41 protein-coding genes and 1 tRNA gene (1 of these 42 running past the window's edge) are annotated in these 57671 nt (G+C 41.9%); 15 read left to right on the top strand and 27 right to left on the bottom strand.

Annotated features, from left to right (window positions below; genetic code table 11):
• Positions 1–454: 454 nt before the first annotated feature.
• The 12 genes from ACE1EF_RS19230 to ACE1EF_RS19285 all read right to left on the bottom strand — a co-directional run bounded on the left by ACE1EF_RS19230 (position 455) and on the right by ACE1EF_RS19285 (position 20379).
• Positions 455–913: a DUF5063 domain-containing protein gene (locus ACE1EF_RS19230; protein WP_375722333.1), complete on the bottom strand. Its 459-nt coding sequence runs from the start codon at positions 911–913 to the stop codon at positions 455–457.
• Between the two features lie 13 nt (positions 914–926).
• Positions 927–1295, bottom strand: coding sequence for a hypothetical protein (locus ACE1EF_RS19235; RefSeq protein ID WP_375722334.1), 369 nt, complete (start codon positions 1293–1295; stop codon positions 927–929).
• Positions 1296–1494: 199 nt separating this feature from the next.
• Positions 1495–1890 (bottom strand): HU family DNA-binding protein, encoded by a 396-nt coding sequence (locus ACE1EF_RS19240; RefSeq protein WP_375722335.1) that lies wholly within the window; start codon positions 1888–1890, stop codon positions 1495–1497.
• A 1660-nt stretch (positions 1891–3550) separates the two neighbouring features.
• Entirely contained in the window at positions 3551–6265 is a 2715-nt protein-coding gene (locus ACE1EF_RS19245) for a pectinesterase family protein (RefSeq protein WP_375722336.1), read from the bottom strand.
• A gap of 285 nt (positions 6266–6550) precedes the next feature.
• Positions 6551–9058 carry a glycoside hydrolase family 95 protein gene (locus tag ACE1EF_RS19250; RefSeq protein ID WP_375722337.1) on the bottom strand — a complete coding sequence of 836 codons (2508 nt, stop codon included), beginning with the start codon at positions 9056–9058 and terminating at the stop codon, positions 6551–6553.
• 10 nt (positions 9059–9068) lie between these two features.
• Positions 9069–10004, bottom strand: coding sequence for an alpha/beta hydrolase (locus ACE1EF_RS19255; protein WP_375722338.1), 936 nt, complete (start codon positions 10002–10004; stop codon positions 9069–9071).
• A gap of 74 nt (positions 10005–10078) precedes the next feature.
• Positions 10079–10825 carry a rhamnogalacturonan acetylesterase gene (locus ACE1EF_RS19260; protein WP_375722339.1) on the bottom strand — a complete coding sequence of 249 codons (747 nt, stop codon included), beginning with the start codon at positions 10823–10825 and terminating at the stop codon, positions 10079–10081.
• 2 nt (positions 10826–10827) lie between these two features.
• Complete coding sequence (locus ACE1EF_RS19265; protein WP_375722340.1) at positions 10828–12513, bottom strand: glycoside hydrolase family 28 protein; 1686 nt, start codon at positions 12511–12513, stop codon at positions 10828–10830.
• A gap of 19 nt (positions 12514–12532) precedes the next feature.
• The gene (locus ACE1EF_RS19270) at positions 12533–13498 is read right to left on the bottom strand and encodes a pectinesterase family protein (protein WP_375722341.1); all 966 of its coding nucleotides are present in this window, start codon (positions 13496–13498) and stop codon (positions 12533–12535) included.
• 2 nt (positions 13499–13500) lie between these two features.
• Positions 13501–14298 carry a rhamnogalacturonan acetylesterase gene (locus tag ACE1EF_RS19275; RefSeq protein WP_375722342.1) on the bottom strand — a complete coding sequence of 266 codons (798 nt, stop codon included), beginning with the start codon at positions 14296–14298 and terminating at the stop codon, positions 13501–13503.
• Complete coding sequence (locus ACE1EF_RS19280) at positions 14295–15935, bottom strand: glycoside hydrolase family 43 protein (protein ID WP_375722343.1); 1641 nt, start codon at positions 15933–15935, stop codon at positions 14295–14297. Before ACE1EF_RS19280 ends, ACE1EF_RS19275 begins: the two co-directional genes overlap by 4 nt.
• 346 nt (positions 15936–16281) lie before the next feature.
• A complete protein-coding gene (locus ACE1EF_RS19285) occupies positions 16282–20379 on the bottom strand; it encodes a hybrid sensor histidine kinase/response regulator transcription factor (RefSeq protein WP_375722344.1) in 4098 nt (1365 codons plus the stop codon).
• A gap of 281 nt (positions 20380–20660) precedes the next feature.
• Here ACE1EF_RS19285 and ACE1EF_RS19290 point away from each other — a divergent pair, with 281 nt between their 5' ends.
• Positions 20661–21617: a family 43 glycosylhydrolase gene (locus tag ACE1EF_RS19290; protein ID WP_375722345.1), complete on the top strand. Its 957-nt coding sequence runs from the start codon at positions 20661–20663 to the stop codon at positions 21615–21617.
• Here the strand turns inward: ACE1EF_RS19290 and ACE1EF_RS19295 are convergent.
• From ACE1EF_RS19295 to ACE1EF_RS19315, 5 genes are all read right to left on the bottom strand, one after another.
• On the bottom strand, positions 21614–22900 hold the full coding sequence (locus tag ACE1EF_RS19295; RefSeq protein WP_375722346.1) for an MFS transporter: 1287 nt from the start codon (positions 22898–22900) through the stop codon (positions 21614–21616). The two genes, ACE1EF_RS19290 and ACE1EF_RS19295, sit on opposite strands and share 4 nt — an antisense overlap.
• A 131-nt stretch (positions 22901–23031) precedes the next feature.
• Positions 23032–23796 (bottom strand): DUF5995 family protein, encoded by a 765-nt coding sequence (locus tag ACE1EF_RS19300; protein ID WP_375722347.1) that lies wholly within the window; start codon positions 23794–23796, stop codon positions 23032–23034.
• 106 nt (positions 23797–23902) lie between these two features.
• Positions 23903–24877, bottom strand: a complete 975-nt coding sequence (locus tag ACE1EF_RS19305; RefSeq protein ID WP_375722348.1) for a hypothetical protein — start codon at positions 24875–24877, stop codon at positions 23903–23905.
• Between the two features lie 125 nt (positions 24878–25002).
• A complete protein-coding gene (locus tag ACE1EF_RS19310; RefSeq protein WP_375722349.1) occupies positions 25003–25959 on the bottom strand; it encodes a family 43 glycosylhydrolase in 957 nt (318 codons plus the stop codon).
• Between the two features lie 82 nt (positions 25960–26041).
• The gene (locus ACE1EF_RS19315) at positions 26042–27574 is read right to left on the bottom strand and encodes an alpha-N-arabinofuranosidase (RefSeq protein ID WP_375722350.1); all 1533 of its coding nucleotides are present in this window, start codon (positions 27572–27574) and stop codon (positions 26042–26044) included.
• 381 nt (positions 27575–27955) lie between these two features.
• Here ACE1EF_RS19315 and ACE1EF_RS19320 point away from each other — a divergent pair, with 381 nt between their 5' ends.
• Positions 27956–28510, top strand: a complete 555-nt coding sequence (locus tag ACE1EF_RS19320; protein ID WP_375722351.1) for a helix-turn-helix domain-containing protein — start codon at positions 27956–27958, stop codon at positions 28508–28510.
• A gap of 26 nt (positions 28511–28536) precedes the next feature.
• Entirely contained in the window at positions 28537–30192 is a 1656-nt protein-coding gene (locus ACE1EF_RS19325; protein WP_375722352.1) for an AMP-binding protein, read from the top strand.
• 226 nt (positions 30193–30418) lie between these two features.
• Here the strand turns inward: ACE1EF_RS19325 and ACE1EF_RS19330 are convergent, their stop codons facing one another.
• The 3 genes from ACE1EF_RS19330 to ACE1EF_RS19340 form a co-directional block, all read right to left on the bottom strand.
• The gene (locus ACE1EF_RS19330) at positions 30419–33655 is read right to left on the bottom strand and encodes a M4 family metallopeptidase (protein WP_375722353.1); all 3237 of its coding nucleotides are present in this window, start codon (positions 33653–33655) and stop codon (positions 30419–30421) included.
• A gap of 3 nt (positions 33656–33658) precedes the next feature.
• A complete protein-coding gene (locus ACE1EF_RS19335; protein WP_375722354.1) occupies positions 33659–34066 on the bottom strand; it encodes a hypothetical protein in 408 nt (135 codons plus the stop codon).
• Between the two features lie 136 nt (positions 34067–34202).
• Complete coding sequence (locus ACE1EF_RS19340) at positions 34203–34577, bottom strand: MotA/TolQ/ExbB proton channel family protein (protein ID WP_375722355.1); 375 nt, start codon at positions 34575–34577, stop codon at positions 34203–34205.
• 199 nt (positions 34578–34776) lie between these two features.
• Between ACE1EF_RS19340 and ACE1EF_RS19345 the strand changes: the two genes are divergently transcribed.
• Together ACE1EF_RS19345 and ACE1EF_RS19350 are read left to right on the top strand one after the other, a co-directional pair.
• Complete coding sequence (locus ACE1EF_RS19345) at positions 34777–35235, top strand: hypothetical protein (RefSeq protein ID WP_375722356.1); 459 nt, start codon at positions 34777–34779, stop codon at positions 35233–35235.
• 23 nt (positions 35236–35258) lie between these two features.
• Positions 35259–36053, top strand: a complete 795-nt coding sequence (locus tag ACE1EF_RS19350) for a LytR/AlgR family response regulator transcription factor (protein ID WP_375722357.1) — start codon at positions 35259–35261, stop codon at positions 36051–36053.
• On the opposite strand, the gene ACE1EF_RS19355 is transcribed toward ACE1EF_RS19350, so the two are convergent.
• From ACE1EF_RS19355 to ACE1EF_RS19365, 3 genes are all read right to left on the bottom strand, one after another.
• Positions 36029–36568, bottom strand: coding sequence for a dihydrofolate reductase family protein (locus ACE1EF_RS19355; protein WP_375722358.1), 540 nt, complete (start codon positions 36566–36568; stop codon positions 36029–36031). The genes ACE1EF_RS19350 and ACE1EF_RS19355 overlap by 25 nt on opposite strands.
• Before the next feature lie 4 nt (positions 36569–36572).
• Positions 36573–40595 (bottom strand): MG2 domain-containing protein, encoded by a 4023-nt coding sequence (locus ACE1EF_RS19360; protein ID WP_375722359.1) that lies wholly within the window; start codon positions 40593–40595, stop codon positions 36573–36575.
• A 136-nt stretch (positions 40596–40731) separates the two neighbouring features.
• Entirely contained in the window at positions 40732–43491 is a 2760-nt protein-coding gene (locus tag ACE1EF_RS19365; protein WP_375722360.1) for a glycosyl hydrolase, read from the bottom strand.
• Between the two features lie 232 nt (positions 43492–43723).
• Between ACE1EF_RS19365 and ACE1EF_RS19370 the strand changes: the two genes are divergently transcribed.
• The 6 genes from ACE1EF_RS19370 (at position 43724) to ACE1EF_RS19395 (ending at position 49866) form a co-directional block, all read left to right on the top strand.
• On the top strand, positions 43724–44842 hold the full coding sequence (locus ACE1EF_RS19370) for an ABC transporter substrate-binding protein (protein WP_375722361.1): 1119 nt from the start codon (positions 43724–43726) through the stop codon (positions 44840–44842).
• The gene (locus ACE1EF_RS19375; protein ID WP_375722362.1) at positions 44839–45873 is read left to right on the top strand and encodes an iron chelate uptake ABC transporter family permease subunit; all 1035 of its coding nucleotides are present in this window, start codon (positions 44839–44841) and stop codon (positions 45871–45873) included. Before ACE1EF_RS19370 ends, ACE1EF_RS19375 begins: the two co-directional genes overlap by 4 nt.
• On the top strand, positions 45873–46883 hold the full coding sequence (locus tag ACE1EF_RS19380; protein ID WP_375722363.1) for an ABC transporter ATP-binding protein: 1011 nt from the start codon (positions 45873–45875) through the stop codon (positions 46881–46883). Before ACE1EF_RS19375 ends, ACE1EF_RS19380 begins: the two co-directional genes overlap by 1 nt.
• 28 nt (positions 46884–46911) lie before the next feature.
• The gene (locus tag ACE1EF_RS19385; protein WP_375722364.1) at positions 46912–47559 is read left to right on the top strand and encodes a protein-L-isoaspartate(D-aspartate) O-methyltransferase; all 648 of its coding nucleotides are present in this window, start codon (positions 46912–46914) and stop codon (positions 47557–47559) included.
• Positions 47560–47993: 434 nt separating this feature from the next.
• Positions 47994–48635 carry an MBL fold metallo-hydrolase gene (locus tag ACE1EF_RS19390; protein WP_375722365.1) on the top strand — a complete coding sequence of 214 codons (642 nt, stop codon included), beginning with the start codon at positions 47994–47996 and terminating at the stop codon, positions 48633–48635.
• A gap of 496 nt (positions 48636–49131) precedes the next feature.
• Positions 49132–49866 (top strand): hypothetical protein, encoded by a 735-nt coding sequence (locus ACE1EF_RS19395; RefSeq protein WP_375722366.1) that lies wholly within the window; start codon positions 49132–49134, stop codon positions 49864–49866.
• Between the two features lie 1004 nt (positions 49867–50870).
• Here ACE1EF_RS19395 and metK read toward each other — a convergent pair.
• Complete coding sequence (gene metK / locus ACE1EF_RS19400) at positions 50871–52154, bottom strand: methionine adenosyltransferase (RefSeq protein ID WP_375722367.1); 1284 nt, start codon at positions 52152–52154, stop codon at positions 50871–50873.
• A gap of 306 nt (positions 52155–52460) precedes the next feature.
• Between metK and ACE1EF_RS19405 the strand changes: the two genes are divergently transcribed.
• Together ACE1EF_RS19405 and ACE1EF_RS19410 are read left to right on the top strand one after the other, a co-directional pair.
• Positions 52461–53327: a M23 family metallopeptidase gene (locus tag ACE1EF_RS19405; protein WP_375722368.1), complete on the top strand. Its 867-nt coding sequence runs from the start codon at positions 52461–52463 to the stop codon at positions 53325–53327.
• Between the two features lie 4 nt (positions 53328–53331).
• On the top strand, positions 53332–54492 hold the full coding sequence (locus ACE1EF_RS19410) for a 1-deoxy-D-xylulose-5-phosphate reductoisomerase (protein WP_375722369.1): 1161 nt from the start codon (positions 53332–53334) through the stop codon (positions 54490–54492).
• Positions 54493–54575: 83 nt separating this feature from the next.
• Here the strand turns inward: ACE1EF_RS19410 and ACE1EF_RS19415 are convergent, their stop codons facing one another.
• Positions 54576–55055 (bottom strand): cytidine deaminase, encoded by a 480-nt coding sequence (locus tag ACE1EF_RS19415; RefSeq protein ID WP_375722370.1) that lies wholly within the window; start codon positions 55053–55055, stop codon positions 54576–54578.
• A 98-nt stretch (positions 55056–55153) separates the two neighbouring features.
• On the opposite strand from ACE1EF_RS19415, the gene ACE1EF_RS19420 reads away from it, so the two are divergent.
• Positions 55154–55864, top strand: a complete 711-nt coding sequence (locus tag ACE1EF_RS19420) for a class I SAM-dependent methyltransferase (RefSeq protein WP_375722371.1) — start codon at positions 55154–55156, stop codon at positions 55862–55864.
• A gap of 1 nt (position 55865) precedes the next feature.
• Here the strand turns inward: ACE1EF_RS19420 and meaB are convergent, their stop codons facing one another.
• Complete coding sequence (gene meaB / locus ACE1EF_RS19425) at positions 55866–56993, bottom strand: methylmalonyl Co-A mutase-associated GTPase MeaB (RefSeq protein ID WP_375722372.1); 1128 nt, start codon at positions 56991–56993, stop codon at positions 55866–55868.
• 254 nt (positions 56994–57247) lie between these two features.
• Between meaB and ACE1EF_RS19430 the strand changes: the two genes are divergently transcribed.
• Positions 57248–57331 (top strand) — tRNA-Leu (locus ACE1EF_RS19430).
• Positions 57332–57370: 39 nt separating this feature from the next.
• Here ACE1EF_RS19430 and ACE1EF_RS19435 read toward each other — a convergent pair.
• On the bottom strand, positions 57371–57671 hold the 3' end of the coding sequence (locus ACE1EF_RS19435) for a type IX secretion system plug protein (RefSeq protein ID WP_375722373.1). It continues 968 nt past the right edge of the window; only the last 301 of its 1269 coding nucleotides appear in the window; its start codon lies off the right edge, out of view; it ends in the stop codon at positions 57371–57373.

Below are 57671 nucleotides of genomic sequence, written 5' to 3' on the forward strand. Positions count from 1 at the left end.
GTGTTAGGTGCTGCTGTTTCTTTGTCTGCCCGCATTGAGATTGTAAGATCTGGTCATCTTTCCCGCTCAATTTCCCTGTCGTTAATCTGAAAACCCAAAACACGAAACTTTCCTGGTACTGAGGACAGTTGCTGCGACAACTTTGAGTTTAAAGATCACACCCTAACTACTCAAACGTGAAGACCAGCATAGGGGAGACGTTAATCCGGTGTCCGCCAACTCTAAGCACCATTTAAATAAAGCGTTGGCAAATTAACGTCTAACCAGCTAAGAGCAGCAACTAAATTAAAATTGACAGTCAATTTAATGACGGTTGCACCTAACGTTTTATGGTATGGTGTCGTGCGGGAGTTCGAAGTGTTTTCCTATCAGGATACACCGACTTTTTTACGAGCCACAAACGCTCGAAAACTTCTGAAACCCGCATGCACTATACCATGTGTTGTAGGGCGTTTTATTTTTTAATATCATGTAAATATTTTAGTAATCCCAAAATGTGATATCTAAAATGTGATTCGAAATCAAATTTTATCTGCCAAATTGCATCATCAGGAGAAGAGTTCTCAAAGTACCATTTTGCTTCTATTAAGTCTTTTATTATATCTGCTAAATCATCAATAGAATCTCCAACGACGGTTTCTGGATTATCAAAGTTCTCAATACCATTGAATACAGTGTTGTAGTAACCGAAATTACTAAAGTTTTTCTCTACTTGTTTTTTAATTACCTCATAATCAATCTTAGGACATTCTTTATTAGTATCATCAAATCTTTTTGGAAGCTCTAAAATTTGCTTATATATGGAGATTAATAAATATTCCAGGTTTTCTATTTTATCGTCCTCAGAAATATTAACTTCTCCTTGTCCATATTCAATTAATTTATCAATATTCTCAAGAAGCAAATCATTCATTAATTTTTAGATTTTAACTACGATTAAACAAACTTACTCTTTGACTATCATTTTTATTTATAATCCCATATATAGTGCTCGGTATACCAATAATCAAAATCAATACAAATGCTCCATAAAGCCCAGATTGCCATATATAATCCCAAAGCAGAATTAAAGTGATAGGAGTTCCCAGAATAAAAATACTTGATGCCATTAATAGAGCTATCTTACTTTTTTTAGCTCTTAAATTATCAATGTAATACTTTTTTATCGAGTTGCAGCTTTTACATTTTAACTCGATCTTATCACCATGAATCATTTTTAAGTCAACCTTTTCAGGCGACCAAGTCCAGAATGAAATCTCCTTTTTACACTCAGAACATTTTATATAAAGTTTCATTTTTAGCGGAATGTTTTCTGTTTAGCAGTTTGCCCAAATGCCCTACAACTAGTATATATACCGAACTTTATTAAGTATATCCAACCCATACAGTCGATAAAGCCTAACTTTTGTCTATGTTGCATTAAGATAACTTTTTTAAAATTCAGGTCCTTAAAAGTAGATAATAAAACTGAAATATACAAGCAGAATAAGTTTATTAACTGTTGTTGCTTTCAGGTTTAACGGTAATGTGTTGTAAGGCCTGTTTTATGGCATTGTCGGCCCGGAAGGTCAGATGCAGTTGTTTAATCTGCCTGGCCGACACATTTTCTTTGGCTTCAACCGGATTAACCCGGGCATGCAGACGGAAGGTTCCCAGTTCATCCAGTTTCAGGGTATAGCCTTGTGCCAGCAGTTCAGGAATCAGGTCTACCAATCCCTTTACTACCAGGTATACATCAGCATTGCTGGCGGTGGATCGTTTCTGCAGTTCCCGTGCAATCTGTTTCAGGTTCATCTGGCGGGAGCGGGTTAGTTTCGGAAACCACACCTGCCTGTCTTTTTTCCCGTCTTTCAACAGATGCATGGAGACGGTTTTGTAGGTAAGTACCATGGTTCAGTATATTTTAAAGTTTGGTAATTAGTGTTTAAGCATGCATAAATTACAAATTATCCATGGATAAAACCAAATTTATGCATGGATAAACGGTTTTTATATACGTAGCTTTTGTATAAAACAACAGGGAGATGGATTTAAAAAGACAGGGGTCTTGGAGGCAAAGGTAAATTTCGTGTCCTTCGTGGTTGGTTTAACCACAGAGAAACACAAAGCAAAATTCACAAAGGGCGCAAAGTCATTTCTTCGGTTTATGGAAGAAAATCTGTTATAGTCAGAACGTAATTTCCTAAGCTTATATGAATTCGAAGGATCATCGTGTTCTCTCTGTAAAACTTCGTGTCCTTCGTGGTTGGTTTAACCACAAAGCAACACAAAGGAGTTTCACAAAGGGCACAAAGGGTTTTTATTGCCTATGGGAGATAATCTTTTATAGTCAGATTATAATTCATTAAGCTCTCCGGGAGTCGAAGGATCACCGTGTCCTTAGCGTAAATCCTGGTGTCCTTCGTGGTTATTTAACCACAGAGCAACACAAAGGAGATTCACAAAGGGCACAAAGTCATTTCTTTGGTTTATGGAAGATAATCTTTTATAGTCAGACTATAATTCATTAAGCTCTCCGGGAGTCGAAGGATCATCGTGTCCTTTGCGTAAAACCTGGTGTCCTTCGTGGTAGTTTAACCACAGAGAAACACAAAGGAGTTTCACAAAGGGCACAAAGTCATTTCTTGGGTTTTTGGAAGAAAATCTTTTATAGTCAGATTAAATTTTACTAAGCTCTCTGGAAGTCGAAGGATCATCGTGTTCTTTGCGTAAATCTTCGTGTCCTTCGTGGTTGTTTAACACAAAGCAACACAAAGGAGATTCACAAAGGGCACAAGGTCATTTCTTCGGTCTATGGAAGAAAATCTTTTATAGTCAGACTATAATTCATTAAGCTCTCCGGGAGACGAAGGATCATCGTGTCCTTTGCGTAAAACCTGGTGTCCTTCCTGTTTGGTTTAACCACAGAGCAACACAAAGGAATTTCACAAAGGTCACAAAGTCATTTCTTTGGTTTATGGAAGAAAATCTGTTACAGTCAAATTATATTTTACTAAACTCTTCGGAAGTCGCAGGATCATCGTGTCCTTAGCGTAAAACTTCGTGACCTTCGTGGTTGGTTTAACCACAAAGCAACACAAAGGAGTTTCACAAAGGGCACAAAGTCATTTCTTTGGTTTATGGAAGATAATCTGTTATAGTCATACTGTAATTTCCTAAGCTCTTCGGAAGTCGAAGGATCTCCGTGTCCTTAGCGTAAATCCTGGTGTCCTTAGTGGTTGGTTTAACCACAAAGCAACACAAAGGAGTTTCACAAAGGGCACAAAGTCATTTCTTTGGTTTATGGGAGATAATCTGTTACAGTCAAATTATATTTTACTAAACTCTTCGGAAGTCGAAGGATCTCCGTGTCCTTAGCGTAAATCTTCGTGACCTTCGCGGTTGGTTTAACCACAAAGCAACACAAAGAAGGTTCACAATGGGCACAAAGGGTATGCTATGGGGTATGAAGTGCTTATGATGCAGCATCATATCTCGAATGCAGGCATAAAAAAGAGGCACCCCGAATCCAGGATGCCCCGACTACGTGAAAGTAGTATGATGAATTAAATCATTTAGTCACAGCCAGTTTAAATACCTCATTATTTTCATTCATCAGCAGATACACGCCGCTATGTAGCATTACATCTGCCGTATTATTCGTTATTCTTTTTTGATGGATCAGTTTACCATCCATCGTTATGATCCTGACTTCGGATGCTGAACCATGAATAAAAATCTGTCCGTTTTTGTAATGTCCTGTGAACGGAGATAACATTGGTTGCTGCAGTGCATTGGCTTCAAGGGTAATGCTGCCGCTGCCTTCAATAAACTCCGGATTGGTTGTTGCGGTAAACACACCTGACGAATAGGTCGTATTGCCAAGCGTGAGTGATCCCACAATAACATCGGCATTTACGATTGCTTTAGAACCGGTATTTAGTATCACCGTGTTGGCTGTGGAGGTACATTCAGCGTGATCAAACTGGATATAGTTTTTGTTTCCTGCAATGATTTTTGCTGTTCCGAAAGCGTCTGCACCGGCACCCACGATTCCGGTCGATCCGTCTGCATTTCGCGGCGCTGTTGTCAAATCCCACACCCCACTAAAGCCTGAATTATTTCCATGCAGCAATACATAGGATGCATTTGGCGTTGTTGACTGTGTATTTTTTATGGTCACCGTAGCATCTCCCACAATGGAACCACTCAGGTCCATAACACTGCCATCGGCATTCCCGCTGCTCATCTCAAAGTTGATATCATCCTGAATAATAATAGGTGCTTCCAGTGCAAAACCGGGTCCGCTTGTGGCGTATGATATTCGCTGATTCCCTTCAAAGGTCAGTGTTCCTGTAGACTTATGCTGACCTCTCAAACGCAGTTTACCTTTGTTTTTTACAAAAATTACATTGGCAATATTTGTGGTTGAAGCGGTTTCCATTTCACCTTCGCAGAGTACTGTTTCGCCTTCTTCCGGTAAAAGGGCAGGTGTGTAGTTTGCTGCATTATCCCATGGTCCTCCTGAGAACAGGAATGTATCGGGTCTGCCAACCACTACGGATCCCGTACCTGAAATGATGGAAGGATTTGTTGCTGCTGTATAGCTACCGACAGCCTGAAGCACTCCGTTAATATAGAATTCGCTCAGGGTTACCGTAGCAGAAAGATCAAGTGTTGCGTTTGGAACCACACTTAATGATGACTCGGGGAAAAAGGCTGCATCATTTTCAACTTTCAGCGTAGATCCGCTTTTCACTACAACGGCTGCTTTCCCGAGTGAGTTCTCACTTTGCGCATCCAATGTGCCTTCCTCCACGATAAATGCGCCTGAAAAATCGGTATTGTCAGCAGTCAGGATCAGCGTGCCACTACCACGCTTTACGATATTATGAATGCCGGTTAATGTGGCATCAATGGTCAGATTTGCATTGGTCGTTATGATCACGGTGTCTTTTGTGGCAATTTTCCCGCTCAGTGTCACATCCGATGTCGCGGATATGATGCCATCTTCAACAGCGAGGTATGCAACAGTGCTGTTTGCAGTTATGGTTAACTCAGCACCGTCCTTCAGATTCAGGTCAGCTCCAAAATTTCCGCCATTGGCATTTACAGTAACCGCACCGGATACATTGGCTACCTCCGCAGATGCCGGTGTCCCGTCAGGATTCCAGTTTTCCGCTGTCATCCATGACTTGTCAGCTCCACCGCCATCCCATTCATACGTTGTGGCCAGCGGTTCATCTTCGTAAGGTGACCAGCCATCGTTACCGTTCAGAACTGCAGCAGCAGTATAGGCGTTCGCTTCTTCATCCGTCAGTGCCCGCAGACCAGCCCAGTCAGCCCTTCCGCTCATGTCGGCACCGGCTCCGGTGTTCATATATTCATATAAATGCAGATCGGTACTTGTGGCAGCATACTCCATATTCCAGGTATCACCCCAACCTTCCGGATTGATCATTCCGGACATATCGCAGTACAGCCACGCTACCTTCGGGTATTCATGCCATGGGCGACCAAGACGGAATTTCTGACCGTCATTGGTGGGTTGCGGACTGCCATCTGTATAGGTGATATCGCAGTGGCTGAACACAAATCCATAAGCCTGACTTTTAGGCGTAGACGGTGCGGTAATATAACCACCACCAAAGCTTCTTATTTCACAGGCATCGAAAAAGCCTATACCGGCTCCGTAAATATAATCGGTTCTGCCCAGTACCAGACAGTTTTTAAAGTAGCTGCGTTTACCTGAGGTCCACAAATAAATTGTATCCTGGTAGCCCAGAATATTACAGTTGACAAACACTGTCTTGTCGGCCTGAACGGTAATGGCCAAAGCCTGTCCTACCGGACCTGCGGTATTCTGAATCGTCAGGTTCTCAGCTCGGAATCCGGCTCCCATTATCGTAAGTGTCGCTGAGGTACGAATCACATCGCCGGTCCATAATACGGCATCTTCAGCCGGACATTTATTCCCCGATGCCGGACTTTCGCAATCGTAAATATGATAGGATATGATCGTCTGATCCCGGCTTTCACCTATTAAGGTCACATTTAATTTATTGGAAGGGATCAACAGTTTTTCGGTGTTATATAAACCATTCTTAATAAAGATGACCGTTCTTCTATCGGACTGGTTCGATGGAACTGCATTGATTGCAGCCTGAAGTGTCGTGAAGTCACCGCTTCCGTCCTGAGCTACAACGATATCTGCATCAATGGCAAACAGGGACTGAGCTGTGCTCAACATAAGGAAAGCCCACAATAGTGTAAATTTAAGTTTCATAGTATTGTTTATTTGTAGTTAATATATTCTGATTTATTGTTGTCCGGTTAAAAAAACCAATAATAATTAAAGATTCTTCACTTCATTTTATTGCGCTCAGAATGACAGTCTCTTAGGTCCATATGGGGCTGGAGGATGGGTTGGTTTGCGATTCCGTAGCAAACCAACCCATCCTCCAGCGCAACGCCAGCAACTGCCTGTCATTCCGAGTGAAGCGAGGAATCTCTGAAGATTTTACCCGACAACAATGATTCTGATTCATTAATTCTGTCTTTTTACCTGCTTTTAATTCTTTTCCGATGTAAAAGTATATATTCCGTCTTTGGAGGTATCAAAGTCGAAAACAAAAGTCTGCGGGATTTTCAGCTCTTCCGGTTCGGCTTTTTCACTGATTAAAGGTTGTTTTACCTGTTCGGTGTAATAGAACGGGTTCGGATTCGGAGCACCGGCTTCAACCTGTTCTAACAAGGCATCACCTTTCAGCTGGTTTGCGATTCTTATCCTGCAGTTTCCTCCAAGTGCCGAATGTATGGTCAATTGATCTATTTTTTTGTTTTTCCATTCCATATCAATGGTAAAACCGCCCCTTGCTCTTAATCCTTTTACCGAACCATCGGGCCAGGCATCGGGAAGAGCCGGCAGAAGAAAAATATCGCCATCATAAGATTGGAGCAGCATCTCTGCAATACCTGAGGTACATCCAAAATTACCGTCTATCTGAAATGGCGGATGTGCATCGAACAAGTTAGGATAGGTGCCTCCGTTTTGTCCGCTTTTTTCTTCAGGGGCGGGGGAGAGTTGATCCTGGATCAGTTTATAGGCCCTGTTGCCGTCCAGTAACCTTGCCCAAAGGTTTACCTTCCAGCCCATGGACCAGCCGGTGGACTTATCGCCTCTGTATGTCAGGGAATTCTCAGCTGCACGGAACAGTTCCGGTGTGCGGAAGGGAGAAATCTGGCTGCCGGGGAATAAACCATATAAATGCGAAACGTGCCGGTGATGGTCATCTTTCCTGTCCCAATCCTTAAGCCATTCCTGCAGCTGACCGTATTGACCGATCTGCATAGGCGGCAGTTGTTTGAAAAGTGCGTTTATAGTATCTGCAAAGCTGGTATCCAGATCCAGTATTTCTGATGCATGCATCAGATTTGAAAATACATCAAACACCAGCTGATTGTCCATGGTATTGCCCGCAGCCATAGAAGCTCCTCCGGGATGCCTGTTTTCCGGTGACATGCATGGAGCTACCACCATCCATCCATGTGAAGGCTCTTTTTGCAACACATCTGCATAATACAGGGCTGAACCTTTCAAAACGGGATACACGTTTCTTAAAAAAGCGGTGTCACCACTAAAAAGGTAATGCTGCCACATGTGCTGGCTAAGCCAGGCACCACCCATTGGCCACAGGCCATAAAAAGCTCCGTCAACCGGACCTGTAATACGCCAGATGTCGGTATTGTGGTGTGTGACCCAACCCCGTGCTCCATACATCTTTTGAGCGGCATCTTTTCCTGTTTCGGACAAATCCTCAAGCATGGCAAACAAGGGTTCACTCATTTCCGGCAAATTTGTAATTTCAGATGGCCAGTAATTCATCTCGGTATTAATGTTGATCGTATATTTACTGTCCCACGGCGGACTCAGCTTGTCATTCCAGATCCCCTGCAGATTGGCAGGCTGCGTTCCCGGACGTGAGGATGAAATAAGCAGATAACGCCCGAACTGAAAGTACAAAGCCACCAGTTGCGGATCATTTCCACTGTTAAAATCCCTGATCCTTTTATCTGTTGGGTTTTTAATGGAATCTGTGGTTCCGAGATCAAGCGTTACCCTGTCGAAATATTTCCGGTAATCCTTAATATGAGCGGTTTTTATGGATGAATATGTTTTATCCTTAGCCGGGTTAAGGTATTTACCTGCTTCAGCAAATGCATCACCACTGATGTCATGATAGTTTATAAAATTGGTACCAATGGAAATATAAACTGTTACAGTATCGGCATTTTCAATTTTAAGTTTCTCATCTGCCATTGAAAGCGTTCCCCCGCTGAGTACAGGCAGAACAGAAACAGCAAATTCAACTTTACCTGTTTTGTTATCCACATCTTCACTCTTCCCGGAGAGAATGAGTTTATTATCGTGCACTTTTTTTGAAAACACAGTATGTGGCGTCCCTGCGTCAATATCACAGGTCAGTTTACCCGGTTTACCTGCCGTTAAACGAACCAGCATTACCTGATCCGGAGCCGAGATAAAGTATTCACGTTTATAAGTGATGCCCTTAACCGTATAAGTGGTTGTGCTGATGGCATTTTCAATGTCAAGCTCCCTTCTGTAATCCGTATAATTCTCATGACCGGAAAAGTGGATGTAAAGATCACCCACCGTCTGATAAGGCATGCCATAGTTATTCCAGTCCGGAGCATGACGTGGCACTTTGGTCATGGTAAGTGCTTCGGCTTCTTTATATTTTCCCGCAAAGATTAATTTTCTCACTTCAGGAAGAATCTCTTTAAATCCCCGGGGCAGATTATTTCCCGGTTCACCGCCCCAAACCGTTTCTTCATTCAGTTGTATTTGTTCTGTTTCTGCCGATCCGAACACCATGGCTCCCAGTCTGCCATTACCAAGCGGTAAGGCTTCTTCCCAGATCTGAGCGGGGCTTTTGTACCATAATTTCATCGGGTTTGTGGTGCTTGTGGCATCCTGTGTCTTGTGAGAACAACCCAGCAATGCCAGGCTAAGCATAAGGAGTATAAACCTGATAGAACGGGATTTCTTTATGATCATGATGTGTTTTTTATTTGCTGACGGGTTTAAGAAATCCCATCTCTTTCAGCCAGGCTTCACACAGTACCGGCCATTGTTGTGTTGATCCGGGATTATTCCGGATTCCTATACCATGTCCTCCATATGGAAAAATGTGCAGGCTGGCCGGAATATTATGTGCGTTTAAAGCTGTATAATACCGTACGCTGTTCATCGGGCTCACGCCATGATCGTTATCGGCATGAACCAGAAAGCAGGGCGGTGTTTCATCCGTTACATTCCGTTCATTGGAAAACCGTTCTGCCAGTTCTTCTGAATCCCTGTCTCCCAAAAATGTGAGTCTGCTTCCTTTATGGTAATCCTTAACGAGACTGACAACCGGAGAAACAAGAATCTGGAAGTCAGGCCTGAAATTCTTCGCATCAAGACTGTCACCGATGTTTGAAAAATCATCTGCTATGGTACAGATTGTAGTCGCGAGATGGCCACCGGCAGAACTGCCGAACACCCCCAGGTTATTGGCATCAATTTCCCACTGATCTGCATGGGCTCTGATCAGCTTCATGGCGCGTTGCGCATCCTGAACCGGACCTTCATAACTCACCCTCAGATCAGGTGAGTTGGGCAGGCGGTACATCAGTACAAAGGCATTTATACCAAGTGTGTTCAACCACTTTGCAATCTGCATGCCTGATGTTTTGTAGGTTAGCTTCTGATAACCTCCCGACGGACAGATAAGAACAGCGCCACGCGTATTTACATCCCTCGCTGTGAGATAGACATACATGCCGGGTACATCAATCTGGGTAACCCGTTCCCGTGCTTCAATGCGCTCAGGTGTCTTCCCCTGTGAATTAGGCATTTTTCCATCCGGCCACAGTGGCATGTATTCCTGCGCATTCATATTTAGTAATGACAACAGGGAAGCCAGCAGGATAAGAGAAGATGTGATTATGTTTTTATTCATGCAACAGTTTTACCTTGTTGCGGCAGCATCTGTACTACCGCTGAATTCATTTCTTACACTCGTATTCTGTTCGTTTACAGCTTATCCATCTTAACATCTTTGGTAAAACCGAGTTTCTGTTTCAGTGCTTCCCGTAAGGCTATTTTAGCCACATTATTGGCGCCTTCAACCTGGAGATGCGTGTCATCTTTACGTTCCTTTTCATATTTTTCGGTTGGTCCCACCCATAAGTACATTTTTTTGGAAGCTTCATCGCCCAATCCGTTGACCCAGTCCATAGTCAGAACCTGCATATCTACCAGAGGAACATTCATTTTTGCCGCCACCTTTCTTACGGCATCAGGATAATCCCCGTGCGTGGGAACCAGTTTGCCGTCTTCTCCGAATTTACGTCTGACAATAGGGGTTAAAAGTACCGGTGTGGCCCCTTTTGCCCGGCTTTCGTTCACATACATTTCCAGGTTGGCTGTATAGCTGCCGTATGGCAGTGTATAGCGGGTGGAATCCTTATATTTTTCATCATTATGGCCAAACTGTATTAAAACCCAGTCACCTGGTTTAATGCTGTCAAGCACGGTCTGCCAGCGGCCTTCGTCTTTAAAGCTTTTAGAGCTTCTGCCGTTTACAGCGTAGTTTGCCACAGTTACATTGTCGTTAAAATAGTTTCCAAGCACCTGCCCCCAGCCGGTTTCGGGATATACCCTTTCCGATTTATTGGCCATGGTGGAATCGCCGATGGTATGAATAACATATGGCTTTTCGGCTTTTTGACATCCGAAAAACAGTGCAATTGAAAATAAGGATATAATAAATTTATTCATGATTAGTTGTTGTTAAAAGTTACAGCGTTTTCAGGAACCTTATCACCGATGGTTGTATGGTTTTTTGAGCCGGCCAGAAGTTGAATATTATCGCAGGCATCACCTTTGATCGTAATATCATTTTTGGTTTTGAAATCGTAGTTTAACCCATCGGCATTAATATTTTTACAGTTATAAATCTCTACAGCCTTCTCATCCGGTGTATACAAATCCACATTTTTAAAGCTAACATCTTTGGTATCAATGAGCAGGATGCCCTTGTCGGCTTCAAGAATCATGTCGGTAAAGGTCACATTTTCCACATTCATTTCAGGCAGACCCTGAACATAAATGGCCTGTTGTGCTCCTTTCACTGAAATATCTTTCATGAAGATGTTCTTAAACTGTGGGGTCTCTTCCGTAACCGGGTATGTTTCTGCTGCGGTTTGTGGTCCGCCATCTTCCAGCATCTCGGAGACTGACTTGCCACCGTAATACAGGTTAAAGGAGATGGCATTTGTCGGAATATCAGCCATTTTAATATCAGAGATATAGATATTTTCCACTACGCCGCCACGGCCGCGGTTACTTTTAAAGCGCAGCCCGACGTCAGTACCAATGAATGTACAGTTGGAAACGTGCATGTTTTTCACGCCCCCGGACATTTCACTTCCTACGGTTACACCACCGTGCCCATGATATACAATGTTATTGGTGATCACAAGGTTTTCACTGGGTATGCCACGACGGCGTCCGTCTTCATCTTTACCCGATTTAATACAGATGGCATCGTCGCCCACGTCGAAGTTACAGTTGTCTACAATTACATTCTTACATGACTCTACATCCAGGCCGTCACCGTTTTGTGAATACCATGGATTTCTCACCGTCACATTTTTAACAATAAGATCTTCTATCATCAATGGATGAATGCACCATGCCGGCGAATTCTGGAAGGTCGGGCCGTTCAGCATCACGCGTTTACTGTTCTGTATTCCGACCATCACGGGACGCAGAAAATCGCGGATGGCCATGTAATCCTCTTTGGTTTTTAAGTTTGCCGGCACATTCATATCTGCATTTTCGGCAGCTCTCAAAAACTGTTCAGACGGGTACCAGCCGTCACCTTTTTCATTGACTACGCCACCGGATGCCACCAGTTCTTTCCACTGTCCGGCTGTTAGTTTGCTTCGCTTCACAAAACGCCACACATCGCCTGATCCGTCCCATACACCTGAACCTGTCAGGGCAACATTCTCCAGGTCCTTACCATAAATGGGAGAGATGCAACGCCAGGTATCCAGGCCCTCAAAGCTTGTTTTTACCAGTGGATAATCATCCTTGTTTTTTGAAAAGATGATCAGTGCTCCGGCTTCCGTATACAGTTCAAGATTACTCTTCAGCACTACAGGACCGGTGAGCCATATTCCGGAAGGGATGATCACCTTACCACCGCCTTTTTCTGAAACCGCATTAATGGCATCTGCAAAAGCCTGCGTATTCATAAACTGTCCGCCGCTGCGGGCTCCGAAATCGGTAATGCTGACCGTATAATCCGGAATAACCGGTGCTTTTACGTCCGGCATATTGAATTCCACGTCAGCTTTAATGGACTGAGGATTTTCGGTACCGGCATCGGGAGAGGCCTTACAGGCTGCAACCAAAAGCATAAAGGCAGCACTAAGGTAAAGAATCGGTTTTTTATTCATGTTATGTGTTTTTATTATATTATTCCGTGTAAAACAATTTGTCGTTGATCCAGTCACCCAGAATCTCTGTCTGAGTATACCGGGATGCTTCCTGTTCTGTTAGCTGATGTGACCAGGTTACCCGCTCTGACAGGTCTGCACCCGGCCCGGTATTCGCGTATTCGGCAAAAAAAGCGGTCTTTTCTTTTTCGGTACTTCCCCAGTTGTTCCAGCCTTCCGGTTTAATCATATCGCCCAGTTCGCAGGATATGAATACAGATTTACCGTACGGCCTCCATGGGCGTCCAAGGTAAAATGTGGCTTTCTCTGCGCTTCCTGTAATTTTACAGTTTTTGAATACAAATCCAAACTTCGTCTCTTCATTTGTGGATGGTGCCGTAACATATCCTTTCCCCTTGCAGTAAATTGTACACCCTTCAAAAAGAGCTGTTGACCAGCCGAAAATAAAATCTACAGTTCCTTCAATATAGCAATCCCTGTAGTACTGACGGCTTCGGTCACCGTGTGGGTATAAGGTATCCTGATTACCCAGGAAACGACAGTTTTTAAAAGCTGCTTTGTCGCCATCAATTCTTACAGCGACGGCTTGACCTACCGGGCCGGCTGAATTCTGAAATGTCAGGTTTTCAGCCCTGAACCCGTCTCCGAAGATGTAAAATGAAGTAGACCCCGTAGTTCCTACTTCTTCTCCGAAACTGTTCTTTTTCCGGGCATAATCATCATAGGTAAGTATGGTATTGTCCCTGTCTTCACCAATAAATGTAATGTTGGTTTTACTGGCAGCCAGAACCAGTTTTTCTTTGTATGTTCCTTTTTTAATCAGGATGACAGTTCTGTTTTTTCTGAAATCAGGCACGGCATTAATAGCCTCCTGCACGGTTTTAAAGTTCCCGTTTCCGTTTTGATCAACCGTAAAATCGTATTCCACAGCCGCAGATGTCCGGATCAGTATAAAAAGTGAGAATATGGTTAAGATGTATTTCATATTTAATTCCGTTGATTTGCAATTTTCTGCAATCCGTGATAAACCAGTTTTGCCACCTCTTGGGCACCTTCGGGTTGAAAATGTGTATTATCATGCTGTCCATCCGGATAGGCGACATATTTTCCGGCCGGAAGATTCATAAAATAATGCGTTGTGCTGTAGGTCTCACCTTTGCTTGTAAAAAAATCCATCGACAAACGGTTCAGATCAATCAGCGGTACACTTAATTCCTCAGCTACTTCTTTTACGGCATCTGGATATACGCCATGTACATTGGTCAGAACGCCGTCTTTCCACGGATAGTTTCGGGCAACCGGTGTCAGTAAAACAGGCATGGCACCATTCTGAAGGCTTTGTGAAACAAAGAGACGCAGAAATTCTTTGTACCCTTCCGGATCAACATAACGTTCGGGTTTATTTTCAGCCGCATCGTTATGCCCGAACTGGATGAGCACCCAATCGCCTGGTTTTAAGGACTCATACACTGCGCGCCAGCGTCCTTCCTGAAAAAAGGTTCGCGTACTTCTGCCGCCCCGGGCTCTGTCATCCACCATAACGCTGTCGGCCTGCAAAAGGTTGGCCAGACTATCGCGGTATGCACCATTCATAAATTGCTGAAATACCTGTCCCCAACCCGTTACCGGGAAGCGTTCGGTTTCGTAATTCCCGTATTGTGTGTAGTCCGCTACCGTAGAATCTCCAATCAGCCACACTGTGATTACGCTGTGTTTATTCGTTTTACAGGCAAACAGAGTGATCAGAACAAAAAGGGACAATATGTTGACACCATCCCTCTTCATTTATTTTTACTGATCCGGAACCAGTCGATATCAACAGTACCTGAATCATTTGTAATATCGTTTCTGATGGCGAAATAGCCAACCTTTGCTCCGATCCATCGTCCGGGTTTAGCCTCAAATTCCGGACCGGCTTCTGTAAACCTTCTGCCGTTTTTACTGAAAGCAAATTTGCACTTAGCGCCTTCACTAACCTGTATGCGGAAGTAAATTTCATTACCATCATATTCCTCGGAGAAGAGTTCTTCTTCTTTTCCACCGGTTCTGGCGCGCTTGCATTGGGCTATGCGCACTACTGTTTTACCATTTTCCGATTTGAGCGAGATATACTGATAATCTTCTCCCATAATCACGAATCCTGTTTCATCACCACCTTTATGAGAATTAAAGGTCAGCTTTGTTGTAGCTGTAAATGTTTCGGCCGGGAATTTTTGCAGAAGCAGATTCGGTACGTTCCATAATCCTTCAGAACCTTCCGGTCTGGCCATACAGTTCAGTCTGAAGTAACCCAGGTTACCGGAAGGAGCTCCCCAGTAAACCTGTGGATTGGCATGCCATTGCCATTGCAGTCCAAATTCACTGCTGTTAAATTCGTCACTTTCCGGTGGTGTAACAATAGGGTAGGATTGGCCAACATCCGGTTTCTTGTGTGTCATAACCGGAACACCAATGCCGTCGCCATCAGGATCTGATCCAATAACAGGCCAGTCTTTTTTCCATACCATGGGTTGCAGATGCACGATCCGGCCATAAGCTTCCTTATCCTGAAAATGAATAAACCAGTCTTCTCCGCCCGGGGTATCAATCCATGCTCCCTGATGAGGGCCGTTAATATCAGTTTTTCCCTGATCCATCACAATGCGGTAATCATAAGGGCCATAGATATTTTCTGAGCGCATGGCCAGTTGCCATCCGGTAGATACACCACCAGCCGGAGCAAATATATAGTAATAGCCGTTTCGTTTATAGAATTTCGGCCCTTCAACGGTTGGATTCGCATCATGTCCGTCAAATACCATAACATCCTGTCCGATTGCAGCGGTTCCTGCGCTGTTCATCTCTGTGACCATGATCACACTTTTTATGGTCGCGCGGCTTCCTGCAAATGCATAAGCGAGGTAAACCCTGCCATCATCATCCCAGAGCGGAGTAGGATCGATAAGGCCCTTGCCGCCTTTTACCTGTACCGGTTCTGACCATGGTCCTTTGGGATCTTTGGCCTTAATCATATATATGCCATGATCGGGATCGGGAAAATAGATATAGAACTCGTTCTTATGATAGCGGATGCAGGGCGCCCAGATGCCATTGCCATGTTGCGTTATGTCGAAGCCCTCTGCATATTCCAGCCTTTCAAGGCCATATCCGATCAGTTCCCAGTTCACCAGGTCTTTAGAATGAAGTATGGGCAATCCGGGAACGCAGTTAAAGGAAGATGAGGTCATATAGAAATCATCGCCAACCCGTACCACATCGGGATCAGAATAATCGGCATGTAACACCGGATTTGTATAGGTGCCATCGCCGTTATCTGATACCCATACATTGGATACCGTATTCTGTGCCATTAAAACTGCTGGCAGGATTAAAAGCGTTACTACAATTTTTTTTGTAAGTGAAAAGGTTTTTCCTGGTTTCATACGTTATGTTGTTTCAAATTTTAATGATAATAATTGCACTGACCTGACAGGTGTTTAAAATGTAATTAAACCCGTAGCCATTTGATGATATGCCGGATGAAAAGACGAGAAATCTGATCCCCGAAAGAAATAGCAGATGGAACTTTCGATCTGAATTCTTTCGTCTGAGGGAAGGATGAGACGTTTTTCATTAAGCAATAGTATCAGCAACTACGAAATTATAATTTAGCCGTTAAATAAAGGAATGGAAACGATTTTAAATCCATAGTTATATTTCCCAAAATGCGGGTTATATATATCGCGGGAGCAGAATAACTAATATGGTAATGGTATAAGTATAATATATTCAGTTCTTTACATTGCTTTGCTTATTTTTCGATATAAATTCGGTAGCACTCATTCCGAACTCCCGTTTAAAGCATTTTCTGAAATGTGAAAGGTCTTTGAAACCAACTTCATAAGCAATTTCCGACACATTTAATTTTTGTTGAATAAGCAGCTGCGACGCTCTTTTTAATCGGATATGTCTGATAAATTCCTTCACCGTCATATTGGTCAGCGCATTCAGTTTCCGGTATAGCTGCATTCTGCTGACTCCAACCTGTTCCGAAAATTTTTCGATGTCGAGATCGCTGTCCGATATGTTTTCCTCCACGATTTTTATGGCCTTTTGCAGAAAGCGTTCATCCGGAGAAGAGAGCTCAATATTGGTAGGTTCAAGTACAATGGTTTCGGTATATTTCTCTCTCAGGGATTCCCTTATGGAGAGCATATTTTCAACTTTAGCCTGCAAAACGTTGATGTCGAACGGTTTGGTAATGTAGTCGTCTGCACCAAGGGTTAAGCCTTTCAATTCGTGTTCTTTTGAATGCATGGCAGTTAACAGCAGCACGGGGATATGTGAAGTCCGTTCATCCGTTTTTATTTTTTTACAAAGTTCATAGCCATCCATCTGTGGCATGATAATATCGCTGACGATAATATCGGGAATATTTTCAATGGCCTTTTCATAGCCATCTTTCCCGTTCCGCGCTTCAATAATGTTGTATTGCGAATTAAAATGACTGGAGATAAACTTCCTGACATCCGCATTGTCTTCTACAACCAGCATTATTCTTGACAGAATATCTTCTGTTTTTACACCGGTTTCCATTGACTGTGCGCTGTGTTCTTCATCCTGATCTTCATTGCTAAGATCCGAATCCGCTGTTTTGTAGCTTAAGTTCTGAACATAAGGAATCCTGAATGTGAACTTGGTTCCTTTTCCCGTTTTACTGGAAACAAAGATTTTTCCTTTATGCAGATTGACCAGTTCCTTAACCAGGGCCAGTCCGATTCCGGTTCCTGAATTGCTGTCTTCCCCGTCGTTGGACTGGAAAAAGCGCATAAAGATTTTGTTGATATTTTTATTTGTGATGCCCTTACCTGTATCTTTAACCGATATTTCGATGTACTGTTTTTCTTTATCCTCTGAGTTAAATTCTTCTTCTGAATCAAAAATAAGGGACAGGTTAACCGAAATGGTGCCACCCTGTTCCGTAAATTTAAAGGCATTGGAAAGAAGATTATTGAGAATCTTCTCTATTTTGTCCGGATCGAAGGCCGTGAACAGGCTTTTTTTCAGCGTTGTAAATTTAAGTCTGATCTGCTTTTCTTCTGCCAGTGAATTAAACGACTGCACAATATTCTGTACAAAACGTACGATATCTGCTTCTGTCAGATTGAGCTTCAGGTTGCCGGTCTGCAGTTTTCTGAAATCCAGCAGCTGATTGATGAGCCTGTCGAGATTTTTGGCATTTCTATGCACAAGCCGAATGTTTTCGCTGATTTCAGATTCCTTTAATTTATTATTCATTATTTTCTCAACAGGACCCAGAATGAGGGTCAGTGGTGTACGGATTTCATGTGAAATGTTTGTGAAGAATTTTAATTTCAACATATCCAGCTCATGAAGTTTCCGTGCATTGACACGCTCAATAACCAGCTGGTTTTTAATTTTTTCGCGGTTTATAAAAAAGCGGAAAAGCAGATACATCATACCGGCAATCGCAAGGAATAATAATCCCAGGAACCATCTTGTCTTCCAGAATGGCGGCAGAACACTTATATTGAGCAGGAGTTCGTTCTGGTTGGATTGTGAACCCCTGATATATCGCTTGATATGCAGTACATAATCCCCAGGATTAAGGTTGGTATAGGTTGCCGACCGTGCGGTACTGGGTTCAACCCAGTCCTTATTGAAATTTTCAAGTTTATAGGTGTAGAGGTTTTTCTCACTGTTGACAAAATTCAGTGCGGCAAACTCAATGGTAAAGAAATTCTGGTCATAATTTAAGGTGATATGATCTGTTGTTGAAATGCTTTTTGTTAAAACTGCATTTTCATCCTCAGATATTGAAACAGATTTGTTGAATATTTTGAAATCGGTCAGGACAACCGGGTAGTTGTCCTTCTCTGAAATAATTTTTTCAGGATTGAACATGTTAAAACCTGAAATGGAACCAAAAAGCAATTCGCCATCCCGGGTTTTACATGCTGCACCATAGCAAAACTGATTGTTGCTCAGTCCGTCTTTATTGGTGAAATTACGAAAGATTTCTGTTGATGGATTAAATTTTGATAAGCCATTTGTTGTGCTGATCCAGAGATTTTTATTCCCGTCTTCCAGTATGCATAATGCCTGGTTATTCGATAAACCGTCGTTTTCATCAAAATACCTGATCGGTCCGTTTTGAGCCGAATAGATAGCAATGCCCCTGTCATTTGTTGCAATCCATATGCGGTGTTCTGAATCTTCGAACATGCTTCTGGCATGTTCAAAATAGCGGATTATCCGGTTATTCTTCGGATTAAAAATGATGAGTTCATCAATGCTTCCCATCCATAATAACCCCCTGGAATCCATGTCGATCCAAGAAATGGATTCATGGCCGTTAATCTGAGGGTAATGCTTGAATGATCCGGTTGAAGGAACAAACTTATCCAGTCCTTTGCTGGTAGCAATCCAGATGTCGCCCTGCTTATCCATGCAAAGGTCCCATACTCTGTTGTCGGATAAAGCTCCGTTTACATCCGGGTTGGATTTGTAGTTTGTAATTCGTCCCGTTTTTAAATTGATGACATCAACACCACCCAGGAATGTTGCTACCCAAAGATGCCCCTTCTGGTCATCAAGAAATGCTTTGATACAATTCTGGCTGATGCTGTTATTCTGCCTCGGATCAGCCATAAGATACTCGTATTTCCCGCTCTCCGGATTGTAAATGTTGATGCCGCCATCTTCCGTTCCGATCCATATCTTTCCCTGCTTGTCTATCCAGAAGGCATATACGATGCTGCTGTTTAAAAAATTATTATTTCCGGGCAGGGATCCGAAATTCATAAACACCTGTTTGCTTCTGGCAAGCAAATTTAAACCACCCCTTGTGCCAATCCATGTTTCTCCGTTGCGGTCGTGATAAACACAAAGCACCGAAGTGTTGGAAAGACTTCTCATATTGTGTGTGTTGTGCCTGTAATAACCGGTTACACCTTTCCCGGTTGTATAGGAAAACAAACCACCCCTAGTTCCAATCCAGTATTCCCCGAAGGTACCTTTTGATACCGTCTTAACGGTTTCTGACCGCTCAACATCCGAAGGAAGTCTGACTGCATTTATGCTTCTGGTATCGGGATTAATGATAAACAGGCCGGATGAATAGGTCCCGATCCACATGGTACCGTCCTCATCCCTGAATATCTCCCATATTTCATGGTTCTGTTCTTCACCGTATGGCAGTTGAAAGGCTGTCATTTCATTCTTTGCTTCATTATAGGTGAACAAGCCATTGGATGTACCAATCCACAACTTCCCGTTTTTATCCAGCTCCAGGTTTCTGATATAATTTGTTGTGGCGGTATTTTCCGCATTTATAATTTTAGGATTCAGCACCGTAAGCTGACCTATAGTATCCAGGTACATGAGGTTGTAATTGGTTCCCAGCCATAATCCACCTTTCTCATCCACTTCAATATCATTAACAGAGACCTCTTTATATTTCAGATCTGAATAATTTTTAAAGGGTTGCGAAAACGTTTCCTTTTCGCGGTCAAAAATATTGAGGCCACCGGCTTCCGTACCAATGTACAGGTTCCCTGAATTATCTTCTCTGATAACCCTGACGATATTTCCTGAAAGACGGTCTTTCCCGGATGGATCAGGCAGAAAATTCTTAAATGTATACCCGTCGAAACGGCTGATGCCCTGGCTTGTTCCAATCCATATCCAGCCCTGTTTGTCCTGATAAATGCACTGTATCTGGTTGTTCGGGAGTCCGTTTTCCTGTGAATAAATATCGAAGCTTAGTTCTGTTGATCCGGTTGTTGCCCTGGAAATAAATATATTCAGAGCAGAAAGCAGGAAAACAAGATAAGTATGATAGGATTTTATAGTCTTAGCTCTCATGATTGGCAGTACATAATTATTCCCAAAATAAAACTAATTTTTCATAAAACCCTATGTTCATTACAATAATGTAGCGCATCCCTGATTCCTTTTTTTTCTGTCCGCTGATAAAAATCTGACTGCCTGATTCTTGATAATCAGTATATGATAAATCAAATTATTAGATTAAATTTACCCGTAATTTGTTACGTTTCACAACCAAGATGTATATTATGTATAAAAAATCCAATGCTTCAGTAACTGTGTTCATAATTTTCTTTCTGCTGTCAGGCTTAACTTTAATGGCTCAGGAAAGACCACCTGTTCATGATCCTGTAATGATGAAACAGGGAGATACCTATTATGTATTCAGTACGGGATGGGGAATATCGGTTCAATCGTCGAAAGACTTAAAATCATGGGAAAGGGAGAAACGGGTTTTCGAACAGGCACCGGAATGGACCAAAGAGGCTGTAGAAGGTTTCAGGGGACATATGTGGGCTCCGGATATTGCATACTTTAACGGTCAGTATTACCTGTTTTATTCTGTATCGGCTTTTGGTAAAAACACATCGTGCATCGGTTTAGCCACAAATAAAACGCTTGATCCCGACGATCCGGAATTTGAGTGGGTGGATCAGGGTAAAATAATTCAGTCTTATCCCGGAAAAACAAACTGGAACGCTATTGATCCGAATTTTATCGTGGATAAGGATGGAACGCCGTATCTTACGTTTGGCTCTTTCTGGGATGGTATAAAACTGGTAAAACTGGCCTGGGATGGAAAAAGTGTGGATGATGATCTGGATCAGATACCTACCATTGCATCACGTAAACATAAGCCCGGTGAACCGAATCCTCCGGCAATAGATGATAATCCGAAGGATGCAGGAGGAAATGCGATTGAGGCGCCGTTTGTTTTCAAAAAAGGGAAATATTACTATCTGTTTGCATCTATTGACTATTGTTGCAAGGGTCCCCGCAGCACGTATAAAATTATTGTAGGCCGATCCAAAGACCTGGCAGGACCTTATAAAGACAAAGATGGATATGAATTAAAGTATGGTGGTGGAACAATTGTGTTAAAAGGTGATGATAACTGGTATGGCATTGGGCATAATGCAGTTTATTCGGCCGATGGGAAAGATTATCTTATTTGTCACGGATATGATGCCAATGATAAGGGAAAATCAAAACTGATCGTAACGGAATTGACGTGGGATAAAAAGAAATGGCCTGTTGTGGAAGAAAAACTTTAGCGTTCTGTTGTTTCTGCATCAGGTTCATTTGTCCGGTTCTTCAACCAGGTAAGGAATATTGCTGTGGCCATGCCGGCAAGGCTGATTAAAGACAGCAGTAAAAACATATTCTGAAAACCCGGCAGGCCGGGGTCTCTATCAATGATTCGGCCCGCAAGAGGATAGAAAAAAACATCCGGCGTGAATCCAATAACAGAAATTACACCAATAGCAGTACCGGTAAGATGGCGCCTGATGCCTGTTTCTTCCATCATGGCAAAGTAAACACCCCGAAGTGCATATACGGCAATCATAGATATGATAAGGCTTGTGAAAATTAAGATTCCGGTGTTTACTCCCGGATTAGCCAGTTGCAGAATGGTAAACACGATAAATAATATACTGAATAACCATACAATAACCCGGGAGCCACTGAACCGGTCAGCAAGCAGTCCTGCAAGAACGGCTGCTCCAATCCTGATGTAAGCCATCTGTGAAACAAAGGCTGCTGCGGCAACCTCATCCATGCCAAGAGGCCCTGCACAATACAGGGTATAAAAGTCGATAGCCTTAAAGCCGCAGTAGGCAAAAATAACAATCAGTGCCTGTAACCACACCACACGGCTTTTAAGCACCTGAATAAGTTCACTGAAGTTATATTTCTTTTTTTCCGTCTGTTTTGCTTTTGTGTCGGGAACGGTGAACCACGTAAATACTGCTGCCAGCATGGCCAGCAAAGCATACAGGCCTGTAACCCAACGCATAGCGGACTGGCGGTCAGAAAAAGTTGCATCGGTGACTGTTGCCGGGAGTATAAAACCAAGTACAACGACACCCAGACTGGCAGCACCTGCAGCCATCATTCCACGTCCGGCTTCCAGAATACCAAAAGCCTGTCCCTGTCTGAATTTACCACCCCATATCCGGGTTGCCTTCAGCATTCCTGCCCAGAAAAGGAAAATGGTTGTGATACCCCAGTAACCATAGAGAATTGTGAGTCCGGTTTTTCCCGGCAGGGTCATCATATAAATGCCTCCGAGTCCGGTGGCAAACTGTGAAAGAGACATCAGCTTTCGTGCAGAGAACCGGTCGGCCAGAATGCCGCCCGGGAAATAGGATAGCATGGCCATGATGCCGTAAACACTCATGGTATCTCCCAACTCCGTGTTGTTCATATTTAATGCGTGCAGCAACGTGGGGCGAAAAAACCGTGGAAGATGAAAGGGTAGGCCAAATATCATTTCTCCACCAAATATAAGGCAGAAAATGATTATCCAGTGCCGGAATGTTTCTGAGCGTTTCATTAAGTAAGAAAGCGGTTTGTTGCAGATTACATATAAAAAGAACAGGTTGTATGTCGATTGGTTCGGATCAGACCATTGTATGCATGTGCTGAAACCCAAACCATGTTTAGGTTAAAGTAAAACTATATCGCTTAATTAGCCGTATTAAATTCCTTGTTTCTGATCCGTTTGATCTTAGTTGCCACGTCTCCCTTTTCACTGAACCGGATTAAACGAAGCAGGAGGTTGATCACTCCTCTGCTTTTTGTGATCAGGGGTGTAATATCTGCTATTTTCTGGTCTCTGATAGTAATAATTTCTTCCTGATTTCCGCGGGAGAGTGCCAGCTCAAGTGCAAAAGCCCAGGCACCGTTTCGGGCAATTTTCATGCTGAAGTTGATGAAAATATTATCCAGATTGCCGGCAAGTTTTAAGGGATATCTTAACCATTTCCATATCCTGGTCAGATCTTTTTGTACGTCGTCCAGTAAATCGCCAAGCAGTTCATTTATCTTAATAAAATCGTTTTTTAGTGCCAGTAAATTATTTTTACCGGTAATCTGAGCCGCAATTCCAAGGTCAAAATTTATATGTGCATTCATACCCAGCAACAAGTGTTGCAACACAATCAGTTTATCCTGTTCAGAAGAGACAAAAGACGATTGCCATGATTTGCTACACAACTGCTGATTTTTATATTGGTTATATGCCTCAAGGTAGCGGTTGGCAAATGCTATATCCAGTTGCTCCATCTGTGAATCATCATCAAAATAGCTGGTCCCCAGTTTTTCCTGTACTCTTATGGTGACTTTTTGGTAAAGCACAGCAAAGTAGCCCAGATTATTACCGGTAGAGATACAATCTTCAATAATATGCTCCAGTTGCTCTATGACTTCATCAAGTGTATTTGCCACCATGTTTGCGAGTTAACAGATTATACAATCAAACAGATGGAAGGGGAGATATGTTTCATTTGGTTACAGGATAAAGATGTGTGCTATGTAATTACTGTCCCATAGCAACTTATTCTATTGTTTTTGGTCTATAGTTTATTTTTGTGATATTATCTTTTCTGTACTTTTTTAATGGTAATCTTATCCCAAAGTCAACGTATGCAAGGTGAGAATATTCCCATGCATTTTTTTTAAAGGTGAAAAATGATGGCAAATAACTTGCACCAATATAAAAGTATTTTAAAAGAAACAAATTGGCCTCAAAACATAGTCCAAGTGTATAATAGTGATTATTCTGCGTCAGATTAAAATGTCGTTCCAATTGATTTAAAATGTGTTCCTTGTATTGAAAATATGAAAGACTTAATCCATATCCCACAGAAAATCCAAAATTCTTTGACGTGGTTATATTGAAATCATAGTTATTGGTCAGTTTTGTACTCATAGACAAGAAATTCGTAATAGTATCACCAAGATCCCATCTATCCATATATATCTGAGGAATATCATCAAACCCTGTCACACCAATGTTCCATGATATAAACGAACGTTTTGAATGGTAGTAGTCTGCTCCTAGCGCAAGTCCTTTATAAATATTGTAAGTTTCATATTTGACTGGATTTTTGATGCCTATGTTGTCAAACCAGGGAAGAGAACTTCGAAAATAGATTTGTCCTTTTTTTGATGGTTTCCATTTTTTATATTCTGATAAGCTGTTGTTAAGATCTATATAAATAGAGTTATGATATGTATACATCGCATCACGATAATATGCGTCTCCTACATATCCCAAAGGGGAATATAAAACAAAAAATAAATTGCCAAAAGTAAATTCGGGTGAAAGTCGGCTTTTAATTCTTACATTCTTATAGGTTGTGTCATTTTTTATAGCTACATAAAAATCGTTTGGACCTCTTGGAACTTCAAGTATGACAGGTGAGTCTACGCAGGTATCATTATTCAGACAAATTTTAGCTGACTGAGGCGAAGTGTGGATCTCAATGTTAGTCTCTCTTGAATTCAGTAATGTTGCGCATGAATACATTAACAAACAAATAAAAAATAATGATATAATTTTAAATATCCTCATGATTATATAGGTTTAATTTTGAGGTAGATATAATATTTCATGAAAGCCATAAAATATATCAATAATAATTTTTCGGTACCTTAAGGTTTAGCCGCCAGTCCTTTATCTGTCCGTTTAACTTTTTGTATTGTCCCATCGTCGTTAAAATACAGGTATTCTGCACAAATATGGCGCTGCCGGCCACAGGATGAATCTGTATCCAGCCAGCGGTGATAAAACAGGATCCATTGTCCCTTATATTCCACAATAGAGTGGTGGTTGTTACTTTGGTGTTCCTGTTCCATGATAACACCTTTATAGGTCCATGGTCCAAGTGGTGAATCGGCCATATAGTAGGTGAGGACACGGTTTCCTTCGGGCATGGTAAAATAGTACTTGTCTTTGCGTTTAAATACCCAGGGACCTTCCATAGGGGGTTCATAACCACCCATATCCATTTTAATAAAATCCCCTTTAATGCTTCGCATGTCGTCGGCCATTCTTGCCACATGATAATTCATGCCGCTTCCGCGAAAATAGATGTAAGCGCTGTCGTTGTCATCAACGAACAGGCAGGGATCATTGGCATACGGTTTACGCCATAAAGGTGCACCAATCACATCTTTAAAAGGGCCGGTTGGCGAATCACTTTCCGCTATTCCAACGCCCATCCATTTAGTGCTGTTTTTCGGATTGACCCGGTCTTTTATTCCGGTTCCGGCAGGATAGCAGAAATAATACTTTCCGTTTTTGTAGGCACAGTCCGGTGCCCAGGCATAATTATCAGCCCAGGTCAGATCATCCACGGACAGACAAGCGCCGTGATCAACCCAGTTTATAAGGTCATCCGATGAAAACACGTGCCAGTCCTTCATGAAAAAATCGGGCTGACACTCTTCGTCATGTGATGCATAGATATATATTCTACCGTCCTTCCACACATGGGCTGAAGGATCAGCTGTTTTAATGTTGCTGCCAAAATCAAGTGGATTCTGGGCATAACTTATACCGGTACTTAATAAGGCTAATACAACTGTTAAAAATGAGGATAACTTCATGGGTACATCATTTGAAAAAAATAATAGTCACCGGGTGAATCATATAAAGTGGCTTATATTCACCCGGTGACTAATAAGTATTTTATTTGCTTAGCTGAATAAGCACAACAGATTTTGAAGGTAAAGAGATATTCATTACACCATTTTTGGGTTTTTTCACTTTCCATTCTTTAAGTGTTACTTCCTCTGCTTTACCAAAGTTGTTATATGCGGCCATTTTTTCGCCGGTTACAATTTGTGCGCTAACCTGGCGGTATTCGTCGGTTCCCAGGTTCAGCTCCACTGGTTCCTCCTTGTTCGGATTCAGGTTACATAAGGTAACTGAGATTACACCATCCTTAACTGAAGCTGATGAGCTGACAGCAGGTATGGATTCTCCTTCCAGTTCATAATTTTCGCATGTTAACCTGGCAGGTATCAGCATGGCATCCTGGTGCACCTTATACATTTTGAAAACATAGTAGGTTGGTGTGAGTACCATTTCATCGCCCTGAGTAAGAATAACGGCCTGCAACACGTTTACAACCTGTGCAATATTTGCCATTTTTACCCGGTCGGCGTTGTTATTGAAAATATTGAGGTTGATCCCGGCAATCAGCGCATCACGCAATGTATTCTGCTGATACAGAAATCCGGGATTAGTGCCGGGTTCCACATCATACCATGAACCCCATTCATCCACCATTAGTCCAACACGTCCTCTGGGATCATACTTATCCATAATGGCGCCATGTCTGTCTATCAGGTCCTGCATCTGAAGGGTTTTGCTTAATGTGGTAAACCACTCTTTTTCATTAAAATCAGTGGCACTTCCTTTATGTCTCCAGTTGTAAGGAAGGGTGTAATAATGGAGTGAAATTCCCTGCATCAGGTTCTGTTTGTTGCGTGTTCTTTCCATCACTGTTTCTGTCCAGTTGTAATCGAAAGAGTTGGCTCCACAGGCAATTTTAAATGGCGCCCCTTTAGAATAGGAGGCATAGCGTCTGAACAGATCCGCATAATACTCCGGGCGCATATCACCACCACAGCCCCAGCTTTCGTTGCCGATGCCCCAGTATTTCACATCCCATGCTTTTTCACGACCGTTCTTTTTACGCAGGTCTGTCATCGGACTGATATTGTCTGATGTTACGTACTCCACCCATTCTGCAGCTTCCTGAACCGTTCCGGATCCTACATTTAAACTGATGTAAGGTTCTGTGCCAAGCAGTTCGCACAGGTTAAGAAATTCATGCGTACCAAAGCTGTTGTCTTCGGTTACTCCACCCCAGAACACATTTACAATGGATGGTCTGTCTTCTTTAGGTCCAATACCATCTTTCCAGTGATAGGTATCTGCAAAACAACCTCCGGGCCAGCGAAGAACCGGAATCTGCATATCTTTCAGGGCATCCACCACATCCATGCGGTAACCGTTAATGTTCGGAATACCAGACGTGTCGACCACATAAATACCGCCATAAATACAGCGGCCCAGATGTTCTGCAAAGTGACCGTAAATCTCTTTGTTAATCTTTGTCGCGGCACTGTCAGGTTGCAGGACAAGGCTGTTCTGCGCCTGCCCGGCAAATAGTGCCATACATATTACTCCCAATAATAAAAAAGCTTTTTTCATTCTGATTACGTTAATTAAGTTTGAAATTATTTGTTGTCATCAATTTTAGCTTTGTAAATATACGGCTCTCTGTTAAATTTTCCCAACGAAGAATGATCAACTATACCTGAAAAAGTTCAGTTAATATCTTCCTGTCCTTCATTCTTTTAGTCCGGTCATTATCCGGCAGATTATTCTATTGCTTGTCAGAACCGGATTTCTTCTGGTTTGTGCTAACATACATGATTAAAGTATCATACACCGCCTGTACTGTTAGACAAGTAGTCATGCCTCTTCATTCCAATATCTGTAAATTTAAGATGTATTGAACGGCTTCCATTGCCGCTATCTGAAAAGCACTACCTTTGTTTATAAAATCAGTATAACCAAAAAATAAAAAATATGAATCAGCAAATTCGCGATATAGCTGAAAGATTGCGCGGATTAAGGGAATTGTTTGATATATCTGTTGCAGATATGGCGGCAACCTGTCATGTCTCTGAGCAGGTATATCTGGAATATGAAGGTGGGGAATGCGATATCCCGATCGGTGCGCTTCAAAGCATATCCAAAAAACACAACTTTGAACTGTCAGCTTTGTTATTCGGAAATGAACCGAATATGAAATCTTTTTTTCTGACCCGTGCAGGGAAGGGAGACACCGTGGAACGTACACGGGCTTATAATTACCAGTCGCTGGCATCACGCTTTACAGGAAGAAAGGCTGATCCGTTTATTGTTACAGTAGAGCCGGAGACAGGGGAGAAGGCTATGAATCTTAACAGCCATAACGGACAGGAGTTCAACTATGTACTGGAAGGTAAAATGCTGTTGAGTGTAGGAGGACACGAGTTAACGCTGAATAAAGGGGACAGCCTCTATTTTGACGCTACGCTTCCTCATGGCATGAAAGCCATGGAAGGCAGGACTGTCCGCTTTCTTGCAGTGATTATATAACGAATTCTGAACGAAACATAAGCTCCATGATTGATAAATATTTAAAACAGACAACCTTTAAAGACTTAGAAGATTTTACAAGCAACTATGAATTGATTATTCCCGGAGATTTCAACTTTGCATATGATGTAGTGGACGGATGGGCAAAGACCAATCCTGATAAAAGGGCATTGCTGTGGACCAACGATAAGGGGGAAAGCCGGACATTTACCTTTGGTGAATTAAAGGATATTACCGATAGAACAGCAGGTTTTCTTTCATCACTTGGTATTGGCAAAGGAGATATGGTGATGGCCATCCTGAAGCGCCGTGCAGAATTCTGGTTTACCATCATTGCACTGCACAAAATAGGGGCTGTTATTATTCCTGCCACGCATTTGCTGACGAAGAAGGATATTATTTACCGTGCGAATGCGGCAACCATAAAGGCTGTTATATGCGACGGTGATGAACTTATTACAGATCATGTGAACGAGGCCCTGCCGGAATCACCATCTGTGCAACAACGGATTTCAATCGGACCGGTAATTCCTGAAGGCTGGGAGGACTTTCACAAAGGCATTGAGAATGCACAACCCTTTCAGCGACCTGCTGAGCCGACAAAAAATGAGGACCCGTTAATTGTGAGCTTTACCTCCGGAACTACCGGCGATCCTAAAATGGTGGTGCTCGACAGTGTTTATCCGCTGGCGCACATTGTTACTGCAAAATACTGGCAGAACCTTCATGAAAAAAGTCTGCATCTTACCATAGCTGATACAGGCTGGTTAAAGGCAGTATGGGGAAAACTATACGGGCAGTGGCTGGTTGGTGCAACTGTTTTTGTGTATGACCACGAAAAATTTACACCATCCGATATTCTGGATGTCCTGTCAAAATACAAGGTGACATCGCTTTGTGCACCGCCAACCATTTTCCGCTTTTTAATCCGTGAAGATATGAGCCGGTATGACCTGTCAGCACTGGAGTGGTGCACCATTGCCGGTGAAGCTCTTAATCCGGAGGTTTATAACAGGTTCAGGGAGCTTACAGGCATTAAACTGCGTGAAGGTTACGGACAAAGCGAGACAACGCTCACCGTATTTACTTCGCCATGGATAGAACCCAAACCGGGATCTATGGGGTTGCCAAATCCGCATTACGATATGGACCTCCTGACACCTGACGGGAGATCTGCTGAAGCAGGTGAACAGGGACAGATTGTGATCCGATATGATAAAAATTATCCGGCAGGATTATTTAAAGGATATTATCGAAACACCAGGCTTACGGATGAGGCCATGTCGGAGGGTATTTATTATACCGGTGATCTGGCCTGGAAGGATGAAGATGGATATTTCTGGTTTGTAGGCCGGGCAGATGATGTCATCAAAAGTTCAGGCTACCGCATAGGTCCCTTTGAAGTGGAAAGTGCGCTGATGTTGCATCAGGCAGTAGTGGAATGTGCCATAACCGGTGTACCGGATGATATTCGCGGGCAGGTGGTAAAGGCAACAGTGGTGTTGGGAAAAGAATATAAGGATAAGGCAGGTGATGACCTTGTTAAGGAACTTCAGGATCATGTAAAACAGGTGACCGCACCATACAAATATCCCCGCATCATTGAATTTGTCGATGAACTACCCAAAACAATCAGTGGCAAGATACGCCGTGTAGAGATTAGGGAGAGGGATCACAGGTAAAAATAAGGAAAAGGCTGTCCAAAAAGGCAAATAAGAATATAAGGAACGTATAAATTGATAGTAATCCTTCTATTACCCCTCCAAACCTCTCCGTCAGCTGACGGAAGGCTTTAAGTCCCCTTTAGGGGATTTAGGGGTAGTTTTTAAAAAGCTACTAACAATCCGTAAGTAAAACTTATACAGATTTTACTTTTTGGACAGCCTGTTCAATTCTGTTCTTTATATCCTATTCTTTTACCAGTTTATTGGTTAATACGGTATCTTCAATATCTATTTTGAGGATATAGATGCCTGATTCCAATGGGCTTATATCAATGTTTTTACTGTTGGATGCTTCTAAAACCAACTTTCCTGATGTATCATAAATCTTCATCTGATAGCTTTTGTCGGTATTAATAAAGAGCTTGTCATTAGCCGGATTTGGATAAAATGAGATAATCTCTTGTGCTACCTTTTCCAATCCGGTGGCAACCACATTGATGTAACTTGATTTGGTCATGGTGTTTTGTCCCGCATCGTTAATACACGTAAGAGAAACCTGGTAAATACCCGGATTATTGTAGGTAATCACCGGGTTCTGTACTGCAGAAGTTGACGGCGTTCCTCCCTGGAATGACCACTGCCATGTTTCGGGGCTGTTGATGGACTGATCGATAAACCTGACCTGTAAGGGAGCCGTTCCTGTCAGATAATCTGCCGTAAAGTTAGCGACCGGAGCCAATTGCAGGCTACGCGATCCAACGGCATAATACACTGGCCATCTGGCATCATTAACCAGAATAACCGGATTTCCAACTGATGAGATTTTGTTGTCTGCCAGAGAAACCTCAGCTACCACTTCAGAATCATCGGTTGCCAGCGCTGAATAGGCAATTTTATCATCTGTTGATGAGAACGACGGATAACCGATGGTGGCATTGTTTGCAATCACATCCAGATCGCCTGTAACCAGGTTGGCTCCCAGTACCGCATATTCTTCATTCACATTATCAAAATAATCGAAGGCAATGATGTAAGGTGAATTTTTGGAGAAAACAGGATTGCCAATGCTGACATTTTCCGGCAAACTACCGTACATTTTTGTAATGGTTCCATCTCCGAAGGTGTTGTTCTCATTGTCCCAAACCCGGATGAAACCGATATCCCAGTAACTGATGTCGTTGCCCTCATCCGAATTGAGCTCGTTATAGGCATCGTACATTACATATTCTCCGCTAAAATCGAATTCAATGGCATCGGCATACAATACACCACCTGCGTTTTCTCCACTGTGACTTGTGGTTGGATTATACAGGCGGTATTTGGCCCATTGCTCTGCATTGAAGTCATAGATATAAATGGCGGTATCCACTTCGGTGGATATAGCCGCAATGCGATTGCCGTCTTTCGAAAAAGCGACATTGTCCCAGAAAGCCTCCTGTGAGAGATAACTCTCAGCAGGATTGTTCGGATCAAGACTTAAGTATTTTATATAGTCGTTTTGATCTACAAACACAGCGTCCACTCCGTTATCTGTTACACTGGCTTTCCCTTTCATATCGGTGAATGTAAGGCCGATAAAATTCGTTGCATCCACATTTGACCGGTAGAGGTAATGCGGAAAGTTAAAACTAAGGGAAGTATTATAGGTTAACAGATACTCATCTCCCTGATTGGTGTTGTAATCCTGTTCATAGTCAATCACCTCCTGTTCGTAAATCCCGACAGCATCGAAAGCTTCACCGGCTTTTGTAACTTCGGTGGATGATTCGCCATACAGATCTTTGGCTGCCTGGATCACGGCAATCCGGAAGTCGGTAAACTGTGATTTGCTGGTAAGATAGGTGGTCAGAGCCCTGTAGAATACCTGTTCTGCTTTTGATTTTGTTACAGCTGTGGCAAACAGGTAGTAGGCATGGTTTCCTATTCCGCTGTTGATATGAACACCTCCGTTATCCTGGTTACCAATATACATCTCTTTCAGATGAGCCGGTTGCCAGTAAGGATCATTCAGACTTGTTCCCATATTATGCGGATCGGCCATGTTACGTAAAGCACCCGAAGGGGAGAAGGTTGTTTTGGTTATGTCTTCGCCAATCAGCCAGTCCTCGCGGTCGACCATTGAACCGAATATATCGGCATAGCTTTCATTTATTGCGCCTGACTGGCCCTGGTATTCCAGGTTGGCTGTGTTTGACACAATTCCGTGCCCCAGCTCATGTGCAGTAACATCCAGGGCACCTGCAAGTGGTTTAAAATTTACGCCACCGTTGCCATAAAACGCCGCCTTTCCGTTCCAGAAGGCATTCTCCATGGATGAACCATCATCGTTTGCAATGTTGATAAGGGAAATGATATTGCCTCCCTGTCCGTTAATAGAGTTCCGGTTGAAGGTATTTTTATAATACAGGTAGGAGGTTGTTGCATTGTAGTGAGCCGATACAGCTGTTGGATTGTTCCAGGTATTATTGGCAGACGTTATATGAATGTAATCCAGGTTTTGAGTGGAGGTGTTCTGTCCGTTTAATGTAAGAATCTGACCTTCACCGGTTTCGTTGTTAAACATGGGTTCAGAAATATTCATCATATAATACGTCCCTTTTTCAAGGTAGGTGTTGATGGTACGCTGTACATTGTTCAGATCTGTGGCGGTAGCGGTTACCGGACCATCGGATTTTGTATTGTTATAGCTTTTTATGACGGAACCATCCCTGGCGTCAATAAAATAAATCCACTCTTCAATAATATTCGGCCGGTATTCTACCCGGTATGCCAATCGGTTTTCATATATTATTAATCCGGGCTTAACCGGTTCATAACTGAGCAGTATTTTATGGGATTCAGGAATTGTCCTGCAGATGGTTTTGGATGTGATATCGTTTTTTACCTTCTCCAAAGCCTCTTTTTCTGTTAAAACCGGAACCGTCCTGACATCCGGATCCACAAGGCAGATTTTACCATTGAAAAGATCCTTGTCTGTCTTGATGTGCAGAAATGATTCACCACCATAAACCTCGATTCCTTTGTAGTATTGTTGTGCCTTAATATGGGTCATCCCAAGGTTATCTGTTGTAACGCTTCTGATTATGAGTTCTTTTTCGGGATCATTCAGCCGGGTTGTTGTCTGCACCGATTTATGGAATTCATAAAACTGCTGTTCCGGTGATTTTGCACTTTTATTTTGCATATCAGGTTTGCTGACTTCAAAAAACACAGGCAAACCTTTAGCTTTTATCAGGTTTTTGATCCTGTTATCCTGATTAAGTCCCGGTTGCTTTAGATTTTTGGAAACCGAAAAAGCAGAAGAGGAGGAAAAAGATGCAGATTTGGTCTGAACCGTTCCGTTTATCGTTTTATATTGCAGTTGGGTAGCTGCAGTGCCTGAGGCATTTTTGTTTACTGTTTTAAAGCTACTGTTTTGTTGTGCTGCCACTGATGCCACAACAAATAAGGAAAGCAGAATCGGGTAGAGTTTAAACGTCATGGTTTACTTTTTTAATGTTTTTACAAGGTTTGAATAAAAATCTGAAAGTGCAGGATCTGCTGTTTGATCAGTCCATGTTACCTTGTGCCGGTAGTCGTGTGTTGTCACCTCAATAAAATAGGTCATGTTGCCCTTTGTATCGCTGCTGATACTTTCAAAATCCATTTTTTTAAGCTGCTTTGATATCTTTTTCAGCATTTTGTAATCAATACGCTGTATATCTTCCTGCTGACTGCCGTTCATCTTATACACACTCCCATCAGCATTCAGCATGTAGGTGGTTGTTATTCCGGTGAATCCTCCACCGCTGCCAAAGGTTATTTCATCAAAGTTATCTACAGATCCTGTTTTTTTTAAGGAAGAACAGCTGACCAGAAGGATTGTAAAAACAAGTAAAAGATGGTTTTTCATAACAGTTATATTCGTTTAACAGAAAAAAACCGGGTTCGGAAATACAGGGGTGTGTATCCCGTACCGGTTTATAAATTCGCTTATAAAATTAAGGAAATAAAAAGAAATATACGTTAAAAAACCATTTCAAATCGAGCTATTCTCTGCGTATTAAATAATCAAGGACATACCAGAACAGCAGCGAAAACAGGAAAATTAAAATACCATAAATCGGTGCAATCAGAGAGACACGTATTCCCCCAAAGAAAAGTGATTTGGAAATATCACCCACTTTGGCAATATAACTGAATGCCGTATACATTCCGATCAGCTGGGCTAAAATGCCTGTAATCATCGCAAAAAAGCCAAGGGACCGGATATAGGATAACCTGTGAATAATCAGTTCTGAGGCTTTGCCCTTGTCTTTGGATCCGGCAAGAAAATGATAGATACCCCAAACGATAACCGCAATTAGAACCAGGGTGAGGATACTCATAAATAAAGGTCCACCTTCATAAAATAATTTTGTCATAACTTTAATTTTTTAGTTCAGATCAAAGTTAAATTGAACCATGAAAACCGGCAACGTCGTTTCCGGTCCTAAACGTGTTGTTCAGCATTCTTAGTGTGGTTTCATGCACTATCCGGAGCAAATTCATTAAAAAATGTACTATATTTAATCCTTGTTACAGCATAACTGTTATAACAAAAGAAACATAAAATTACCGGGTATGAAATTATTTGACAGGGAAAGATTTGTTACGGAACTTCGTTCTGAATTTAACAGCATAGATGAAAAGCAACTGAATTTTCAGGTTGATCTGAGCCGGGATATTTTTATGCTAATCCAAAACAGTTTTTCAGACTCTGTTTTAACTAAAGAATTACGGTCTTCACTTGAAGATAAAATAACAGAGGTGTTTTTTTCCACACTGAGTGTTATTGACAAAGACAATACATATCCTGATTACAGAATGAATGATGAACTGGACCGGATGAAAGTCCTTGTGGAAAAAAGGGAACGCAAAAGTGAAAATCCTGAATTCGACTCCAAACTGCTTTATTTTGTCAAGTATCATATCGTGGAACATTTTAGTGCAGTTTACAACCTGTCTTCAGAGGGCTTTTTACTGCTTGACCTGTATGTGAAATATCACTTTCAGGATTTACGCCGTTTCAACGTTTACTAATCCTATTAATGCTAAAAAAACAGATGGCCGATAGATCTCCAAGACCGGTATGGCATGTTATTTTCTGGATTGTGGTTGTCATGATCCTGACGCTCATTTTCGGTTATTCATGGGGCAATAAGATGCATGCGTTTTATTTTACTGTATCCCTGTTGCCCGTGATCATGGGAACTTCATATTTTTTTAATTACTTTCTGGTCCCCAGATTTCTGCTGGCAAAAAAATATTTCAAATTCGGACTTTATTTTTTTTATACGCTTGTCGTTTCACTATACCTGGAGTTAATGGTGCTGATGTTAGCCTTTATTTTTCTGGCAAAATTTGATTATGGACAAATAGGACCAAATGCTTCCGGCACGTTTACACTTGGGATAATTTTATATGTGATTGTATTTATCGGGTCTTTTGCTTTAATGGTTAAGCAACTGACGGAAAATAACAGTGAACTGCAAAAACTAAAAGAGGACAAAGCGAAACGTGAAACTGCATTTCTGGAGGTGATGTCAAACCGTAAACTCACCCGCATAAACCTTGATGATATTCTGTACATAGAAAGCTTGTCGGACTTTGTGAAAATTCACGGCAAGAACGGGGAGAAGATAGACAGCAAAGAAAAAATCAGTTCACTTGAAGAGCGTTTACCGGATAACTTTCTCAGAATTCACAGGTCATTCCTTATCAATACCGAAAGCATAGACCGTATGACTAATAATGAGATAGAAATCGGTTCAACGGCATTGAATATAGGCCGCAGCTATAAAAAAAATGTACTTGAACATCTGAAACAAGAAAATCAACCGTTATCCGATGGTGTATAGACCAGTTCAGTAACTCCGGATTCAAATGTGTGCTGCCGGATCAGGCTCAGTTGCGATTCATCCGGTAATCCTTCAAATAATTCAATGCCGGATTTCAGGATATATGGCATGATAAATACACGGATTTCATCAATTAACCCATGGTTCCATAACAGTGTATTCACCTGACCACCACCAATCAACCAGATGTTTTTGCCTTTGCCGGATTTGAGCATTCGTATAAACGCAACCGGATCATCAGAAATAAACTTTACATATGCATCTTCTTCTTTTTCCACATTTCGGGTCAGCACATAATTGATTTTATCTTTATAAGGGAATTCCATATCCCAGCCTGAAATCTGCTGGTACGTTTTATTGCCCATAACCGTTGTTTCAACCGAATCCATGAATTCGGCATAGCCATAATCATTCGCATCAGGATTGGGAAGGTTTTCCAGCCAGTCAACACTCCCGTCCATTCTGGCAATTTTACCGTTGAGACTACAGGCGATATATAAAACCAGTTTTCGCATGCCGTTAAAAATCAATATTTAACAGATCCAGCTTTGTGTCGGGGTCGGTCAGTAGCAAGACTTCGTGCATATATGGCACACGTTCAGCTATTGAGGAATTGACAGATAAGAACCAGGGGACTCTCCATTTTCGGGGGTTATATACGGGTTTCTTAATCAGAACAAAGCGTTTGTCCAGGTCGTTCAGTGTATTGGAGAAGTATTTAAACGGTAGTTCCAGATAGTGTTCATTAACCATTAACTCACGGGTATAAAAGCATTCTCTGTGATTCAGGTTAAAGGATACATCCTGTCTGGCACTTTTCAAAACCATTCCATCCGCATCATCTTTAAATATGGACATATTTTTATCCGACAATAACTTAAAGTCATCGAATTTTGTACCGGCCATCAGGTACTGATCCGGCACTATATAACGCGCACCTTTCGGGCTGGCTTTCCATTCAACAAAGAGCACCTTGTATGTCTCCGGTTCAACCAGCATAAATCCTTTCTGCAGGTCCCATGGAGAGCTGTCCTTCTGGTCGAATGTTACCTTATACACAGCTTTATTCATAAACCTGGTTTGGCCGGCCAGTTCAAAATTATAATTTTTGCGGTACTGAGGTTTAAGGAATGTAGCACTGTTATATGCCGGATCCATTATCTGAACATCATAAATGCTGTTGACCTTTGGTGTGAAATCCACATGGTTATCATAATTATCTGTTTTGAACCATTGGCCCTTTAAAATGCGGGTGCTGTAAACGATGGAGTTGTCCAGTATTCCGGGTGTTCTGGTAACTATATTGAGATCAAGCAGTGACTGCATTTCATCTCCCCATCCGGTTTGTTCCCTGTATGCTGCAAGCGCATAAACTGTTTTCTTTGATCTTGTTTTTAAGATGTTTCGAATGGCTTTTTGCGCAATATCGTTACCACTAAGTGTGGATGATGCCATGGTTAAAGGATCGAGTGTCACTTCCGGTTCATCTTCACCCATCTCTGATGCAATCAGCATTTTTTCTGCTTCACCTTTATAAGAAATAACAACGGTATCGTAATCCCTTATCAGTGCAAGGTCCAGGTAGAAGTTCCCATCTTCATCGGTTACATTGCCCCATTTCCTTGATAGCACGGTAACATCGGCAAAAACTGCATCCTGCTTATCGGGTGTCATAACATGTACCTTAATTTTTGTCGGGTTGACCCAAACCGGTTCAGGTTCTTCCTCAATCACAGGGACATCTTCCGGGTTCTCATAGAAGACCACGTCATTTTCATTGGCCCTGGTTTTTTGGTCTTCTACAGGTGGAACCAGGGGCTGTTCAGATCCGAATTTAATCCGGGCATTGCCGGGAATGCCTTCCACTGAGAGTCCTGCCACATCCGCTCTGAATTCATGACCGATATCTGAATTATAGAACTCAACCGTTGCTTTGCCAAACTCATCGGTTGTAAATGACGGGTTCCAGTAAAGTGTTGTTCGTTCGTCCGTTTTTATTTTAGTTGTAGGATCAGCATAATCCGGTGAATAAAACTCTTTGGTTTTGCTGTACCCTGTAATTTTCATTTTTAGAATACCTTTATAGTGGACCTGGCTGTATAATCCACCTCCGTTAATGGTGAATATGGAAAGAATGCCTACCGGTGCCGTAAGATTTTCCGATTGATTAACAAGAGCATCGATGGCACTTGCTGCAGACGGGTCTTCACTCATCTGATATTCGTAAAATTCAGCAATACCTTTTAGCGCATCTCCCGACTGTTGTTCCTGGGGATAGATCAGGTCGATTGAACTGACAATTGTTGGATCCAGTATGATGAGGTCCTGAACCTGGTAGAGTCTGTGCATGCTTGTCAGCATTCCTTTGGCATCTGTGGATCCAACCAGTTCGCCATCCACAAAAATAAAGTATCTGTGGCGTCTTCTGTCCTTGGGTGTGAACCGGACAGAAGAGTCTGATGTTATCAGAATCTCCATTCCAGGTATGGCATCCTCAATCATGCTCATCAGTCCCCAGTTCCATGGTTTCTGTTCGTTCAGGTCTTCCAGCTGTTTTTTACCAACAGTTTGTTCCGGAGCCCCAAATTCCTTAATCATAGCATCTTTAATATCTTTCCCTTTTGTTCCCGTAACGGTGACTTCGTCAATGATTACATCTGTGGTATCCAGGTAGAGTTGATTATCTGTGGCAGAGGCCAGTTCTTCTTCCAGATCATTCCGTTTGATCTGTTGTTTGTTATACACATCCGAAAGGTTTTCACCGCTGTATTCATGTGGATTTGAAATGTCAAAGTCAACAGGACGTGACTTATTATTGGTTTCCAGTTCAATTAAGAAATCTCTTTTGAGACTCATTTTGTTTTTGGTTTGCAGCACAGCACCCAAAGTATCTTTAAAGTCTTTAAGGATAAACGAGAATTCTCCATTGTCATCGGTGAGTTGAGAATAGGCATCAAACCGCCTGGGTATAAAAAAGGTGACATCCATACCTGCAGGTACTTCTTTCTTTTTGCCATTATCGCGGAATAACTTCCCTCTGAGGTAAAGTCCGGGTTCCTCAAGGTATTCCGGAAATGGTATGGTATCTTTCAGGACTTCCTTCCATGAGTACCTTCTCCAACCGTTTGTAAGCATCAGCAGTTCTGATTTCAGATAATTTTTGGATCCCGGTTTAAGAATATCTTTCAGGTCTGCCGGTAATCCCGGAAGCATGGAACTCAAATAGAAATTGGATACAAAGTCAGGATCCCGGTATAAGTCATCGCTCAACCGGTTGGCATCGGTTACCGCAAGCGAAAATGTACCTCTTACAGGATACCCCTCCTTGTCAGTTGCAGTTAGTTCAACTGAGATTTTTCCTCTCTTTTCCGGCTGAAACTGTGCATTATCAATATTGATCAGGAGCTGATCATTCTTGCTGAGGAAAAAGAGACGTTCACATACCGGCCGTTTGATATGATCAAAAACAGTAAACTGAATGATGCCGGTATTAAGGTCCCGCTTAGGGATAGCATATGTTTTTGTTTCCTGATTCAGACTGTCAGAAAGTGCATAAACTGGTGTGGTATTCTGCATGGCAAGCAAAAATAGGTTTTCAAACCTGCCGCTATTGTTTGTGATCGTCACCAGGATATTAGGAGCCTGTGGTGATGATTCAACTTTAAGATTATATCCGGCTGGTAGTCCCTCAGGCAGAGGAAATCTCAGGACTTCCGGTTCATTGTCTACATTTATTTCAGCGTGATAGGTCTTGCCGGCTTCCGGGGTGAACATAAAAAATCCACGCCCTTTCCAAAGCGTTTGAATGGTGGAAACAATATTGCCTGTATGATCTTTAATATAGCCTGTAACCGCAATATTTCGTCCGGTTTTATCTTTGGCTTCAAATGCAACCTTGGTATTGATGCCGGAAACAATATCACCACCTTCAGGATAAAACCTGAGTTTCAGCCCCGGCTCTTCTTCCTTTTCTTCAGCGTAGTGCGGTGTTTCTGCGGCCTCTTTTTTGTTCTTCCTGATATCAAGGTCCTTTAAAATATCAGAAATGGTATCTTCAACCGCATATTCACTTTTCTTCTCCTGAGGCTGGTCATTCAGGATATACACCGGTTTCCGGTAATAGAAATCAGCACCGGTATTCCGCATCCAGTTCGTATATGCAACAAGGGTGTATTCTCCACTTTTATAGCTGGCCGGAATATCAATCTGTCCGGAGGTTCTGCCCTGCTCCAGTTTCAGTATCTTTTTCTGAACTACACCACCGCCCGGCTTTAACAGGTCAACATAGCATACAATCTCTGTTTCGTTCAATCTTTGGTTTTTAACATTCATAATAAAACCACTGAACCAGATTGTTTCGCCCGTATAGTATACCGGTTTATCAGTGTGCAGGTAAGCTGTCTCCTGCCGGTGAACTGCCTGGTAGCTCATTATTTTTCTGATAAAGGCAGCGTTTGATTCTGCAATTTCAGTTGTGGCAGATATGCAGAGAACTGCAATTAGCAGGATCGCCGGAATGAGAGGGTTTTTAATCTTTAGCATTTTTCCAAAAGGTTATTTAAAGGCCTTAAATTACTAAAGTTTTTTTAAATACACCTGGTCAGCTGAATAAAAACAAAAAAAAGGCACCGCTGGTGTAGCGATGCCCTGTTTTATATTCTTAAACCACTGATTATGGCTACATCTTCATGAATTTTCCTGTTGCTTTACCGTTAACAAATACTAGATAAATGCCTGAGTTTAAAGATTCGATATTCAGTTGATTAAATACATTTTCTTCAATAACCTTTGATCCTGTAAGGTCGAAGATCTCAACTCTGGCAGAACTGTTCATGTTAAAGAAAAGCATATCTCTGGCCGGATTCGGATAGAATGATATGGTTTGTGTTGATACCCGCTGAACCGGTTGAAACTGCCCTGCAGCCATATCGATAACCATGTAGCCCAGTTCATCCTGTGCCACTGTTTTTGTGCCGGTTGATGTTTCGGCCTGTTTAAATACGCGTTTATTCAGGTTAACATCAAAATAGCGCAGCGTAGTTGTCACATTATCATTGGCTGTCTGTAATTCGGCAAACATAGCCGGATCAGTGAAGGACGCATCTACATTGATCTGCGCCTGCTTTAAAAGATCACCAACCATAGATGCAGTTTTACCAACAGCAATTTTTTTGCGGTCCAGAACACCGGTACCCTCGGTTGCTGCAAAATAGGTAATAGTTTCAGATGAAACAGAAGCAGTCTGCGATGCTTCTTTCTGAATACGCACCTGAAATCCTGTTGTGCTTACATCTTTAATCCTGACTTTTGTCGGGAATGGCGTAGCATCGGTAAGCTGTGTGACAAAAACCACCGGTTTGGAATCAAACGGTACCGTGAAATTCACCTGTTTCCATGATCCATTGACAGCTGAAACCTTTTTAACTTCTGCTGTTATACCGTCCATATCATAATTTCCATCCGGCAAAGCAAGAAATGAAATGGATTCAGGTTTGGTTTCAATATCTAAATTGTCACCTGACTGAAATGCCCACGTTTCAACACGCATGTTTACTTTACTGTCATCCAGCTTACTGATTCTTTTGGTGAGCTGTGGCTTGCTGTTTCTGTATGAAATTGGTCCCAGAATAACAGATGGATCATTTGTAAATGCATGTGGAAATACACAGGCCTGATCATCAAAATTTGAAACCATAAATTTAGCCACCTGTATGGAATCCTGTCCTGAAGTCACAGAGACGGATTTAACCGGCGAGTAAACGGTTGTGCCACCCGCAATAACACTCTTGATTCGGAACTGGACAGTGCCCTGAACGCCCTCCTGATAAGGATCCTGATAAACGGTAACTCCGGGATTTGTCGTACTGAAAACTTCCACAAAATCACCATCGTTTATGCGTCTTTCCACAACAACCAGATTGGTAAGTTCTTTATTGGGATCTTCCCACTGAATTAAATGTTTTTGCAGTGAAGGAACAGAAGTTAAAAGTTTGATAAACGGTTCCTGAGCATTCCAGTGAGGGATCACTTCATTTTTGCGTGTGAATGCGATTTCAGAAGGGTTATCATAGTAATATTGTCCGGCCAGTGTCAGTCCGCCGTTTAAAACCATTGCGCGGCAGTCCTGTACCCAGTCGTAAATAAAGTAGCGTTCCACAAAACTTGCCGTATCCAGAACCTGCAGAATGGCTTTCATGTCATTCAACTGTTTGGCCGCATTTGCAGGATTATATTCCCTGTTGCCCGCTGGCCAGCTTTCATTGGTCCAGTTGGCACCGTTATTCCACTCGGTGATCCACAAGGGACGACCGGTTCTGTCGTGAATATATTTAAGGTCGTTATACCATTGCTGTGCAGATTTGGCCCAGTAACAATGCAGTGCCACAAAGTCTACCCTGTAATTCATTTCATCACATTTTGCAATAAAGTCAAACAGGTTACCACCACCGTCCGGCGCTCCATTCCATTCTGAGGACCATGCCGGTGAACCTAATCTTAAACCTGATTTCATGAAATTCGGCCACTGATCGATCATGGCATTAAAGGATATGTTGGCCTGATCCGGTCTGTCGGGTTCATTGAAACCGAGCAGATGGCTTATGTTCTGTTTGTTATTGATGGCATCCCATGAAGGCCAGCCACCATTCTGACGTATCGCTGCATATTCATAATTGAGAGAGGAGCTTCCCCCGATATTCCAGTCATAATATGACGTAGAGTTAATGTCGTTCGGGTTCCAACCGGCTTTTCCTTTCTTTGTTACCCACTGGTGTTTAAATACACGGATAAAGGAAACTTTACCTGCCAGCATCGCAGGAATATTGATGTTCATATCACTGTTGTCAGCAATGAACACCCGACTGTATCCTGAACCATCGTTGTTATTGGCAAATGTTGCCATATAACCTCTTTTAAGTTTAAAGGACTTAATGGCATTATCGAAAGACCCCAGGTTTGTATAGTATGTATACACTGCATATGAATTCTGCTCACCACCGAAATCAGGCTCAGTAAATACCGTTAATGGTTTAAAATCAGATCCGTGAGGCATGATCACTGTTCCGAGTTTATAAATAGCCACACGTCCGTTGGCTCCATCCGTTAAAGTACTTCCGTTGATTTTTATGGAGGTTCTGTACTTGGCTACCACGTCGGTAGGACGCATATTGTCAAAAAATAACCAGGCATCCTCGTTGGTCAGATCAACAGTGCTGTTGGTCATGGCATTTGAAGTATTTGTAATGTGATACTCCACTGCTTCGCTTAAAACAATATTCTGATCCAGAAGCGAATCAATAGTCTGCACATCAACAGCACGTGCACTTGTCACTCCGAAAATCATCAGGATTGCCGGTACAACAACAGCTCTTTTAAAGAACTGAATTTTTCGGAGTGAGCTTAATTTGAAAGAAAATTTAGAAATGTTTAAAATATTCATGTTGCGGATTTAAAATTTGCTGCAAATATATTGGTTTATTAAACATGGTCTCCAAACAGTTATGCAATATAGTACAACAAAATTCATACCATAGGTTATGAAATTAAAATAGAGTGTAAATTTTTCGACAGCAAACGGTGATAAATAAAATACGCCATACATGATGAAAGGAATTGCATTAGTTGTATTTTAAGTTTTACTTTTGCAGAGGTATTAAAAAGAACACTATTCAATGAAGTTTTTATTTCTGGCTGGTCTCATAGGCGTTTTACTGGGATGTAATTTCAGCAAGCAGCAGGAAAATGCAGTGGTCGATATCCTGAAAAACGAATATGCTTCCGGGTACAGCATTGAAAACGTGGACGAGAATTACATTGTTACGATAAAACACCCCGGTGATCATAGTGTGCCATTTCAGAAATTTGCACTTTACAGTAACGAACCTGTAAAAAACAGAAATGACATCGAGTTTCAACTGAAAATTCCGCTGAAGAATGTCGCAGCACTGGCAGTTACTCATATCGGTTATATCGATGCTGTTAAGTCCGTATCAAGTATAAAGGGCATAACCGATCCGTTCAGAGTATATAATGCCAAAGTAAGAGAAGGTGTACAAAACAGTGACATTCAGAATCTGGGAGAAAGCATGGTACCCGATCTGGAAAAGATTCTTGCCATGCATCCGGATGCCGTTTTTATGTCTGGTTTTCCGAATGCAAGAGAACATAACCGGATATTGAACGAAGCAGGAGTACCCGTTATCTACACTGTGGCCTGGACTGAAAAAACACCGCTGGCAAGGGCCGAATGGATTAAGTTTTTTGGTTTGTTATATGGTAAAGAAGCGTTTGCAGATTCTGTTTTTTCGGTTGTTAAAAATCATTATAATAGTTTGGTGAACTATGCGGATTCTCTTGATACAAAACCGGAAGTGTTTTGTGGAAACAGTTTCAGGGGAGTCTGGTATCTGCCCGGTGGCAAAAGTTATATATCTGGACTGATAAAGGATGCAGGGGGTAATTATATCTTTAACTCAGATACCACATCAGGAAGTATGGCAGTGAGTTTTGAAGTGGTTTATGCCGAAGCAAGAAATGCAGATTTCTGGCTGAATGTACAGGAAAAAACCATAACTGAAATGATGTCTCACGATAAACGCTATGGTTCTTTTAAACCGGTTGAAAAAGGAAATGTGTATAACCGGCTGGGACGTGGGGTATTAAATCAGGGAAACGATTATTTTGAAACGGGAACCTGGCGGCCGGATTTAGTTTTAAGCGATTTAATTCATATTTTGCATCCCGAAACAGGACAAGATTCCTTAGTCTTTTACAAACGGCTGGATAAATGAAACAAACTTCCCGTTTTACATTACGATTGGTGATTGTAACGCTGCTGACTGTGGTGTTCTTTGTTGCTGATTTATTGATGGGAAGTGTATCTATTCCTCTGCCGGAAGCCCTCAAGATCCTGTTCGGATCAGGCCTTGATTCAACATTTACCTACATTATACTGGATTTCAGATTACCTAAAGCCCTGGTTGCCATTTATGTGGGAGCCGGACTTTCAGTTTCGGGTTTGATGATGCAGACCCTGTTTCGCAATCCACTTGCCGGACCATTTGTGTTGGGTATAAGTTCGGGGGCAAGCCTTGGCGTTGCGCTGTATACCATGGCAGCGGGTCTGGTATTTGGAACTGCTGCTGTATTTGCCACAGGAGCCCTGGGTATGGTCTTTGCAGCCATTATTGGAGCAGCACTGGTTATGTTGCTGACCCTACTCGTTTCGCTGAGGGTTAACGATACCGTGTCGTTGCTGATTGTGGGGATTATGTTTGGCAGCATCACAGGAGCCATAGTCACTGTTTTACAATATTTCAGTGATCCGAATACGGTACACAATTTTCTGGTGTGGACATTCGGAAGCTTGTCGGGAATCACCTGGAGTGAAGTCCGTATAATTACGGTTTGCTTTGCCATTGGTATTGTACTCGCATTTGCACTGGTAAAGAATCTGAATGCCATGTTACTGGGCGAAAATTATGCCCGCAGCATAGGGGTAAACAATAAACGATTACGCATTATAATTATACTGATCACCAGTCTGATAGCAGGTACTTTAACGGCTTTTGTTGGACCCATTGGTTTTATTGGCGTGGCTGTTCCGCATATGGCACGTTTCGGTCTCAGCAGTTCAGATCACAAAAAACTGATGCCATTAACTGCATTATACGGCGCATCATTAATGTTGTTATTTGACATCGTTTCACAACTGCCCGGATTTCATAATACCCTGCCTATAAACGCCGTTACAGCACTGTTCGGTGCACCGGTTGTGATCTGGGTCATCTTCAGGAGTAAATCGAAAAAGAGTGCATTCTGATGGTGGAATTTAAAAACATACCGTTCGATACCATTCTTCAGACCACTGAACTGTCCATAGGGTACAAAAGCCGCAGGAAAGTACATAAGGTCGTCATGTCAGATCTCAACCTGAGCATTTTCAGGGGAGAAATGATTTGCCTTATCGGTCCAAACGGTGTCGGTAAATCAACATTGATCCGAACGATTTCGGGCATGCAGCCTGCCATTGAAGGTGAAACCTACATTGAAAATATTCCGCTGAATGATGAAAACCTCAGGCAGCTGTCACGTATGATCAGTGTGGTATTGACAGACCGCATCAATCCCGGACATTTTACGGTGTTCGATATGGTGGCTATGGGACGGCATCCGCACACCAACTGGTTTGGAAGTCTGGCAGCTCAGGATATCGGGGCGATAGAAACCGCGTTAAAGCAGGTAGGAATGTTGCCTTTTTCGGATCAGCCCTTCGAAAACCTGAGTGACGGTGAGCGGCAGCGTGTCATGATCGCCAGGGCTCTTTCGCAGGATTGTCCGCTGATTTTACTGGATGAACCGACTGCACACCTTGATTTACCCAACAGGGTGGAAATTATGAAACTTTTGCGTTCCCTGGCCAGAAAGACCAATAAATCTATCCTGATATCCACACACGAGCTGGATCTGGCGTTGCAGACGGCCGACCGCGTATGGCTGATGACAGAAGAGCGGGGAGTGATCACAGGAACACCGGAGGACCTCGTGTTAAGCGGTGAGTTCGAACATGCATTTCATAACCAGTCCTTTGATTTTGAGATCAACTCGGGAACGTTTAAGGTGGTCTATGAGCAGAATAAATTTGTAAAACTTAAGGGTGATAATGTGCGGGTTTTCTGGACGCGAAGGGCATTGGAGCGGCATGGATACCGGATATCGGATGAGGCACCGTTTGAGGTCATTGTAAACGGGAAGGACTGGCTGGTTGTCCGCGGAACAGAAAGAGTAGTATGCAATACGATTTGGGAGGTTTTGAATTCACTGATTGCCTGATCTTACATTTGTACTATCTTTGTTGTATATGCAGAATCCAAACGATGAAATAAGGTTTACCGGACAACGGGAACGGTTGGTGCGTGAACTGGAGCGGAAAGGAATAAAGGATGTTTCTGTTTTAAATGCCATAAATAAAGTTCCCCGGCATAAATTTTTCAGACCTGATTTACTCTCATTTGCTTATTACGATAATGCCTATCCGATTGGAGCGGGACAGACCATATCACAGCCTTATACTGTTGCTTATCAGACGGCCTTACTCAAAGTGGACAAAGGTTTAAAGGTGTTGGAAATTGGAACCGGATCGGGTTATCAGGCTGCAGTTTTATGTGAGATGGGTGCTGCTGTGTACAGCATTGAACGCCAGAAAAGTCTCTACTCGCTTACACCTGTTTTACTGAAAAGACTGGGATACTATCCCAAACTGGTTTATGGTGACGGGTTTGAAGGGATTCCGGATGAGGCACCATTTGAGCGGATACTGATTACGGCAGCAGCTCCGGAGGTTCCACAGAAATTGCTGAAACAACTGACTGTGGGTGGACTGATGGTTGTGCCGGTTGGTGGTGAACTGCAGATAATGATGCGGATTACACGGATCAGCGAAACGGATTTTGAAATGGAAAAATTTGGTGCGTTTACGTTTGTGCCCATGTTGAAAGGAACAGAGTAAACAATTAGGAATCACTGTTGTCCGGTTAAAGCTTCAGAGATTCCTCGCTACACCCGGAATGACAGCCAGCAAATGCCTGTCATTCTGATCGTAGTAAAATGAAGCGAAGAATCTTTAAGTAATATTGATTTTTAGCCGGACAACATTGATAAGGAGTGTAGAATTACGAATTTATATTTTGTTAAATCCTCCGATCCAGATGTAAAATCGGGACCTCCTCCTTTTGATCAGGAGGACATGGTCCTTCAAATTTTAAGTTTTACGACGTCCCTCTTGTGAAAAGGGGGTGTCCGGCAGCGACGGACGGTGGATTTGTTAAATAAAGAACAGATAAATGAGGAATGGCTCTTACATATTTCTGCGAGAATCTGCGTTTCAGTCTGCGAAATATCCTGATTCTTGCGTCTTGATTCTTGATTCTAAATAAAACTTATATGCTAACAATTAAAACATTCATATTTAATCCGTTTCAGGAAAACACGTACGTGGTATCGGATGAAAGCGGAGCCTGTGTTGTCATTGATCCGGGATGTTCGTCGGATCGTGAAAACAGCGACATTAGTGCTTATATTGAAGAAAATAAACTTAAGCCGGAAAAGGTATGGTGTACACATTTGCATGTGGATCACGTACTTGGGAATGCCTTTTTTTACGAAAAATATGGTTTAAAGCCTGAAGCCCATTTTAACGAACAGGATCTGTATAACATGGTGAAAGGTCAGGCGCAGATGTTTGGTTTGGTAATGAATACAGAGCCTCCTTCCATCGGAAACTATCTGAATGAAGGGGATTTGATAAGGTTTGGAAACACGACGTTTAAAGTCTTGCTGGTGCCGGGACATTCGCCCGGAGGGCTTTGTTTTTATTCAGAAAAAGACAGGGTGGTATTTGCCGGCGACTGCCTGTTCAGTGGGAGCATTGGACGAACAGATCTCTGGGGAGGTGATCACGACCTGTTGATCAGCAGAATTAAGTCCGAGCTACTGACTTTACCCGATGAAACCGTTGTATATTCCGGTCACGGCCCGATGACCACGATAGGAGAGGAGAAAGAAGATAATCCGTTTATTAATTAGTGGGAGTGCAACTTTAAGTCGCAGCCACTTCTGACCTACTATTTTACAGAGGTATTGCTTTGGGCAAAATAATATTTTTAAAAATATTATACTCAGAAAATTAATATTCAGACTTTTCCAGAATATATTCGGCTGTTTCAGGTTTTAATTGCTCAAAACAAAGCTAATATAACTGGAATAAGTCGGTTTTTAGACATTTTATTTAATGTTAATACTCTTTTGTAAAATTCGTAATATCAGCTAATAGTACCAAAGCTAACTAAAAATATGCCTCTTGACAGTAAGTCAAATTTTTTGTAATTTGCACAAAACAACCCTGAATTATAAACTAAAATTTAAATTTTATATCTAAAAGAGAACTCAATATTATATTGTAATAAGTGAAGTATAGTATCTTTTTACACGGGGCAAAAAACACCCCGCCTCGTTACTGAAGCAGGGTGAAAACTAAGTTTTTAATCTGTGAAACCAGCACGTTTCACACAAATACAAAATTATGAAAAATAAAGTTTTAATCATTACTCAAAAGTTACCTGTGTACAATTTAGTTTTATGCTTAGCCTTAGTTTCAGTTTTTATGCTTAGCTGTAACAACGATTCTGAGGTGTTAAATCAAGAACCTGTAAAAGAATTGATCACGATTGATAACTTGGGTCAAGTCCATAATTATTTGTTAGACAAATATGAAAAAAGCAGCTTAAAATCAACATTAACATCTAAAACTTTTGGTGATGTTTATAATGAGTTTGAAAGGATATTGCTTGAATCTGAAAAATATTCGACAAATTCAACGATCCTATCTGATCTTACTGATTCAGAAAAATTAGAAATTCTGAATAAATTTGCTGATTTAAAATTGGATAACAACTTCCAGAAAGAATTTAAAAGAAGATTTATAACTTACTTTCAAAGTCTTCAAGACATTGACGCTGATATTAAAGCAGATATTTTAAATACTGTTAATAATTATACTCTGATAGATAGTCCAGATGATTTTGAAAACAAAAGAAGTTATAATTTAGCTATAGCTTATAACAATGTTTACAAATCATCAATGGATTATTGGGGTACGAATAATAAATTGAAGAGTGTCAATATTACGGAAAACCAAGCGATTATTTGGGCTGATGCTGCTGGCGCTTTAATTGGTTTAGGCTGTGGAGGTGTTATGAGTATTTTGATGGGTGCAGCTACTTCTAATATGATAGTTGAATGTTATAATATGGAGTAAAAGTTATTGTTATGATCAGATTTAAAACAAAAATCTTGGATTTTACAATTCTTATCGTATTCATTTTTTGGGGTATTTTAGACTTATTTTCATTAATTCCAAAATACCAGTTCATAATTGATTTAACTTGCTCAATATATTTTGTGGTTATATTTGAGATTTCCTTAAAAAGAACACAAGATAGAGATTCAAGATATAGTTCTCTTGTTAAATCAGTTTTTCTTTTTAATGCAATATTAATTGCTACTGCAGTTATTATTCATTTTCGAGATTTAACAATACGAATAAGTGGATTAGAGGTTGTAAATATTGTTTTACCTCTTCAAAGTTTGTATTATTTGTATTATCTCAGAAAGAATAACAGTTAATAGGAATCTGTTATCTTTAAAGGGGCTGTCTTATTGATGCAAGATGGCCCCTATTGGTTTCTGTTAGGAAATATCTAATTCAAGTAGTATTAAATGAAGTATACAAGAACCGCAAATTGGATGTATATGTAACTAGTAATTCTTTGGCATCTTTTAAAGAGAACAAGTATAATTAAGGATAAATTCACTACTATTATTACAAGCAGTAGTGGAGGGTTATTTTCCGTTTCACATATCTTGGTTCCGGATGTGGTTATCCAAGTACGAAAAATTTTAGCAGCAGATTTCACATATTTTTTAAAATACAGTTTTATATGGAACAGCTCCAGAGGGAATTCTTGGAGAGCAGTAAGAATTACGTTTAAGTACTTAAACGTAATTTGTTGATTATTAAAATGTACAGACCTTATAAGTCCCTGATCATCTTTTTTATGATCTTTGAATTAATAGCAGCAGTCGTTTTCGTTAAAGAAGAAATTAGCTTACGACTATTTTTGATATTTACAGAATTATCTGTTGGTATGATTGCATTGCAAAAGTACAATGAAATCCAAAGGAATAAAAAGAATAATACAAAATAGCTCAAACAGACTTGAGAAATTGATCCGATGACTTAACGTCATCGGATCAATAGTTTTATAATTTAAATGCCTCTTTAATAGCATCCACATAGTCGAGTTTTTCCCAGGTAAACAGTTCTACTTCTGTTTCAAGTTCACCGGAATAAGGCGAACTGAATTTTTTGCGAACCACTTCCGGTTTACGACCCATGTGACCATAAGCTGCTGTTTCCAGATAAATAGGGTTTCGCAGTTTAAGCCTTGTTTCAATGCCGTTTGGCGTCAGATCAAAAATCTCAGACACTTTGTTGGCAATGGCGGCATCACTTAAATCAACGTTTGATGAACCATAAGTCTCCACAAAAACACTGATTGGCTCCGCTACACCGATGGCATACGACAACTGAACCAGGATTTCATCGGCTACACCTGCTGCTACAATATTTTTAGCAATATGCCGCGCTGCATAAGCTGCTGAACGGTCTACTTTTGATGGATCTTTACCGGAAAAAGCACCACCACCGTGAGCACCTTTGCCGCCGTAAGTATCCACAATAATTTTACGTCCTGTTAAACCGGTATCACCGTGAGGTCCACCGATAACGAATTTTCCGGTTGGGTTCACATGGTAGATTATTGCTTCATCGAACAGTGCCTTAACACGTTCAGGAAGGTGTGATTTTACCCTTGGGATCAAAATATTGATCACATCGCTTTTTATTTTAGCCACCATGTCTTCGTCAGCCTTCAGCTGAGCATCCGGCGATGAGGGTGTAATAAACTCGTCATGTTGTGTTGATACCACAATGGTATGAATACGTTCAGGAGCGCCATTGTCATCATACTGAATGGTAACCTGCGATTTGGAATCCGGACGAAGATAAGTCATCTCTTTTCCTTCGCGACGGATATCAGCCAGTTCTTTAAGCAACAAATGTGATAATTCCAGCGAAATAGGCATGTAATTATCGGTCTCCCTGCTGGCGTATCCGAACATCATCCCCTGGTCACCGGCACCTTGTGTTTTGGGGTCTTCACGGTCCACACCACGGTTAATATCAGCCGATTGTTCATGAATGGCATTCAGTACACCACAGGAGTCACCCTCAAAACGGTATTCTCCTTTTGTGTAACCTATTTTGTTGATGACACGGCGTGCGATTTCCTGTACATCAACGTAGGTCTGAGATTTTACTTCACCGGCCAGTACAACCTGTCCGGTAGTTACCAATGTTTCGCAAGCAACTTTCGACCTCTTGTCGAAAGCCAGAAATTCGTCGAGCAGAGCATCTGAAATCTGATCGGCAACCTTATCAGGATGGCCTTCAGATACGGACTCTGATGTAAATAAATATCCCATGATTTAAGAATTAAACTTTAAACTTTGTGGAAGATTTGTCAGGCAAGGCTCATAAATGCAGATTCTTTTTAGCATTTTTTTATGTGGTTGCAAGCAGCCAAATCTTTCCACGATTACGGGTGCAAATATATATTATTTTCAGATTTATCTGTAATTTTTAACCATTTTAAATAGTTTTAGCGTGCAATAGCAGGCGGGCATTTAACCGTTATACTCATATTTAAAATACTATGGAATCATATTTTATGATTTGCAATAGCAGCAGAACATGAAATTCCGTTATTTTTGTGAAGATTATCCGGATATATGGCTAAGAAAAGTAAAAGGAAGAGCTTAAGACAAAAGTACCGCATTTCCATCATCAACGAGGAAACGTATGATGAGGTTCAGTGGTGGAGACTGTCGCCCATCAATATCCTTATTTTTGTTTTTATCGTATTTACGCTGGTCGGTGGAGGTACAGCTGCCGTAATTGTCTTTACTCCCCTGAAACAGTATATTCCGGGTTTTCCGACCGCAGAAATGCAGGAGAACATTGCCCGTAGTACTATTCTCGCTGATTCTCTGGAAAACAAACTGAACCAGTACGGACGATATCTGAACAGCATCGGCGTGATCCTTGAAGGCGATCTTCCGGAAGAAATGTTCGCCGATACCGGGTCATCTGAAACTCATCCAACCTTTATGGAGCGGATGGACCTGGAGCCCAGTCTGGCAGACTCTCTCTTCAGAGCCGATATTGAACAACGTGAAAAATATAACCTTCAGGTTTTTAATGCTGACGAGGATGAAAATACAGATGATGACCTGATGCTGTATAAGCCGGTGGACGGTGTGGTAACTAATTCCTTTGATCCGGAAGAAGAGCACTGGGGAGTGGATCTGGCTGCTGCACCAAACGAAAAGGTTATGTCGGTAGCTGACGGAACGGTTATTTTTGCTGAGTGGTCGCTGGTAACGGGTTATGTGATTCAGGTTCAGCATGCCAATAATCTGGTAAGTGTATATAAACATAACAGTACCCTGCTGAAGGATGAAGGGAATAAGGTAAAAGCAGGAGAGGCTATCGCGATTATCGGTAATTCGGGAGAATTGACCACAGGCCCTCATTTGCACCTGGAATTATGGAAGGACGGGAAAGCCATCGACCCGGAAAAACACATTGTATTTTAGCTGCATGGAAAAGACCAGAAAAAAACTTGCCATATTAGGTTCAACAGGTTCCATCGGAACGCAAACGTTAGATGTTATCCGTGAACATAACGATAAATTCGAGGCCTATATCCTTACTGCCGGGAGTAATGCCGATTTACTGATCAGGCAGGCTATGGAGTTTAAACCCGAGGTGGTGGTCATAGGAAATAAGGAAAAGTATCCCGCCGTTTCAGAAGCTCTTGGAGGGTTGCCTATAAAAGTATTTGCTGGCGAAGAAGCTATTGCACAGGTCGTTGAGTTTGGGGCAGTGGATATGGTGGTGACGGCTATGGTGGGATATGCAGGGTTAAAACCAACCATTAATGCCATTAAAGCCGGTAAAAATATTGCACTGGCCAATAAGGAAACACTGGTGGTGGCCGGTGAACTGATCATGGGAATGGCTGCAGAAAACAAGATTGCCATTTTACCGGTGGATTCAGAACATTCTGCGCTGTACCAGTGTATGGCAGGAGAGTGGCAGAATCAGGTAGAGAAGATAATCCTTACCGCTTCAGGTGGCCCTTTCAGAACCCGTAATTATGATTACCTGCAGAATGTAACCAGCAAAGAAGCCTTAAAACATCCCAACTGGGACATGGGGGCCAAGATTACTATAGATTCGGCAACAATGATGAATAAAGGATTTGAGGTGATTGAAGCCAAGTGGCTGTTCGGTCTCAAACATAACCAGATTGAAGTCATTGTGCATCCGCAGTCCATTATCCATTCGTTGGTTGAGTTTACCGACGGTTCACTGAAAGCACAAATGGGGCTGCCTGATATGAAATTGCCCATTCAGTATGCATTATCATATCCGAAAAGATTAAGGTCAACCTTCCCTCGTTTTAACTTTATGGCCTATCCCGAACTGACCTTTGAGCAACCTGACCCGGAAAAATTCCGTTGCCTTGAACTGGCATATCAGGCCATGTATTGTGGTGGAAATATTCCCTGTATTATGAATGCAGCAAATGAGGTGGTTGTGAAAGCCTTTTTACAGGACAAAATCGGATTTCTTGAAATTGCGGAAATCATCGAAAAGACCATGGAGAAAACAGCCCATGTTAAAAAGCCAACTTACGAGGATTATGTGGCGACCGATGCCGAAGCGCGAAGAATTGCAGCGTCGATGATTAAATAAGATATAAGAATCAAGACGGAAGACACAAGAATCAGGATTTCACGATTCACGACTCACGATTTCACGACTCAAGATTTCGTGTATCAAAAACTCGAGCTGTCGAATCTCAAGGGCAGTAAATCATTGGAATTTTCTATGGCAACAATCTTTTCACTGCCGTAAAGGATCACCTTCATAGGCGAACCAAATCTGGTGTTGGATTCCGTGATGACCTGTCTGCAACTGCCGCAGGGTGCAACTGGCTGATCAAGAAATAATCCGTCTTTTTGTGCACAGACAGCCAGACAAACTGCTCTGCTTGCAGGATACCTGGCATGAGCCGCAAACAGCGCCACACGTTCGGCACATAAGCCGGAAGGATAGGCCGCATTTTCCTGGTTGCTTCCGGTCACGATTTCACCATTATCAAGCAAAACGGCGGCACCTACATGAAAACCCGAGTAGGGAGCCCATGCTGTCTCTGCAGCATTCTTACAGGCTTCAATGGTTTCTTTTTCCAATGCTGAAAATTCATCACTGTTATCGAATTCCAGTGCGGTTAGTGTGATTTGTTTTGTTTTCATTGCAGTTTTCTAAGCGTTTCAAAATTAACGATAATGTTCTGTTGCATCAACATTATGTGAGGTGTTTGTGCTATTTTTGTCCAATTAATCCTATTTGTATGTTACAAAGTGATCCGATTGGGCTGGCCGTTTCTGATTTTTTTAAAACGGGTAAGGCAAAAAAGCTCATTGTACATTCATCACAATTTGATGATGATGAAATCCCGGTAAACTATCTTTTCAGAAGTTACAGTCGACTTCCGGCCATTGAAAAATCGGCTATCAGCAACTGTAATGGAAGAGTGCTTGATACAGGCGCATGTACCGGCGCACATGCATTGATACTGCAGGAAAAAGGTTTTGATGTGACAGCCCTGGAAATATCTGATCTGTGTTGTGAAGTCATGAAGAAGCGTGGTGTTGAACATGTGATCCATGGCGATATTTTAAGGATTGAACCAACGAAATACGATACCGTTCTGGTGCTTATGAACGGAACGGGCCTGGCAGGTACGATCAATAACCTGGGATCATTTCTTAAAAGGTTGGGATCTTTTTTAAACAGCGGTGGTCAGATTCTGATCGACAGCAGCGATCTGAAGTATCTTTATGAGGAAGATGATGGTTCATACCTGGTTGATCTGAACGGAGCTTACTATGGTGAAATCGATTTTCAGATGGAGTACAATGGAATTAAGGGAGAAACGTTCCCCTGGCTGTATGTTGATCCGGATACATTTGCGCTGATTGCAGAACAGTCGGGATTTAGTTTTAAAATCCTTAAAGAAGGTAACCATTATGATTACCTGGCCCGGCTAATCAAAAAATAAACTATTTCTTAAGATTCTTAAAATAAAGATCCAGCAATTCTCTTGCTGCGATGAAGGAACTTTTTTCTTCGTTCAATACCTGTTGTTCCAGTATTGGGATACCGGCTTTTATGTCCGGTTCATTGTAGAAATTTTGTTTGAGTTGTTCATTGATGCTCTCATACATCCAGTATTTGGCCTGTCGTTTGCGGCGATCGTAAAAGTAATTGTTGGTTTTAGTATGACTCAGGTATTCCAGCAACATATTCCAGATGTCGCTGATGCCGGTGTGATGTAATGCAGAACAGGTCATGACGCGGGGTGACCAACCGGATTCTGATGGTGGAAAAAGATGCAGTGCATTGCTGTATTCCCGTTTTGCCATGTCTGCTTTTTTTATGTTGTCACCGTCAGCTTTGTTAATGGTAATCGCATCGGCCATTTCCATGATGCCTCTTTTAATACCCTGTAACTCATCACCGGCACCGGCGATAAGGACCAGCAAAAAGAAATCGACCATGGAGTGCACTGCAGTCTCTGACTGTCCCACCCCAACAGTTTCTACAAATATGGTGTCGAAACCGGCGGCCTCGCATAAAATAATACTTTCACGGGTTTTCCTGGCTACACCTCCTAATGTACCCGCAGACGGACTCGGACGGATGTAAGCATTTGATTCGGATGATAATTTTTCCATCCGGGTTTTATCGCCTAAAATGCTGCCTTTTGTTTTTTCGCTGGAAGGATCTATGGCCAGAACTGCCAGTTTGCCACCGTTGTCGATTATATGCATGCCGAGCGATTCGATAAAAGTACTTTTACCGGCACCGGGTACTCCTGTAATTCCTAATCTGATGGAATGGCCTGTATGGGGAAGGCATTTCTCAATTACTTCCTGTGCCAGCTGATAGTGTTCCTGCTTATTGCTCTCAACCATGGTGACAGCCTGGCTCAGGATAGTGATATTCCCCTTTAATATCCCATCTACAAATTCATCGACCGAACGAACGGCCTTCTTCTTTTTCCTGAATTTTTTCAGGTTGGGATTAACAGCAGGTGGTTGATCAATTCCGGAATTGACACTTAAGCCTTTGTATGAGGCATCATTTTCGGGGTGCTCAATATGGTGGTGTGAATCTTTCTCTGACATAAATTTTATCTTTCAGACAAAGTTAAAGAAATCAATCGCCGCAGCCATGAATAAAGAAAAATATTGTTAGTGTGTTTTCCACAGGATACGGATTTTGCATAATTCAATTTTTTATTACATTTGCATCCGCAAAACGGTTTACCGTTGCCAAAACGCCCGGATGGCGGCCCCGATGCTTCGGGGGGTAGACGCGCTAATAGAAATATCTTTTATATTGGCGTTAAAACAAAGCCATCCAACAATTTTATATTGTTGCCCGGATGGCGGAATAGGTAGACGCGCTGGTCTCAAAAACCAGTGGTAGCAATACCGTACCGGTTCGATTCCGGTTCCGGGTACAGAAAGAGCGAATAACAGAATGATGTTTTTCGCTCTTTTTATTTTGCATTTGCAGTAACTAAAGTATAGCCTACAAGTCTGTCGTATCGGTCGCTGAAAGATCTGTAGTAGGCATAGATGCGGTAATCATTTTCGGTTTCAAAAAAGTTATTTTCGTAAGGTGAATAACTCGCAATTTTTTCTCCGGTAGGTAAAAACAGGTACTGGTAATCGTAACGTCCCTGTTTCAGAAGAATATTCGTATTGTATGCTTTTTCATCAAAATCGTATTTCATCTCATAAGGATCTGAGAATTCTCCATAAGTAAAATCGCCGTTTAAAAAGATTTTGCCATTAAAA

Source organism: Quyinboa sediminis (assembly GCF_042219855.1).
Lineage (GTDB): Bacteria > Bacteroidota > Bacteroidia > Bacteroidales > UBA5342 > JBHJHP01.

What these genes read in the sequence shown, in the direction of transcription:
- ACE1EF_RS19325 (WP_375722352.1), top strand. Translation starts at nt 28,537, where the DNA reads ATGATTGATAAATATTTAAAACAGACAACCTTTAAAGACTTAGAAGAT.
- metK (WP_375722367.1), bottom strand. Translation starts at nt 52,154, where the DNA reads ATGGGATATTTATTTACATCAGAGTCCGTATCTGAAGGCCATCCTGAT.
- ACE1EF_RS19280 (WP_375722343.1), bottom strand. Translation starts at nt 15,935, where the DNA reads ATGAAACCAGGAAAAACCTTTTCACTTACAAAAAAAATTGTAGTAACG.
- ACE1EF_RS19420 (WP_375722371.1), top strand. Translation starts at nt 55,154, where the DNA reads ATGTTACAAAGTGATCCGATTGGGCTGGCCGTTTCTGATTTTTTTAAA.
- ACE1EF_RS19290 (WP_375722345.1), top strand. Translation starts at nt 20,661, where the DNA reads ATGGCTCAGGAAAGACCACCTGTTCATGATCCTGTAATGATGAAACAG.
- ACE1EF_RS19330 (WP_375722353.1), bottom strand. Translation starts at nt 33,655, where the DNA reads ATGACGTTTAAACTCTACCCGATTCTGCTTTCCTTATTTGTTGTGGCA.
- ACE1EF_RS19355 (WP_375722358.1), bottom strand. Translation starts at nt 36,568, where the DNA reads ATGCGAAAACTGGTTTTATATATCGCCTGTAGTCTCAACGGTAAAATT.
- ACE1EF_RS19310 (WP_375722349.1), bottom strand. Translation starts at nt 25,959, where the DNA reads ATGAAGTTATCCTCATTTTTAACAGTTGTATTAGCCTTATTAAGTACC.
- ACE1EF_RS19250 (WP_375722337.1), bottom strand. Translation starts at nt 9,058, where the DNA reads ATGATCATAAAGAAATCCCGTTCTATCAGGTTTATACTCCTTATGCTT.
- ACE1EF_RS19360 (WP_375722359.1), bottom strand. Translation starts at nt 40,595, where the DNA reads ATGCTAAAGATTAAAAACCCTCTCATTCCGGCGATCCTGCTAATTGCA.
- ACE1EF_RS19370 (WP_375722361.1), top strand. Translation starts at nt 43,724, where the DNA reads ATGAAGTTTTTATTTCTGGCTGGTCTCATAGGCGTTTTACTGGGATGT.
- ACE1EF_RS19390 (WP_375722365.1), top strand. Translation starts at nt 47,994, where the DNA reads ATGCTAACAATTAAAACATTCATATTTAATCCGTTTCAGGAAAACACG.
- ACE1EF_RS19245 (WP_375722336.1), bottom strand. Translation starts at nt 6,265, where the DNA reads ATGAAACTTAAATTTACACTATTGTGGGCTTTCCTTATGTTGAGCACA.
- ACE1EF_RS19265 (WP_375722340.1), bottom strand. Translation starts at nt 12,513, where the DNA reads ATGAATAAAAAACCGATTCTTTACCTTAGTGCTGCCTTTATGCTTTTG.
- ACE1EF_RS19305 (WP_375722348.1), bottom strand. Translation starts at nt 24,877, where the DNA reads ATGTATTCATGCGCAACATTACTGAATTCAAGAGAGACTAACATTGAG.
- ACE1EF_RS19410 (WP_375722369.1), top strand. Translation starts at nt 53,332, where the DNA reads ATGGAAAAGACCAGAAAAAAACTTGCCATATTAGGTTCAACAGGTTCC.
- ACE1EF_RS19270 (WP_375722341.1), bottom strand. Translation starts at nt 13,498, where the DNA reads ATGAAATACATCTTAACCATATTCTCACTTTTTATACTGATCCGGACA.
- ACE1EF_RS19275 (WP_375722342.1), bottom strand. Translation starts at nt 14,298, where the DNA reads ATGAAGAGGGATGGTGTCAACATATTGTCCCTTTTTGTTCTGATCACT.
- ACE1EF_RS19260 (WP_375722339.1), bottom strand. Translation starts at nt 10,825, where the DNA reads ATGAATAAATTTATTATATCCTTATTTTCAATTGCACTGTTTTTCGGA.
- ACE1EF_RS19255 (WP_375722338.1), bottom strand. Translation starts at nt 10,004, where the DNA reads ATGAATAAAAACATAATCACATCTTCTCTTATCCTGCTGGCTTCCCTG.
- ACE1EF_RS19380 (WP_375722363.1), top strand. Translation starts at nt 45,873, where the DNA reads ATGGTGGAATTTAAAAACATACCGTTCGATACCATTCTTCAGACCACT.
- ACE1EF_RS19235 (WP_375722334.1), bottom strand. Translation starts at nt 1,295, where the DNA reads ATGAAACTTTATATAAAATGTTCTGAGTGTAAAAAGGAGATTTCATTC.
- ACE1EF_RS19240 (WP_375722335.1), bottom strand. Translation starts at nt 1,890, where the DNA reads ATGGTACTTACCTACAAAACCGTCTCCATGCATCTGTTGAAAGACGGG.
- ACE1EF_RS19395 (WP_375722366.1), top strand. Translation starts at nt 49,132, where the DNA reads ATGAAAAATAAAGTTTTAATCATTACTCAAAAGTTACCTGTGTACAAT.
- ACE1EF_RS19365 (WP_375722360.1), bottom strand. Translation starts at nt 43,491, where the DNA reads ATGAATATTTTAAACATTTCTAAATTTTCTTTCAAATTAAGCTCACTC.
- ACE1EF_RS19340 (WP_375722355.1), bottom strand. Translation starts at nt 34,577, where the DNA reads ATGACAAAATTATTTTATGAAGGTGGACCTTTATTTATGAGTATCCTC.
- ACE1EF_RS19335 (WP_375722354.1), bottom strand. Translation starts at nt 34,066, where the DNA reads ATGAAAAACCATCTTTTACTTGTTTTTACAATCCTTCTGGTCAGCTGT.
- ACE1EF_RS19315 (WP_375722350.1), bottom strand. Translation starts at nt 27,574, where the DNA reads ATGAAAAAAGCTTTTTTATTATTGGGAGTAATATGTATGGCACTATTT.
- ACE1EF_RS19375 (WP_375722362.1), top strand. Translation starts at nt 44,839, where the DNA reads ATGAAACAAACTTCCCGTTTTACATTACGATTGGTGATTGTAACGCTG.
- meaB (WP_375722372.1), bottom strand. Translation starts at nt 56,993, where the DNA reads ATGTCAGAGAAAGATTCACACCACCATATTGAGCACCCCGAAAATGAT.
- ACE1EF_RS19385 (WP_375722364.1), top strand. Translation starts at nt 46,912, where the DNA reads ATGCAGAATCCAAACGATGAAATAAGGTTTACCGGACAACGGGAACGG.
- ACE1EF_RS19350 (WP_375722357.1), top strand. Translation starts at nt 35,259, where the DNA reads ATGGCCGATAGATCTCCAAGACCGGTATGGCATGTTATTTTCTGGATT.
- ACE1EF_RS19415 (WP_375722370.1), bottom strand. Translation starts at nt 55,055, where the DNA reads ATGAAAACAAAACAAATCACACTAACCGCACTGGAATTCGATAACAGT.
- ACE1EF_RS19300 (WP_375722347.1), bottom strand. Translation starts at nt 23,796, where the DNA reads ATGGTGGCAAATACACTTGATGAAGTCATAGAGCAACTGGAGCATATT.
- ACE1EF_RS19295 (WP_375722346.1), bottom strand. Translation starts at nt 22,900, where the DNA reads ATGAAACGCTCAGAAACATTCCGGCACTGGATAATCATTTTCTGCCTT.
- ACE1EF_RS19320 (WP_375722351.1), top strand. Translation starts at nt 27,956, where the DNA reads ATGAATCAGCAAATTCGCGATATAGCTGAAAGATTGCGCGGATTAAGG.
- ACE1EF_RS19345 (WP_375722356.1), top strand. Translation starts at nt 34,777, where the DNA reads ATGAAATTATTTGACAGGGAAAGATTTGTTACGGAACTTCGTTCTGAA.
- ACE1EF_RS19285 (WP_375722344.1), bottom strand. Translation starts at nt 20,379, where the DNA reads ATGAGAGCTAAGACTATAAAATCCTATCATACTTATCTTGTTTTCCTG.
- ACE1EF_RS19405 (WP_375722368.1), top strand. Translation starts at nt 52,461, where the DNA reads ATGGCTAAGAAAAGTAAAAGGAAGAGCTTAAGACAAAAGTACCGCATT.
- ACE1EF_RS19230 (WP_375722333.1), bottom strand. Translation starts at nt 913, where the DNA reads ATGAATGATTTGCTTCTTGAGAATATTGATAAATTAATTGAATATGGA.